This is a genomic window from Aeribacillus sp. SP014, assembly GCF_054055575.1.
The window spans coordinates 2,200,141-2,257,811 of record NZ_JBSRXI010000001.1; the positions used below are offsets into that span (position 1 = coordinate 2,200,141).

Here is a 57,671-nt window from a genome sequence, read left to right on the forward strand (position 1 = left end):
GATCCGTGAAATTACATCAAGGTCGAAACCGTATCCAATGGAGAAAAGGATTGAGAAACTGAACAAGTATTTAATGGGATGGTGCGGATATTTTGCCTTGGCAGAAACACCAAGTAAGTTCAAAGAATTTGATGAATGGATTAGACGAAGGCTTCGAATGTGTTTGTGGAAAGAATGGAAAACCCCGAAAACAAGAATTCGGAAACTCAGAGGATTAGGGGTTCCAAGCCATAAAGCATTCGAATGGGGCAATACACGCAAGAAATATTGGCGGATTGCCTGCAGTCCCATTCTACACAAAACCCTCGACAACTCCTATTGGAAGCGTCGAGGGTTAAGAAGTCTATTCGAAAGATATCAAGCACTACGTCATACTTAATTGAACCGCCGTATACCGAACGGTACGTACGGTGGTGTGAGAGGTCGGGGGTTAGTCACCCCCTCCTACTCGATTGTGCCGTAGAATATGGGTTTGTTGAACGTTTTTGATTAAACTTTTAAAGCTACAATAGGAAACTGTTTTGGTTTTGAGGAGAATCTATTTTTTATTTCTAAACAAAGAAAGAGCTTGGACATTTATTGTAGCCCATGCTCTTTCTTTTTTGTTGTTTATTTCCTATCAACAATCGTCATACATAGAATGGTTTTGGTTCTGGTGGTTATTCGTGGTACTATCATTTGAATTAGTCTGTTGTATATTTAAATTCTTTGATGTTGAGGTTTCATGCTGGATATTGTTTTGATGATTATCCATGAAAGAATTCATCATTTGAGAACAATAATCCATCATTTGTTGCCAATTTCCGTTCCCTTGACTAGGAGTGCTGTTTGAATGTGCAAGAGCAGCAGTGCCAATACCTAGAAATAAAGCAACAGCTACTATAGACGTAAGTAATTTTTTCAATACTTCCACCCTCCTTTGTCCCCATTATACCCATATATATAAAATACGAAAACAATGAAGATTCTTTGATTACTTTCTAATTTTGACTCTTTATAAGTGCTAATAAGGAATAAAATAACTCCACTAACTAAAAATACATCCGCAGTATTAAAAATTGGATAATTGATAAATGTAACTTCGAACATATCTGTTACTTCACCAAAAATTAAACGGTCTAAAACGTTTCCCATTGCACCTCCTATAAATAAGCCAAAGGCTATACGCGTTAGCTTATCAGTTACTTTACGAGAATAAATAAGACCAACGACTATCACAATAATTGCAATGCTAATTAAGAATATTTTTTGTCCTGAAAAAATCCCCCAAGCAGCGCCTGTATTACGATGAGATGTCAATTGGAAAAAACCATTAATAACGGGAATGGATTGCCCATAGTCCATAAAATTTCTAACTAAATATTTAAAAAGCTGATCAATACCTAATGTGAGTATAATGATCCAATACAAAGACGTCACCTCAGAATTTATTTGGTTCCAAAAACAAAAAAAGAGCCGGACATAAGCTGGCTCTCATCTTCCTTTCAACAATATAAAAGATGCATACAATCCCGCTCAGCAGACATTAAAAACCTAATCTGCTAATATAGCTATTTCCCCCATTTATACCCTACTCCCCAAACAGTGTGAAGAAATTGATCGATTGGAAAACCGGCTTGTCTCAGTTTTTCGCGAATATTTTTTATATGAGAGTCGATGGTTCGCTCTTCGGTCTCGGCATCGTATCCCCATAAGGATAAAATGATTTCTTCCCTGCTGAACGCTCTGTTCGGGTGCTTTAAAAGCAGCCCTAAGATATCGAATTCTTTCGGCGTTAATAATATGTCTTCGTTTTGAAAATGGACTTTATGTTCTTCTTGATCCCACACCAATCCTTGAACATCAATAATTGAACGCTTTCCTGCGGAACGACGCAGCACCGCTTCGATGCGAGCAAGCAGTTCAGCTTCGTCAAACGGTTTTGTTATATAGTCGTCCGCACCGAGTTTGAGGCCTTTAACAATGTCGAATGTTTGGTCTCTTGCTGTTACCATTATAATAGGAACGTTTGAAAATTCTCTTATTTTCCGGCAGGTTTCCCAGCCATCCATTTCCGCCATCATAATATCGAGAAGGACAAGTTCAGCTTTGTTGTTTTCTAAATATCGGATGGCTGATAATCCTGATTCGCACTTGACGCAATGATATCCTTGAGGGGAAAGATAAAGCTCCAGCAAGTCCAACATTTTTCTTTCATCATCAACGAGCAAAATCGTGTACATCCTTATACCTCCGGCAGCGTGATAACAACGTTTGTTCCTTTTCCGTATTCACTGGCGGCGTAAACCGTTCCTCCGTGCGCTTCGACGATCTCCTTAACAATGGCCAATCCGAGACCAGTACCGCCGCTTGTTCTTGATCTTGATTTATCCACTCGGTAAAATCGTTCAAAAATATGATGCAAATCTTCCTCTGGAATTCCGATTCCATTGTCTGAAACAATGATCACTATGCTGTTTTTCTCCGCTCTTGCTTCAATCGATACAACTGAGCCTTCATCGGAATATTTTAAAGCATTGTCCAACAAATTGATCATCACCTGCTCAAATCGCTTTTGGTCAATTTGGACGGTAATGTTTTTTTCACATTTATAGATAAGTGACATGTTTTTCTCATGAAACGCAGGTAGCATTTTGTCATGTAATTTCTTTAAGAAATCACACAGGTTGGCCGGTTCCTTATGGATTTGAAATGAATGTTGATCCATCTTTGCTAATTCAAACAGTTCCTTTACAAGCTTTTGCATATTCTCCGCTTCTTCATAAATAATGGACAAATAGCGGTTCCTCTCCTCTTCTTTTAGATTCGGCCTTCTTGCGATATCTGCATACCCTTTTACATATGTAAGAGGGGTTCGGAGCTCATGAGAAATGCTGGCAAGAAATTCTTTTCTTTCTTTTTTTAAATATTCCAAATCTCTCGCCAATGTTTGAATCGCTTCCCCCAGCTCCGCCAATTCGTCCTCCCCTTTCACTTGCAAGCGAACAGAAAAATCGCCTTTGCTCAATTTTTCGGTTGCCTGTTTCATACGAATAAGGGGATTTGTTATCACTTTTGATAAAAAAGCGATCGTCAAAATGGTTAAAAATACCGAAAGAAATCCAACCAAAACGAAATAATGCTTTAACTTATAGATCATTTTTTGAATAGCATCGGTATTTTGAAACATATAGACATACCCTTTGATCTTGCCGTCAATACGTATCGGGCTTACTGTCGCTATATGCGACTCTTTTTGCCAATTTCTTTGCACGATTATTCCGTCATGCGGAATCGTTCTGTCCATTGTATTTACAATTTTTTTGGCAAAAGGCAATATGTCATCGGAATAATACAATATATTGCCTTTCTCATTTGTAATCACTACATCCGTCACCGCTTCCGATTCCATCATCGTCACATGCTCCAGCGTGGAATGGTCAAAGTTTTTTTCCAGCACATCGCGATGGTTATTCCCTCTCGCCAATAGATGCTCAAACTCCTCCTCAATTCTTGAATTGACCAAAGTTATGTACAATGAGACAAATAAAATGATTTCGACTCCCAAAACAAACACGAAAAATAGCAGCCCTAATTTAAACGAAATTTTTTTCACTTTTTGTCCCTTCCTTATCAGCCAACTAGCTTTCTCTTCAAAAAGGAAAGCTCTTCGCCGCCTTTAACCGAACGTTCTGTTCTCATTTTTTCATTATATCATTTTCATCCAACGCTTATCTGTTCTCCCCCGTCCGAACTTTAAAACAGCGAGCGGATGCCAAATGCGGGCACACCTTTTTGGCGAGTAAATAATTTTCGCATAAAAAAAATTTACAGGATCAAAAATGGACCGTCTCCATCATTTTTGCACATTTTTTTGTTAAAACAGATGCAAAGAAAATGTTAGGAGGAGGAATTAGAATGAAAAAAAATAGTAAGCTGCTGATTTTTCTTACCGTTTTAACAGCTTTCATGCTCTTTTCTGCATCATGTTCCAACGGAAGCAGCAACGGCCATACAGGAGAACATACGGAAGACATGAATCATGAAAAAATGGACCACGAAAATATGAATGATCATGCCAATCATAACGGAAAAGACACTCAGAGCACAAAAAATCAAGACTTTTCCAAAGCGCCCGCACAATTTAATCCAAATGCTGAAGAAAGCTTAATTGTTCAAAACACGAAAAATATAACGAGAATTCCTGTTGCCGATCCAATTCGTGCATCCATTTACGTATCCCAAACCATTTGGCCTGCCACACATAAAGAAAATCAACCCGGAGCCGTTATTCTGTCGCCTGTTGGTCAATGGCAAACAACATTAGCCGGAGCTGACTTAATCCATCATCCAAATAACGGCCCGATCTTACTGATTCATCAAGATAACATTCCCGATAAAGTGTTGAGTGAAATCAAACGGTTAAATCCGACTGGGAACCGGAACGGCACTCAAATTGTTGTGTTAGGAGATGTTTCAAACAATGTCATCAACCAGTTGTCAGGTTATAAAATAGAACAGATCAAAGGAAAAAATCCCGCAGAATTCGCAAGAAATGTCGATCAAGCTTATGCAGAAGTATCCGAAGGCTATCCAGAAAGCGTGATCATCGTTTCTTCAGAGGATCAACATAAACTATATTCCATACCAGCCGTTAATTGGATTTCCCATATGCCTGAGCCTATACTGTTTGCTGCTGAACACGAGCTTCCTAAAGAAACGAAAGATGCGCTTAAGAAACGGAACAAGAAAGCAAACATTTATATTTTAGGACCAGAGAAGGTTATTTCTAAAGATGTAGAAAATCAATTGAAAGAATACGGGACTGTTCATCGAATAGCTGGAAATGACCCTGTAACCACTTCGATTGAATTTGCCAAATTTAAAGATAAAGACACTCAATTCGGATGGGGTATAACGGAACCGGGCCATGGTGTTTCTTTTATTTCAACAGATTCACCAGAGCTTGCTTTAGCTGCCGCACCGTTTTCACATCTCGGCAAACATGCACCGATGATTTGGTTAAACAAAGGACAGCTTCAACAAGAAACATATGATTTCTTGGCAAGCATCAAGCCAACCTTTCAAGATGACCCGACAACAGGTCCTTACAATCATGGTTTTATCATCGGAGATCAAAAACAAATTTCCTTTCAAACACAAGGAATTCTAGATGACAAGCTTGAAATTGCTCAGGAAGACGGACACGGGCATGGAGGGCATTAAGGAAAACCGGGCGTGAAAATTGAACGCCCGGTTTTCCTTAACTTTTTAAAGTAAATAAACAGCTTCATATGGTAAGTGTGAAAGGTCGCTTCCATTTAGCTTCCTGCTGTTTGAGGAGTTTTATATTCTTTCTGTCGCTGAGGACAAAGTCAATTCTTTTTCAAAATATCAAAAAGTGCAAAACCAAGAAACGTACAAGACACATCATCTGTTGTTAATTGTATATTTCCCTATTTATTGAAAACTTTGAGTATTCTTCACGATGAATAAACTGGCGTTTTCAATCAGCTAAAAATGTTTGAAAATGGCGGATTAACAAGAGATAAATTTGTGTAAATAATGATTGGAAAAAGAGAACAATAAATCCAACAACACTCATCGCTGTTGGGCCGAAAAGGAAGCTCCCAATCATTTCTATTCGTTTTTATCCCGGAACAGGCCATCGCCATGCATATTATGGAAGGTTTTCTGCCGATTGAATGGGCTTTATTTTGGTGGGGGGTTACTTTACCTTCTTTAATTATAGGCTTACTTTCTATTAAAAAGAAGCTTCAGGAGCATCCTGAATTCAAAATGATGCTAGGTTTATCTGGAGCATTTGCATTTGTGCTGTCAGCATTAAAAATATAATACTTTCTCTATATGAATTTATTTTTTCAATATGCCTTTTACTGTATAATCCGTTCTTTTACATTTGCCATTTTTATAATAATGACTGACTTTTTGATCATATGGCACCCCTTTGCTCAGCTACGATTACCTAATTTTGCATAACTTATCAGCCCAAATCATATGCGCGCAGTCCGGATCATTGATGCAGGATAAGAGTGTTCCATCGACAATTTACTGATATGAATAGTAATGCTATTTAACTCTATATTTAAAAACTTTAAAAAATCTTCAGCAACTTTTTGTTGAATCTTTTCTGCGATGACGGGTAATGCTTCATCCAATGGATAAAACATGGTGAGGGTGATTTTTATATTCGGCAGCTCGTTTAATGCAATATCTATCCGATGGCATTTTTTTACTGCTTCTACCGAAGTGCAGGCATGGGAAATGATTTGTTTTAAAACGTGTTCAGAAATGTGGATGGTTCCTTGATGAAACCGTGGTCTGATAATCGTTGTTTCACCAATCTCTTCTTTTTGGGTAGAAAAAATTTTCTTTCCCTTCATAATGATCTTCTTTAAAATATTTTGTTCGACTTGTACATATGGAATCGGAATAATATGTTTCCCCTCTGTTTTTCTCACATATAATGCCATGTTGATTTCCTTTGACGATCTAATTTCTTCAATTTTGTAATATTTGGTGATTTTTCCTAATTGCAATTTTTCCGCAATTTGATCAACCATTTTCGTAGACGTACCAATAATAAGAATCGAATGAATATCAAGTGCTTTAATAGCATTTTGGACTTCTTTTCGGTGATCCTCATAAAAAAAGACAGCCCGTTTAATAGCGGTTATATAGTTCTTTTCATATTTCGCTGAACTCCCTGCAGCTTTTCGCCCTTTATAAATTAACAATCCATCATCAATCATAGCCGGTATGTTTTTACTATGTGCGAAAGAAAGTGCGCTGGTGCTTTTTCCCGTGCCGCTGCGGCCAACAAGAGCGAATACGCGCATTGGGTGAATACCCCTTTCTTAAAAATCTTTCAACCTGAAGGAAAATGCCCGTAAAACTTAAAGGCGGGCCGGATCCGGCAAACCGGAAACTCTATTCTGTCTATTTACAGGAAAATTCAGTTCGTATGATAGCAAATGTTTGTTTCGGGACTCCGATTGTTATGAGGGATATTAATATTCATGAATTTCAAAAAAATAGGCTTTGGATCGAGCATCATACACAATAAAACAGAGGAAGCTTTTTTACTTGAAAAAACTAGCAAATTATTAAAATATTTTTAGTCGATTGTCGACTGAATTTTATCGAATTATACACATTTTTGTTGAGGAATAATAATCCCCTCTTTTATAAATGTTTCTATCTCTTCTTTACTGTAGCCCATTTGCTTTAGAACGGTTTCACTATGCTCCCCCTGAGCTGGAGGGACCGTTTTGATCCTGCCCGGTGTGCGCGATAATTTTACAGGTACACCAAGCATTTTTAAGATTCCGAGGGAAGGATGCTCCATTTCAACGACCATTTCCCTTTCCTTGATATGGACATCATTTAAAATGTCCGAAAGCTTATTAACCGGTCCGCATGGAATTTTCGCAGATTCCAACATGTCAACCCATTCATCTCTCGTTTTTCTTTTAAATATTTCTTCAAGTATGGAAATCAGTTCATCTCTATTTTGAACCCGGTCCGGATTCGTTTTAAATTTCCGGTCTCTAAGAGCTTCCACATCCAATACGTCAACCAGCGAATTCCAAAGGCTGTCATTTCCTACTGCAAGAATAAAGTGGCCGTCCGAAGCTTCAAAAACCTGGTAAGGCACAATATTCGGATGGGCTCCTCCCAGCGGCTTTGGATCATTGTTTGTCGCAAAATAGTTGCCGGCAAGGTACGTTTGCCAAGAAACCATCGTGTCGAGCAAGGAGACATCGATCCATTGTCCTTGACCTGAACGCTCTCTTTCCCAAAGTGCTGACAGAATGCCGATTGTTGCCCACATTCCTGCTCCGATGTCTGCCAAAGAATATCCAGCTTTAACTGGTGTACCGTCTGGTTCGCCTGTAACGGACATTAACCCGCCCATTCCTTGAGCCAGGACATCATAGCCAGGCTTTTTTGAATACGGTCCTGTTTGACCGAAGCCGGAAATCGAAGCAAGAATGACTCCGCGGTTATGCTGCTTTAAGATGTCATAATCAATTCCGAGCTTTTTTAATGTGCCGGGTCGAAAGTTTTCAACAACAACATCCGCTTCTTCTACCATTTTCAGTAAAATTTCTTTTCCTTTTGGATCTTTTAAATTTAAAACAACACTTTTCTTATTGCGGTTGACACTTAGAAAGTACGCGCTTTCATTTTTAATGAACGGAGGACCCCATTGTCTTGTATCATCCCCTTGTGGACTTTCAATTTTTATCACCTCGGCGCCTAAATCAGCTAATGTCATTGTGCAAAAAGGGCCGCTCAATATTCTCGTTAAGTCAATAATTTTAATTCCTGCAAGTGGCAGCATGTCAACCTCTCCCTTTAAAATTCGGTTTTCTTTTTTCTACAAAGGAACGAACACCTTCAGGAAAATCATTTGCGTCAATACTGGACGCCGTACCTGTATCCCACGGAAATGAAAGTGCCGGCTTATTGTAGGCGACAGATCTTTTAACAGCAAGAAGAGACGCCGGTGACTGCTCCATAACTTTTTTCGCCAAACGTAATGTAAAATGATCCACATCCTCATCATCCGGAACCATGTAATTAACTAATCCCAATTGACAGCATTCTGAAGCGTCTAGCAGTCGACCTGTATAAACTAAATCCATCGTCCGGCTCCCTCCGATCAGATCTGCAATCCGTTTTACAAACATTTGGTTTAACGTAATTCCCAGCCGTCCGACTGGGATTCCCATTTTAGCTTTAGATGTCCCAACCCGAAGATCACATGCTAAAGATAGAACAAATCCTGCACCTAATGCCGGACCATTTATAGCGGCAATGGTTGGCAACGGAAGTTTTTCAAACGTCGAAATGGCTTGTTCCATTAAGCGGAAAGCTTCGTGCGCTTCGTTAATCGACATTTGGCTAAATTCTTTCAAATCAGAACCTGAACAAAATTGATCCTTACTTCCGCGCAGGATCACCACTCGTGTTTTCGGGTTTTCAGGAATCAGCCTTCCGATTTCCGCCAGCTCCCTCCACATCCCCGATGTTATAGCATTTTTTAGGCGTGGACGTTGGATCGTTACAATGGCAAGCCCGGCACTTTCCTGAAGTATAATTTTCCCATCCGCCTCGACCTGACTAATCGTTACCCTCATTAAAAATCACCTATCTCTTGTCTTCATATTTTTTAACAAAACCATCAGGATTCCAAAAATGCTCTTCCTAGAAGATGGACGACTGTCGACAATCATCTTGTTACAACCATGATATCCCCTCATGTTATAAAAGTCAATAAAAATTCTAAAAATTTTAAATTTTCATTTTGTATTTGCTGAGGAAAACCTACTTATGTCATGTTTTGATTATGACCCAGTCAATAAGCTGAAAAATAAAAAAAGGAGCTTATATGAAAAGGGCTTCACTCCTTCATATGAACTCCCTAAAATCATGTATATGTTGTTCGTTTCAAGACATTTACAGCGCTCGTTGTTTTCCCTTTTTTGCTGCTAGTACGATTGTTTATTTTTCGTTTTGTTTTCGACCCTTTTAATTACGCTATGATTATGATTTTCAAGCAAAACAAGCGCTTCATCGATCAGGTTTTCCTTTAACAAATCTAAAATAATGCGGTGTTCCTTCAAAGACTTTTTTATATGCTCCTCTTCAAGAAACGATATTCTTTGAAGTACAAGCAAAGGACGTCCTAATCTCCAATACATTTCTTTAATAATTTCGCTTTTGCTCATTTCAATGATGAGCATATGAAACTCTTGGTTCAGATTGGCATACTGTTTTTCGTCATCAACCTCTGACATCTTTTGTACCAATTGCTCCATTTTCTTAAGAATTTCTTCATTTACCCCGCGGACTTTAATTCTTTTCATCGCAAGGCTTTCCAATACGATTCTCATTTCAAGAAGATCATAAACTTCATCTTCCGTATAGCCTTTCACAACAGCGCCTTTTCTAGGAATTCGCTCTATTAGCCCTTCATTTTCCAGCAAATAGAGCGACTCTCGAATAGGCGCCCGGCTCGTTCCAAACTCTTCTGCGTAAGTGGATTCAATAATTTTTTCTCCGGGCTTCAGCTCCCCCGCCATAATTTGGTTTGTTATTTTTTCCGCTATTTTGTGGGATAACGAATGATTGTAAAATAATTGATTATTTTTCATTCCCGCTCTTCCTCTCTATAATGTCGACTGTCTATTTTTTATAATCCTATTATAACTTGTTTATAAATACAAATCGAAAAATTCTGTAAAGTCGGCATTGTATTGGAAGATTTTCCGCAAATCTTTCGTTTGCTGCACTGTTCTAATTTATTCGAAATTTATAGAAGTTCTCCTTCCTCCATATATAAAAATTAATGTGATCCCCCATTATAAATGACTTCATAAATAAGAATATTCAAATTTTTATTACGAATATTTCATCGCTTCGTACATCCTGTCGACAATTGACAAAGATGCATATTTTTCATTTTGCTTTCGTAAACATTTTTGTAAATGAATAAATAGCTGTAAACAATTTGTGATGAATGAAAAACGGAGAAAAGGAGGGAATGTGCGAAAAACACTTTATCTTAATCTTATAAATGCTGTTTCTCTCTTTATTTTGCCCTTGGACCGCCTTCTAACAAATAGGATAAGCAGCCGATTTCCTTGTGAAGTCGCCGAAATGTTCAGGTATGTCATTCAAAATAAAAGCATACATTTCAATTATTTTTTCGAGAGGTGACGATTTATGATTTGAAATTATATTTTTCAGAATATTCAAATAAAAAGTCACCTTTTTTCTAGTCATTCATATTCTTATAATGCATTGTCGATCGTCGATTTTGTAAGCTGGGGTTTTTAGAAAGCGGTTTCAAATTTTTGGGATTTTCTATTTTCATTCCAAAGCTTAGGAGGAAAAATCAATATGAGTATTGAGCTCATTGGAATTATTGTGCTTCTGTTGATGTTTATTGTAGGTTCAGTTTTGCCAATTAACCTCGGTGTTTTAGGGTTCGTAGCTGCTTTTATCGTCGGAGTTGTATTCAGCGGATTAAATATTGACGACATTTACAGCGGTTTTCCGGCTGAATTGTTCGTCACTCTTGCTGGAGTGACTTATCTGTTTTCAATTGTTGAGAAAAACGGGACAGTTGATTTGATTACCGGATGGGGTCTTCGCCTAGTCAGAGGTAATCTAGGTCTCGTGCCATGGATAATGTTTTTGCTTTGCGCTATTTTAACTAGCGTCGGCACTTTGGGACCTGCTGCTATTGCGATCCTAGCGCCGATTGCGCTGCGTTTTGCCGCACGATACAACATTAATCCTCTCTTGATGGGGTTATTGTTAGTGATTGGTTCCACAGCGGGATCCTTCTCACTGCTTAATCCTTATGGAGTGATTGTTAACGGCGTTATGCAGGCAAGAGATCTTCCTCATTCGCCGGGGTTGCTTTTCATAAACGCTTTTATCTTCAGTGTATTTGCTTCTGTGATTGTGTTCATCGTTTTGGGAGGACTTCGGCTGCTAAAAAAGCGAACTGCTGCCGAAGAAGATGCAGCGTCTAGAGCTGAAGGGTCCTCCGCAAATGAGAACAATAAATCACAAGAAAATGGATTAACTTTTTACAAAGGCATCACACTTTTAGGGATCATCACACTCGTCGTCCTCGCTCTTATGTTCGATATCGATATTGGCTTTGCAGCGCTTGGAGTAGGATTAGTGCTAGCATTAATTGCTCCAAAGCAGCAAAAGGGCGTTCTATCACGGATGCCTTGGTCTGTGATTCTCTTAATAACTGGTATTGTCACATACGTAGGCGTTTTAGAAACAATTGGAACGATTGATTACATGACTGACTTAATCGCAAAAGTAGGAAATCCGGTAATCGCAGCCCTTGCATCGTCATACGTAGGAGGCATCGTTTCAGCTTTTGCCTCGACAACAGGGTTTCTGGCAGCTATCATCCCGCTGGCAGCACCCATTTTACAGGACCCGACCATTTCTTCCATCGGTGTCGTTTCAGCCATTGCCATTTCTTCAAGCATCGTCGATATAAGCCCCTTCTCCACTAACGGTGCATTGCTGCTCGCAAACGTACAAGGGGTAAAAGAGAATGTATTTTTTAAACAGCTTTTACTTTCTGCTGTTGTAGTCGTAGCGCTTGGACCTGGGCTCGCCTGGCTTGCTTTTGTATTAATTGCGGGATAGCATGGCAAACGATCATCCTTTCGCCGGCAGAAAACAGTTTTTTATAACGAACAAGCGCAGCTTCAAGCTGCAATAATGAAAAAAACGTTGACCGCTCGATCTTTTGGATAAAACAAACACCTCCATTCATCGAATTTATTTGATGCATTCGACACTGGAGGTGTTTGTCCCTTCCCTCATTTAACCGGGCCGCTTTTAGACAAATTCGTATAGTTTTTTTTGAGACGAAGCGGTGCAATGAAATCTTGCTGTATATAGCGTCAAATTGATTTTATTAGCAAATATATAAAATAAGGCGCCCCCAAAATGGAAACAACGATCCCGACAGGCAGCTCTGAAGGAGCCATGATAACCCGTCCTAATGTATCTGCAGCCAAAAGAATGAAGCTTCCTAAAGCAGCAGTCAGGGGCAAGCATTTCGAATGCTTTGGCCCGACTAGTTGTCTTGTAATATGAGGGGCAAGCAAGCCAAGGAACGTAATCCCTCCGCCAATCGCTACACAAACTCCTGCCAGTGTAACGGCAATGATTAATAAAATCTTGCGTTCTCTTGCAACGTTTATTCCTACCCCTGTTGCTGTTGAATCACCTAAAAGCAATATATCGAGAACCTTTGATTTATAAATCGCGATCGGAATAAGGATCAATAACCATGGTAACAGCGCCCACACATAGTTCCAGTTCGCACCCCAGATGGCTCCCGACAGCCAAGTAAGTGCTCTTGTAAAATCATTCGGTTCCATTTTCATTTGGAAGATGAGGATGCCGGCATTGAATGCCCCATTCATCCCTATTCCCATTAATAAAAGTCTTATCGGTGTAATATGTCCATTTTTTCGAGATAAAAAATAGATTAAGACGGCGGTAAGAAAAGCGCCTGCTAAAGCCGTTATGGGCAAAACATACACGGAAGCCCAGCCGTTCAAAAAGGAAGCTCCTTGGAAAAAGAACATATATAATACAACGGCAAACCCTGCTCCTGAATTAATCCCCAATATTCCCGGATCCGCTAACGGATTTTGCGTAACCCCTTGGAGGATAGCCCCTGAAAGGGAGATTCCCATCCCTACGAGCAATGCCATGAATATTCTAGGCAAACGGAATTGGAATATGGTCAATTCATTTTGATCTGTTCCATTTCCTAATAAGGCGGCAATGACCTCATGAAGAGGTATTTGTATATAGCCGGCATTAATGCTTATGATTGCGGTTATAATGATGAAAAAAATAGTTGAAAAAAACAATGTTTTGAAGTTTATTAATCTTTTTGACATGTTACACCCTCCCCTCTTTACGGGCTAAATAGAGGAAGAAGGGAACCCCTACAACGGCAGTTATCGCTCCAACAGGAGTTTCAAACGGAGCATTCACCATGCGTCCGACAATATCAGCCGCAATTAATAAAATCCCGCCTAAAACGGCAGAACAAGGAATAATCCAACGGTAATCCGTTCCGACTAAAAACCGTGTAATATGAGGAACGATGAGTCCGACAAAGCCAATCACTCCAGCAATTGAAACAGCTGCCCCTGTTAAAAGCAGCACCGTGACCGCTCCTAAAAATTTTACCACATTTGTATTTTGCCCGAGACTTTTGGCAGCTTCTTCGCCCAAGTTAAGGACGGTAATAGAGCGCGACAGTAAGATGGCCAGCAAAAGTCCGGAAATGACGAACGGCAAAAGAAAATGGACTTGGGTTGGTTGGACAGCTGAAACTCCTCCCGCAAAAAAATAGCTGATATCCTTTGCAATATTAAATTTAATTCCTATCGCAGTCGATAAGGAGGTTAGGAGTGATGTAATCGCTGACCCGGCCAAAGCCAGCTTCACAGGCGTCATTCCTCCGCGAGAAAGGGAGCTAATGCCGAACACAAGACAAGCGCCAAGACCTGAACCTATAAAAGAAAAGATTGATAGACCAAAATAAGAGATTCCCGGTAAAAATGCCAGCGCAATGGCAATGAGAAAGGACGATCCTGCCGTTACACCCATAATAGAAGGAGAGGCTAATGGATTCCTAGTCATTCCTTGCATAATAGCACCGGAAACAGCCAAGGCAGAACCGACGAGAATGGCTGCGACTGCACGGGGCAAACGCAATTCCCTGACAATGACATGAGCTTGATTGTCCTCTTCAAAGGCAAAAAACGCACCAAGAACATCCCGATAACTCAAAGCCGCAGCACCAAAACGAATCGAAATGACAACTGACAGAAATAGGCCAATGATGCCTATGAAAAGAACGATAAGAGCAATCCATCTATTTTTGCTTTTATGTAAAGATTCTGAAGCAGGTTTCGTATGTATCGTTGAATCCATAAACCATTTTTCCTCCAAATGATAAAAATTAAGATTGACAAAGTGGCAGAGATATATTTTAATTGAAAATGGTTATCATTATTGCTTCCCAAAAATTTATTTTATCATATGAGTTGGAGGTTTAGAAATGGTATTTCAGAAAAAGTTATTTTCTCTAATAGGAGCTGCGCTATTAGCTCTATCACTAACCGCTTGCGGTGGACAAGGAACCGACTCCTCTTCCGGATCGGATCAAGCTTCAAATGAGAATGAAAAGTCAGCAGAAACAAGAACATTAACAGATGGAATGGGAAATAAAGTGGAAGTTCCTGCTAATCCAAAAAGAATTATTGCCAGCTATCTTGAAGATCATCTTGTTGCCCTTGGCGTAAAACCTGTCGCACAATGGAGTGTAAACGACGGGAAAACCGTACAAGATTATCTGCAAGATGAGCTGAAAGGAATTCCAACCATTCCGCATGATCTTCCGTTTGAAGCAGTTCAAAAAATGAATCCGGACTTAATTATAATGGACTCCGCTAGCATGGTAGAAGGCGGAAAATATGAACAATATAATCAAATCGCCCCTACTTTTGTTATTGGTGAAGAAGATAACAGCGATTGGCGCAAAGAATTGAAGCTTATTGGCGAAGTATTAGGAAAGGAAAAAGAAGCGGAAAAAGCTCTAGAAGAATATGACGCCAAAGTAGCCAAAGCGAAAGAGACAATTAAAGAAAAAGTAGGAAATCCTTCTGTCGCAGCAGTCTGGTTAGTAGGCGGACAATTCTTTATCGTAAATGAAAAACTTTCAAGCGGTGCCGTCATGTACGGAGACTTAGGATTAAAAGTGCCAAAAGTTGTAAAAGAAATTTCAGCAAACTCAGCAGATAACTGGAGCTCTATCTCTTTAGAGAAATTAGTAGAATTGGATGCTGACTATTTGTTCTTAATTAATAGTGACGGTTCCAATGCAGCACCTTTAAGTGATGCTCTATGGAAAAGCATTCCGGCTGTAAAAGCAGGCAACGTTTTTGAATTTTCACCTGAAAAAAGCTGGTTGTACACAGGCTCTATTGCCAATTCGCAAATCATCGATGATATTCTAGATTCCTTAGTACAAAAATAATGAAAAAGGGTATCCATCACGGATGCCTTTTTTTGTTGGAAATTTCAACTGAGCGTTTTTTTCCGTTACGCCTTTCCGTAATGGCGAGCTGTCACAAACTTCAATGTTGTCAGAATTTAAACGTCTAATTCATATAAACAGCAGGCCATACAGCTGCTAGAAGATCAAATGAACTTTGTTTTTTGTTTTGCTATTTTCGGTCAAAACCGGAGTAGATAGATCACATCTCAGTGTGCTGATCTGAAAACGAAGCAAAAACCGAAATTGATTGATCACAAGTTTATCCTTTTCTCAATGTCTGGCCAATGAAGCCAAAACTGTAAGGTTGAAATTCATGGTTTTTGCCGGAAAATTCCCCCTATTTTTTATGTAATGGTTGACACTTCATTACATTAGTCGTTGAAAGTTCTTGTTTGCTATTTTCTATGTAATAACGCGCGTTTGCGATTTTTTAATGTTCATTTTCAAACTCAAGCTGATCTGCATTTGATTCAGGCTGCCGATGATGAAAACGGCTTCCCCTCTCAGTTGTACAAAATCTTTAAACCGTTTGAGGACGCCATTTTGTGCTTTGCAATAGCCTTTGAAGCCTTATTCCCCCCTTCTGAATAACCGAGCTCCATATGTACATTTTTTCTATTTTTCCTATGGCACAATCGGCATCTATATATGTTAAAAATTTAAAGGCGGATTTAGCGAAAATGAAGAACGCTGTTTCAATCGGCATCTATAATCCTTACACTAAAATGAAAAGCTAAGAGGCTCTTAAATCAAGATTTCCTCCTATCTCGAATCAAGAGCCTCAAATAATTCAGCTGGTAGTTTATTAAATCATACTAATACTATCTATATAGTAGTATTTAAAGGTGCAAAAGCAGATAGAAATTTTTACTAAAAGCCATTGCGTAAAATTTCGTTTTCGATAAATCCTCATTCAAAATTTTTGGAATTTTCCATAGCGTTTTGATTTGCAAATCACTAGCAGAATAATTGAGAAGGGTTGAAGACCTTTGGGAAAATTCAGTTCACTTACCCATGCTTTGAGGAGAATTCACTGTCCTTCCCTTTCCAATGTACGGGTTTAAAAGAATCATGCGTATTTTTTGATGAAAATTATATTTTTTTGCTCGTCCAACGAATCAACCCTGTTTCACTATGCGGATGGGAATCCCTTTGGGTTTTTTTATATTCATATTCTAATTCTGATAACGTTAATTTGCAAAGCTGCTCCTCATTCTTAAATGCATTTAAGACAATCAGTTTGTTGATCAATTTTTTTCTTCTGATTTCTACAGCCTGACGAAGAAGGTTACTCATGTGATCCTCTCCTTATCATAAAATTTTTACGTTTTTTTAAATGGTTATCCGATTTCGCTGCACCAGCTTTCTTAGTGCAAGTCTGATCTTGTTAAGACTATTTCATCCTCTGTGCCTTATACGGACCATTTATATTCCTGCTGCGAATTTAAAAACTAAGAGGCTCCCAAATCAAGAAAATCCATCTTGAATGGAGCCTCTAGTGAACCAGTCGGCGTTTTTAATTTTCCAGTAAATTTAACATTATATTAAAACATATTAATCCTACCTGTCAAGTAGAAATTTATGTTTTTATGAATTTAGGCATAAAAATTCTGCCTCATCGGTCGTTGATTTGTTAATGCCAAAGTACATATTGATTTCAATTATACAGTCCCGATCCATCCCGGGAAACAGTCCTTTTGAATGTGCAGTAACATGTTAAAATGTGAAAACCCGGACGGCCATCCTGACGAATGTACGGTAACATGTTAAAACCCTATTTCACAACTTGTATCGGTTGTTTCGGCAGGCTAAAAATAAAGCAGCTTACCGTTTTTCTTAACAGAAGAAATGCCGTTTTAGACGATAGCTTTTTTCTCTAAGCAATTATTTGAAAGAAGTGGAATTCCAATGCTGCTGTTAAAAAGTTGGGAAGTCTCCATAGCAATTTTTTGCATAATATGGCATAAAAGCGTTGGATCCGTGCTTTTGTAGAACAAAGAAATGAGCCGTTCACATTTAGCAATTTGCCGTTTAAATCATAATACCCCGCTCTGATGGAGCTGATAAATCGGTTACACGAAAACTTATAGCCCCTCACTTAATGAGTTTCTCCTGTCCTTAGTAAACATAATAACAGTTCATTTTCTCTTCTGTTGCTGAACTCTTTTTGTTCCAGCAGCTGGCAAATGGATTTGATCCCGATCATTCCAAATTTAGCTTTCTACATAAAGCGGGATATCTGGACGTCTTTTAACGTCAACACATCGAACAAAAATTTTTCTTCAAAATGCGTACTATGAATGCTCTTCCGATACCAAATATTACAATGTTTTACAATTAGATGAATTTTTTATATAACTTGTGATATTTGTCCGTTTCAAAAAGCCCTGCTAATACATTTAATGTATATAGATATTCTAGGAGGTGAGTTTCCAATGTTTGGTCATACTAGACCCATTATCTGTCCGCCTAAACATGTGGTTCGCGACCGTTTTATTCCACGTGTAGTTCCTTATATTCATCCAATTGTAAGGATTAATCGTTTCAATATTGTCAATGTTCCTAGACATATTTATAGACCAATTACAAGAAACGTAATTGTTGATCCAGGATACCCTTCTAAATGCTGCTAAATGACATTACAATGCGCCCTCTTTTATTAAGGGGGGCGTTGTTTTGTTTAAATTCCCTTAACGCCATAACCTCAAGAGGTTCCATCATTATTTCGCATTTCAAAAGTGCACTAATGTTCAGATTTTCATTGGAGACACCATAAATTAAACCGATACAGACCAAGCAACTATTCCTTTGCAAAATGTCGATGCGTTTATTGTGAACAAAGGATTTTTGTGCCCTCTGGATGTTTCAATGTATACAAAAGGAATTTTTCGTCTTCTGATTCGCCATCCTCTGGGATGTTGTCTGCGGCCATCCTCCAAGATCAGAAAGCTTTCTTTTTATCAACCCATTCCAACCTGTTTGCCCAACAATATCCATACTTTGAGTTAATCCCCATCAGTTGCAATACATCCATTTATATCCATATGATGAATGAGTCGACACTTTTTTATATTAGTTTACATAATTATTTTATGGGTTACTAAACTTAATCTTGGCTAATTTATCAGCTGCTGTTCGCTTCAACATTGATTCTGCAGCGGTTTCCAATCGATTTTAGCAGCGCTTTTGGCTCTTGCTCTTACCCGTTGCTTGTGCAGTATTTAACAAAAAGCTCCCTCCTTTGAAGTTGAGTTTTGAAGGAAAAGAAAAAGCACCTTTCAAAAGGTGCCTACACTTTTTTTCTAAATGCCCTTCTTTCCGCATATACTGCACATTCCGGACAAACTTTCATACTATTTCCGTTATGGTCTACATAATGATAATAAGTTTTTGTTTTTCGCTTACACAAAAAGCACCGCTTATGAAATAGACGAAACATAATTCAACTCTCCATACTGTAATGTTTGAAATGCACCTCACAGGGTGCATCTTTTAGATGTTCCATTTTAATACTCTCCACAAAAAAACGTTCGATTCCGAACGCTTTTAAAATGTTCTACCTGTCTTTTTCCATATATTTTTTTATCTTTTTTTCTTCCCATTCTTCCCCGAATATGCCAAATGCAAACGTTGAGGCGCCGTGTACTAAAAGCCCAATCCCCCAGCCAAAAAGCGGATATTGAAACCACCAATTACCGGGATCCGAAATTAAATTAAAAACAAAAAGCATAGAATTCACTAAAACATAAGAAATGAAATGCAAATAAAAGGCTTTCAAATTTTCCACTCTTTTTTTCGCCCTTAAATATTTTTCATCTTTTTCGACTTTCAACACCCCCCCTATATAGCTTAGTTTTTGAACAGCCTTGTTGCCACTCATAATGCTGAAAATATTTTCCTTCACCGTTTACATTTGGGAATGAGGCACGACAATTTCTAACCTGCTGTTGATTCGGTTTTTCATAAGTGTTGAACCGTAAACGCAACAAATTTGCTTAAGTTTCGGCATTTACCTCTCTTCTCCTACTCCATTCGACAAAGGGGTAATTTTTCCTTCTTTAAACAATAAGGATTAACAAATTTTTTGCAGGAAATAGGCGAATAAAAGCTTCAAAAAAATATGGGTCACCATTCAATGAAATCGTTTCACAAATGAAATGCACACCACAAAGCTCTCAGCAGGATGGATGAAATGAGCTTTTTCATCTAGAGAGGCCAGAACAAGAAGGTTGGAGCTGAATCGCCATTGGCTAACAAGTACATCCAGTAGCATTCTTTTGAACAATCTTTTTCTGTCAAAGCGGCAACCGTACCGGCATCCAAACCTTTAATTTGCAGCGCATCTTTCACTGAAACAGGGTGTGGCGCCTTAAACAGCTCTTTCATCATTGGAATGTGGGTCATCCATCTAATCATGAAGGAAATGGTCAATTTTCAAACTTCCCAGCAGGATTTACATCTACAATTATGGGGATCGTGATGCCATGCCTGTATCTAGAAGACAAGGAAACACCTTGATCATATTTCATAAGCAAATACCTGCATCAATTTTACTGTTTTGAACATCATATCGGCACAATATTTTTATATCTCAAATGTATCATATGACCGCCTCAAAGTTTTTTATTCCTTATTTTTTAACAGCGGGGTCTATAATGGGAGCAATTGGTAGGCATCAAACGTAAAGGCCTTTAGTTTGGTGTTGCAATTCCTTGTAGGTAAGATAAAAACGGTATATAATGCTCCCATAAGGTGAGACACATGAGCGTGATAAATAAGTTATAATGATACCATGAAAAAAAGAAACCGATATACCGCAGAATTTAAAGCTAAGGTGGTTCTTGAGGTGTTGCGTGAAGAGCAAACCGTCAATGAAATAGCCGCCAAATATGAATTAAGCCCAGTCATGGTCAGTCGTTGGAAAGCAGAATTTCTAGAACGATCCTCGATGGTCTTTGAAAAAGGCTCAAGCGAAGTGGATAAAATCCGTAAAGAATATGAGGCCAAACAAGAAAATTTAGAGAAATTGGTAGGTCAGTTAACGGTTGAAGTTGACTGGCTGAAAAAAAATCTGGGCTCAAATAAGTCTGTTGACGAACGAAAGGCTATGGTCGAATTCAATCACCCATCGATCAGCATCAAGCGTCAGGCACAGTTATTAGGTATTCATCGTACTAGCGTGTATCGCCAATCAAAGGGGCAAACAGAAAGCTCAGAAAACATCATGCTCATGCACGAAATGGATATGCTTTATACAGCTCATCCCTACTTTGGCTACAGGCGCATGACTGCGAAACTTCGTGAGAAAGGATTTGATGTGAATCATAAACGCGTACGCCGTCTCATGCGCCTTATGGGTATACAAGCTATTTACCCTAAACCCAACCTTAGTAAGAGGCTACATGCCAAGTACTGCCGGCCTTACCTGCTCCGTGGATGGGAGATCACCCGTCCGAACCATGTATGGGGAGTGGATATCACCTACCTTCGTATGGGACGGGGCTTTATGTACCTGTTTACCATCATCGACTGGTTCAGCCGCAAAGTGATCGATTACGAGTTATCTAGTACGCTGGAGAAAGGATTTGTCATCGACTGTCTGAAGCGGGCATTGCGTCATGGTAAGCCGGCCATCATCAATAGTGACCAGGGCAGCCATTTTACAAACGCTGACTATCTCGGGCTGTTGAAAGAGTATGGCATCCAGGTATCAATGGATGGCAAAGGACGAGCAACAGACAATAGTCGTACGGAACGATTCTTTAGAGCTTTAAAGTATGAATGTATCTATCTCAATGAATTCGAGAATCCTAAAGAGTTGCGAAAAGGCATTCGACGCTATGTTACGTTCTATAATACAGACCGACCTCACCAATCCTTGGACTATTTGACGCCAGCAACAGTGTACAAGCAACCTAAGATGGCTCAAGCATCCTAACCATCGAACGTGATGAGAGGCTTTATATGGAGAGACGGGCATGATAGGCTGTTTTAGCCATGCGATGTTATCTGTCCATCGCTCCAGCGCAAAAAATCGTGCCCGTAGAGGCTCCATGTCAAGCCTTTTTTGCACACGCACCACATTCATAGCGAAAGGAGAGAATGGATAACTTAAATATTATCAATTTGTGTCTTGACAAAGGGGTGCATTACACTTGTTCAGTAAAACTTGAAATGTTATTTTCAATTTTATCTTTCATATCTGCAACCGTGTTATTTATCTTATAATCCAATATTAGAAAATAATAATACTCCACTTGATCAGCCTTGCCTGGATTCTCCAGCTTCATAAATACTTTTTTTATTTTTTCTAACCCCTCTGAATCACCAATATATTCCATCATATTATAAAGAAAATATAAATCAAAAAATGAACGAACCTTATTAATTTCTTCTATTGAGAATAAACTATCTTTTTTTAACATTGATAATAAAATCTTAGATTCATCACCACATTTTGTGATTTAACCCAAAAAATAAGGAAAACACTCACGAATTCCTGGCAATAATGTTAGCGTGACTTAACATAACAGGAGATTCTAAAGTGTTTTCCGTATCACTAGATTTGCCAGAATTTGAAGTTGTTAAACAAGTGTTTCTTGAAGATTGCAATTTGTTACATGTCGAGAAAAATACTACAGAAGAACGCTGTTCTTACTGCGGTTTTTTTTCTAGTCATGTCCATGACTGGCGGACAAGAAAGGTTCGTGACTTGTCCGTATTAGGTAAGCCCCTTTTCTTATTTGTCAGAGTGTATAGATACCGTTGTCACAACTGTAATGAGGTATTTTCACAAACATTTGAATCTATCAGTCCTAATAAGCATCAGACCAATCGGTACAGAGAATATCTGTACGAAATGTGCATTGGCTCTACTATCCAAGAAGTGAGTCGAAAGGAAAAAATACCTTATACAACTGTTGAAAGAATATTTTATTCCGTTGCTAAAGAAAAAGAGAAGGAGCATTTAGAAACTCTTGAAAGTGTTTTAGAAAACAATGAATTAATCCTTAGCCTTGATGAGATCGCTGTCCGAAAGGGTCACCGATATGAAACAGTTCTTATGGATACCCAAACCGGGAGTGTGCTTGGTATGGAACATCAACGGAGTTATCATTCAACTCAGATCTTACTTGCCAAGAAGATTCTGTCTAATAAATGTGTTCATACCGTTGTTATGGATATGTGGGATCCCTTCCATAAAGCTGTTAAATCTATATTCCCAGAGGCCTGTATCGTCATTGATAAATATCATGTGGTGCAAAAGGTGACACATGCACTTGACCAAGTTAGAAAGAAAACTCCTGGACTAAAAAAGGGACGGTTTAAACTCTTGAAAGGTTCTGAAAAGTTAACGGCTAATGAAAAACAACAATTAGATGAGATGCTCAAAGAGCATTCAGAATTGTCATATGCCTATTTTCTAAAAGAACTCTTTAGAGAAATATACCAAGTGAATGACTATGATACAGCTGATTCACTCTTAGAAGAATGGATTCAACTCGCATGGAGCAGCCCATTTCCTTCATTTCATCAAGTTGCCAAGACGATAGAAAATTGGAAGGCACAAATTTTACAATATTTTCTTACACCTTTTACGAATGGCCGGATTGAAGGTACAAACCATAAGATTAAGAACATCAAAAGACGTGCTTTTGGCTTCAGAAACCTTGAAAGATTTCGGCTACGTGTATTTTTGGAATGTACAGGTAAAACTTATAAAAATCAGGTTGCTTAACCATGCCCTTCATCAGCTTTCCGCATTGTAGTTGGTAGAATGGAATCCGTCAAGGAAAGCACTTGACCGCTTCCATTCTACCCACTTAGTGGTCTGCAAGCTGACGAAGGAGCTACTCTAGATTGAGTATCAATCTCGCTAACTTATTTCCGGAATTGTGTGAACATCACAGAATATGGTGATGAGACTTTATTTTTAAATGGACATGGCATTGGATGAACAGAATGGCGATAGTACTAAAAATACCATCACCATTTGTGTTTAGATGAAATTCTTTTACAATATATAGGATATAGGATAGGAATCTCTTTGCTTCTTCACTGTCAAGGCGCATACTATGAGTTTTATTATACGTATAATTCCTTTTCTTTCAATTGTACTTTCTCTTTCACGCTAGGGTTCACTAAATATTTAGGATAATATCCCGATAACACATCTGCAACATTTTGGGCAGTTTTTCGTTTTAATTCAATTTCAGATTGTTCAGAGTACCAAGCAACATGTGGCGTTATAATAACATTCTCCATTTTAAGAAGTGGATTATCCGGTTGAATCGGCTCATATTCTGTAACATCTAGACCTGCACCAGTAATCTTGCCAGCCTGCAAAGCACGGATTAAAGCAGACTCATCAATAACTGGACCGCGAGCTGTATTTATAATAAAAAGATCTTTTTTCGCCAAATTCAATTGTTCATCGCTTATCAGACCTCTAGTATCTTTGGTCAGTGGCGCATGAACAGAAATGTAGTCAGATTCTTTAAATAAATCGTTTAGTTCTACTAATTTAATATTTAATTGATTCGCTACTTCCTGCGGAATATATGGATCATAAGCAATGATGCTTAAACCAAAAGATTGTGCTTTTTTAGCTAATGCCTGTGGAATTCTTCCTAGCCCTACCAGTCCTAGTATTCTGCCACGTAATCTAAAAATCGGCTTTCCGAGATTAAAATTCCAAACTCCATTTTTTACTTCACTATTTAACTTCACCACCTTCCGTGCTAATGCAAGCAATAATGCAAAAGCATGGTCAGATACTTCATCGACTGAATAATCTGTTACGTTTCCGACAACAATACCTTTTTGAGTAGCCGTATCAACATCGATGGTATTAACTCCTACCCCATATCGTGAGATAACCTTGCAATTTTCTAAGCTTTCAATTACTTTTGTTGAGATAGGAGCGTATTGATTAATAATTGCATCGGCATCTTTGCACACAGCAATTACCTCTTCCTCCGTATGACACTGTGCAGCTACGAACTCTACATCTAATAAAGAAAGTACTTCTTTTTCAGGAGCTAGCGTTTGAAATTCATAATCAGTAACTACCACTTTAAATTTTTTCATTTTTTCTCCTCCTAAATCTATGTATTTTTCAATCATTTTGCTTATTTATTACACCAAATAAATCAGACAAGTAATATATACTATTTCATATTCAGATTTAAGCATAATCAATGCATAATAAGTCGAAATTTTACAATATTTCCTTCTTTTAAAATACTCCTCTACCTAAAAGGCTAAAATTTATATTTACCATTCAGCAACGGAACCATCTCTATGGCGCCAAACAGGATTTTTCCAATCGTGTCCTATTTCTGACATTTTTCCTACATACTCTTCGTTAATTTCTATACCTAGCCCCGGTCCCTGTGGAATTTTGACATATCCATTTTTGTATTCAAACACAGAAGAATCGACTAAATAATCTAAGAGATCATTTCCTTGATTATAATGAATGCCAAGGCTTTGTTCTTGAATAAAAGCATTATAGGATACTGCATCGACTTGCAAAGAAGCGGCCAAGGATATCGGACCTAACGGACAATGAGGAGCTAGTGCAACATCATAGGCTTCAGCCATCACAGCTATTTTTCGCACTTCAGTAATTCCACCTGCATGAGAAAGATCAGGCTGAATAATATCTACATATCCCTCAGATAAAATCGTTTTAAAGTTCCAGCGGGAAAACATTCTTTCCCCTGTTGCAATAGGAATGTTAGAATGCATAGCAACTTCACGTAATGCTTTATTATTCTCAGGTAATACAGGTTCCTCGATAAACATAGGGTGGTATGGTTCCAGTTCTTTGGCTAAAATCTTTGCCATTGGTTTATGGACACGCCCATGGAAATCAATACCTATATCGAAATCATCACCAACAACTTGTCTGATGGTTGCAACCCTTTCAATCGTTTCATCAATCTTTTTATGAGAATCAATAAACTGAAGCTCTTCGGTAGCATTCATTTTTACAGCTGTAAAACCTGCATTTTTCGCATTTTTTACTGCTTCAGCAACATCGCTAGGACGGTCTCCCCCAATCCAACGGTAGATACGAATCGAATTACGAACCGGGCCACCTAGCAATTGATGAACGGGGGCATTAAAATATTTTCCTTTTATATCCCAAAGCGCTTGATCAATTCCCGATATAGCACTCATTAAAATCGGACCTCCGCGATAAAATCCACCTCGATAAAGAACGGTCCAGTGATCTTCAATCTTCAAAGGATCTTTTCCTATCAAATATTCGCTTAATTCTTCTACCGCTGTTTTTACCGTATTTGCCTTTCCCTCTATAATCGGCTCACCCCAACCGACAATTCCTTCATCAGTACTAATTTTCAGGAATAACCATCTAGGTGGAACGATAAAAGTTTCAAATTTTGTAATCTTCATTTTGCACTTTTTCCTCCAAATCAACAGTTTTTCGAATTTCCTCGATAAACTTTTGTGCCTTTTCTTTCAAAAGATCAAAGCGTCCCTCCTCAATTGCTTGTTTATTAAGCAATGTACTTCCTACTCCTACCGCTACGGCACCATTTCGTATAAACTCTGCCACATTGCCTAAAGATACTCCACCAGTCGGCATCATAGGAATATGTCCTAAAGGCCCTCTTAGTTCCTTAAAGTATTTCGGTCCCAAAATACTAGCTGGAAATACCTTTAAAAGATCGGCACCAGCTTGATATGCTCTTACAATTTCTGTTGGTGTCATGACACCAGGAATGGAAATTTTACCATATCGATTAGCTAAACAAATCGCTTCCTCATTAAATATAGGTGAAAAGATAAAATCTGAACCTGCCTCAATCGCCCTTTTAGCCGTTTCTGCATCAAGTACTGTTCCAGCACCAACTATTGCTCGTGTTCCAAACTTTTCTTTAAGGCAAGCGATTATTTCAAAACTGCCGGGAGTATCTACTGTAATTTCTAGCGCCTCTACCCCGCCTGCTATCAATGCTTCTGCAATATGGAAAATTTGTTCTTGCTTTGGTTTTCTAATGACTGCCACCAACTTAGATTTCTTTAAGCGATTTAAATTTGTAATCTTTTCCACAACATCCTCCCCCTTATCGTTTTACATCTTGTAAGCTAATAACACCTTTTATAAATTCTTCCAATTCCTCGCTTCTAGGCAGTCCTTCAACATCTCCACTCATCCCAACAGCCATAGCCCCGACTGCATTTCCACGTTTCACCGCCGAATAAATAGATTCATTCCTTAAAATTCCACTTATTACCCCCGCTGCAAATCCATCACCAGCTCCAACCGGATCTACTATTTGAGAGACAGGGAATCCTTCCACATAACCACTTTCATTTTTCGATTGATAATATGCACCCTTTTTACCTATTTTGATGATGACAGTTTTTTCTTTTCCGAAAAAATCCGCAATTTCCTCAGGTGTTTTTCGCCCCGATAATATCTCCCCTTCATCCAATCCTGGTAAAATAATCTCGGCTTCTTTTGCAATTTCTAATAAAACCGATTTCGCTTTTTCCTTATCCCAAAGCTTTAATCGGATATTCGGGTCAAAAACAATTTTTACTTCATTCTTCTTAGCAATTTCGATAGCTTTAAAAACTGTCTCCCTGCAAGTTGGACTAAGTGCAGGGGTAATTCCCGTTAGATGAAGGATCTTTGCGCTAGCAATATAATCTTCATCAAGGTCATCAGGAGATAATAAACTAGCAGCAGAGTTCTTGCGATAATAATATACTTTTAAATTTGTAGCCGAGTATTTTTCCTTAAAAAAAATACCTGTAGGAGCCTCATCAGTATAAATACATCTAGAAGTGTCTACCCCTTCACCTCTAATAAATTTATGAATATATCTTCCAAAAGGATCATTACCTAATTTGCTAAACCAGCCGACCGAGTGTCCTAGTCTTCGCAATCCAATAGCTACATTAGATTCTGCCCCTCCTATTTGTTTATAAAATCGATCATTATACTCAAGCGGGAGCATAAGTTCAGAGGTAAATAAGACCATTGTTTCCCCGAATGTTACAACATCAAGTTCTTTCACGTTAAGCCTCCCCTTATTACATCTTATTTACTGTTAATTCAAAAAGTTTTACTAAATAATTTCTGAAATACATAGAAGCAAAGGTAGTGTAATTTGATGTTCCGAGGTATGAATGTTTGGCTCTTTTGACTTTCAAAATCAACTCAAAATCTTGCTTTAACAGCCGAAAAATAAAAACAGCAGTTCGAACCATTCCAAGAAAAACTTAATGAATGAAATGTCCTTAATAAATTTAAGTTAATTTTAAATAGTATTACTATTAATAATATTCGTATAATTTTGTTGCTAAAATGTTGGACCAATTCTCCAAATACCGAAATCATACTGTTTTAAAATTTCTGCTTTCGTAAGCTTTCCGGAAGCTGTTAATAAAAGTTCATGGAAAACCCTTTCGCATACCGATTCGAGAGTCTCTGTTCCTTCAATAATTGTTCCTGCATTGATGTCCATGTTTTCCCTCATTTTTTCAAACATCGGAGTATTGGTAGCAATTTTAATGACTGGTGCGATTGGAGAGCCTGTCGGTGTTCCACGGCCACTTGTAAATAAGACGACCTGTGCCCCACCGGCAACCATTCCTGTCAGTTGTTCAATATCATGCCCAGGAGTATCCATCCATACTAACCCTTTTTTAGTTGGCTGTTGGGCATAATCGATTAACTCTTGCAAAGGTCTAGTGCCAGCCTTGGCAGCTGCTCCGAGTGATTTTTCTTCTAGTGTAGTGAGTCCTCCCTTTCGATTCCCTGGACTTGGATTCCCTGTACGGATATCCACTCCCATCATAAAGGCCCTTTTCTCCATCGCCTCGATGACTTGATACACTTTTTTAGCTACTCGGTCATCAACAGCACGATTCGCTAAAAGATGTTCTGCCCCAATTAATTCAGTTGTTTCTGCTAAAATCACTGTACCTCCCCTGTCAACAATCATGTCGCTTACATAACCAACTGCCGGATTGGCTGAGAGCCCTGAACAAGCATCTGATCCTCCACATTCTGTTCCTACAATTAATTCGCTAATATCAAATGGTTCCCGGACTAAAGCAGAAGCATCTTGTACCATTTTTGTTGCAATTCTCGCTGCCTCTGCAATCGCTCCAAGCGTCCCTCCATGATCTTGAATAGATACTAGTTCAACCGGTTTGCCGCTTTTGGAAATTTCCTGGGCAACACTTCTCCCTTGATGTGTCTCACAACCAAGCCCCATAACGATTACACCATACACGTTTGGATTGATTCCCATTCCAACGTATGTGCGGAATGTTTGATCATAATCAACACCTACTTGGGCACAACCATGCTGGTGAATAAAAGACACAGTACCATGGACAAGTTCTGTTACCTGCTTTGCTGCTTGTGTAGCGCAAACAATGGTAGGCATAATGAGCACATGATTGCGAACTCCCACTCGGCCGTCAGAACGTCTATAACCCCATAGCTGTTCTGTTTTCATTTATCTTATCTCCCCTTCCCCTCTTCCCTTCTACATTATGGATATGAACATGCTCGCCTATAGCAATATCCTTAGAGGCAACTCCAATAACTTCGCCATATTTAGAGATATTTTCACCTTTTTTAATCGGAATAACAGCAAATTTATGCCCGAATTCAATGGTTTCTTTAATTTCAATCTCATACTCTTTGCCTTGACATGTTACTGTTACTACACTCCCAGCAGGGATATCGTCTAAAGCAGTCGCAACGTTATCTTTGGAGTTCATCATAATAGTACGGTAGAAAGATGCCATATAATCTTTCTCCTTTCTTTAAACTGAAGTTTTTTTCAACGAACCGATTACCGGAACACCTAATCCTTCTGCTCCTAGCTCAGACATGATTGCTTCCGGATAGTATTGTTCAATAATACGCATTCCTAATGCTGCCCGTCGCACTCTTTCCCGACATAAATCAATATTAACTGATTCTAGATGTTTCCCTGATGGATATACATCAGGATGATTGCGTAATCCAAATTTAATATAAACAGGGGACAGAATACGAATAATTTCTGGAATTTCGTAATGTCTAATAAAGCCGCCAAAGCCGTTCGGCACCTCCACATATATGTCAATAGGAATATCGATTACTTGACGAATAGCTGCCAGTTTAGGCAAAGTTAAAGCGGTAGGAACGTTATACGTATCTGCGCCTAATTCCGCCATTAGCTTAATAGACAACGGATTGGATGCCATCATTTGCACGGATACTTTAATTACAAAATCTTCTGGTAGTATTCCTTGTTTTTTCATTTCCTTCGTTAAAAGCAATAGACCTTCATCAGCAACTAAGGCACTGCGTAATCCCAAGCTTGCTCCTCTTTTTAAATCCTCAATCGCATAAACGAGCTGATCAACTCCTTCGTGTCTAAGTCCAACAACTTTCCCTGCACTTGTAAATGGTTGAGCACTAATATCCCATGTACCTCTAGGACCGACAAAAAGGCTTAATTCCATTCCTCGAGCCGCACAAATCTGGCACATTTCCCTAATCTCATCATCCGTTAACAACATAATGCCACTTCCTTGCGATACACGGTGAATAGTTACTCCCAACCGCTCTGCTTCCTCAATTACCGTTTGTAAAGCACGTGGACCTTCTACACTTGGAATCTCAATCCTGTATTGCGCTCCATCAGGGAACCGCTTGGTAGACGTAGGCAGATTATAGAGATCATTGCTTGGGTAACCTAATGATTTAAGAAATTCTCTCGTTTCCTTCATAAATACATGCATCCTTTCTATTATTTACTTTAAAATTGATGGACTGTGGTGATAGAATTGATAATGTTTTTCGTGAATAATCCAATTTATGATACTATGTTGAGTGTTTATTTGCTGTAGGAAAATAAATGATTTTGTTTTAGAAATAACTGAACATCCTTTTTTAAAGAATCACATTCTGTAATAGGTAACTGATGACTCGTTTGATAGCCTAAAATCAGTTGATGCACTGCCTCCTTAACTGCAATAAATAACGGCTGTGAAAGCTCATAAATGGACATAAGCTTGAGAATGAATTCATTTAGAGCTAGTGCTTCTTGGTATTGGCCGGCTTTAAAATTCTCAAATAATCGGACAGATAGTTCTGGAAAAAATGTAGCAGTACCATTAATTGCGCCAGCTGCCCCCATTTGCAGTGCAGGAAGAAGGAGATCGTCAAAAGCGGCAAAAACAGCGAAATCGCTTCTTTGGTATGTAATACTAATTAATTGTCGAATATGACCTAATCTTTCTGTCGTATCTTTAATCCCAACTATATTCTCATGGTCCATGGCTAGCCTTAATATAAGGTCAGGTGATAAATCTTGACCGGTGAGTGAAGGAATATTGTATATCACCAAAGGAATTTTGAGACTTTTAGCTACAGTCATATAATAGTCATATAATTGCTGTTCCGTAAATTTCCAATAAAATGGATTTACTATTAGTACACCGTCAGCTCCAATACTTTCAGCGTGTTGTGATAAATAAATGGTATCCTTTAATGAGGTAGTTCCTGTACCAATTAAAACTGGAACACGTCCATCTACATATCGAACCATTTTCTCTACAAAAAGTTTTCTTTCTTGAAGAGGCAAAGATGAGAACTCTCCCATACTCCCCATATACAGCAATCCATGAACTCCTTTTTTAATTAAATGATCCGCGAGTATACAATTCGCTTCCCAATCAAATTCCCCATCCTTATTGAACAACGTAACGACAGGTGGAATGATTCCTTTAAATTTAAAATCCATGGCTTTCATCCTTCCGAAATATATTTAAAATATTGTTGCGATATGGTATAAATAGTACATTCCAAAACATACACTCACTATCGCTGCTGTAAATTCTAAAGTCTTTTTTGCATTAAATCGTTTCACACTTAACACAAGGGAAATAGTTAAAGCAGCAGTAAAACAGAACATACCAATAATCGTCCCAGCCTCAAAAAACAAAATATATATTGTTGCATCCAACAAACTGTTTACAGTTGATAAGAGTAAAACAGTTAAGGCCGCACTCCCTGCCAAACCATGTATACTTCCAATAGCAAAAGATTTCATATAAATAGCACTCGCATCATTTAAATCTCCTTTATCGCCATTTCTCTTTGTATTCCCTAAAATTGACGTAATTCCTAAATAAACAAGCATAATTCCTACAATGATTTCAAAATATGCTTCTACTTTTGGCGGCACTTGGAGCTTGAGTACAATAATCAATAATACTACTATAAATAAAACAGCACTATGTCCAATCCCCCAAAATACACCTGCTAACAGAGATCGAAACCAATTCTTACTTTTACTCACAATCGTTGATACAGCTATTACATGATCAGGCTCTAAAGAGTGTTTAATTCCTAAAAAAAGTCCGACTATTAAAGCTGAAAGTAGGCCGAATTCCATTATGATTCTTCTCCCTTTGACCTTTCCCGAGCAATTTCCATCGCTGCCACATATGCCTCTAAAAATGGAACTTTATAATCAGTAGCTGCTTTTTTTACATCCTCGTATTCTGGCACTTGTCTTATTATTTTTCCATTCTGTATAGCTTGTTTTAGACGAATATTTCCATACGGTGTAGAAACACTGACACTCTTTCTTCCTAAAATACTTCTTGTGCATACATTTTTTCTGACACCAAGTGTTGTTGTTTCGATAAGAATAAATTGTTCACACTCTTCTACACTATTCGCCGAAGCCAAAACAGTAAGAAGAACCCCAGGGCGGTTTTTCTTCATAAAGATTGGTGTATAAAACACATCAACTGCCCCCATTTGAAAAAGCCCCTCCATTACATATCCCAGTACTTCACCCGACATGTCATCGACATGACACTCTAAAATGTAAATGACTTCTTGTTGTTGCAAAGGTAATAGAGGCTCACATTCTAATAAATGATTAACCATTTCACCTACTACAACACGTAAAACATTCGGCTGATTGGGTAAATCGCGTGTACCCGCACCATACCCAACTGACGATATTGTCATTGCTGGAATAGGTCCAAATGAAGCCACTTGGCTTTTCACTATTCCAGCTCCAGTTGGGGTTGTTAACTCAAACGGCAAATTGCTGGTCTTTATTGGCACATTTCGAAGTATCTCCAACGTTGCAGGAGATGGAACAGGATAAGTACCATGTGCACAATGGATATATCCGCTCCCCACTGGTACAGGAGAAGAAATGATTCGATCAATTTTAAGTTCTTCTAACGCAACAGCCGTGGCGACAATATCAACAATGGAGTCAATGGCGCCAACCTCGTGAAAATGAACCTTCTCCACAGGAATATGATGGATTTTTGACTCTGCCGCAGCAATTGAATGAAAAATTTGTTGACTACGTTTCTTTACTTCCGGATGCAATTCGGACTGATTGATCGTCTCAACTATGTGAGCATAATGCCTATGTGAATGTGTGGCTGAACTATTTAGCGAATCGTGATGATGGGAATGAACTTCATGTTCGTGTTCGAAGTTGTCATCTAGGATGACATCCATCTTCGTCGCATAAATCCCCTTTTTTACGACCTTGCTCCATTGTAATTTATACCCTGAAAATGGAAGTTTTTTTAATTCTGTTTCAATTCGTTCCATCGATACTCCTGCGTCTACTAAAGCACCTACCATCATATCGCCACTAATTCCGGAAAAACAATCAAGATAGAGAACTTTCATGCCTTCCCTCCTCTCGTTTCATCGCCTTTTCAATAGACTGTTCAATGACAGATAAGATAGTAGCAGCATAATATCCCGCACCAAAACCATTATCAATATTGACAACAGAGACCCCGCTGGCACATGAATTTAACATCGTAAGCAACGCGGATAAACCTTGGAAATTTGCCCCGTATCCCACACTTGTAGGTACGGAAATAACTGGTTTTGATACTAGCCCGCCTACCACACTCGCAAGTGCTCCTTCCATACCTGCAACTACTACTGCAACATGTGCCTGTTCAATAACAGATATTTTATCTAATAAACGGTGAATACCAGCTACCCCCACATCATATATTCGTTTGACCTCACAACCTAAAAACTCAGCTGTCACAGCAGCTTCTTCAGCAACAGCAAAATCCGATGTTCCCGCACTGACAACGGCTATATATCCTTGTTTTTTTATTTCCACATACTCTTTAGCAATCCAATAAAACGTCCTTGCATTGTTATGATAATGAAAATATTCTAAAGGATACCGATTTTTTAAATTCCTCATCAGGTAATCTGCTTTTTCCTTATTGATGCGTGTGGCGAGTACTTTTTTATGGAATTTCATTAATCTTTCGAAAATACCAAGTATATGTTCTTTAGTTTTTCCTTCACCAAAAATGATTTCGGGAAAGCCCTTCCTTTTTTCACGATGTATGTCCAATGTCGCATACCCAATACAATCATATGTGCGCAATGTTTCATATGCTTCTTCTACAGAAATATTTCCGTTTTTTAACTGCTCAAGGATTTGTTTCAGTGAATCATTCATTTTACCATTCCTTTTTTCAGAACTTCATTCATACTTCCTGATCTATACCCTCCTAAATCAAGCGTCACATATAAAAAACCTAGTTCTTTTAGTCTACGATGGATTTCCTGATGGTATTCAATGATACGCGGCATTTCTTCCGGCAAAACCTCGATTCTAGCTATTTCTCCATGATGCCGAACACGAACTTGGTAAAAACCAAGCTCCAAGAGAAATTCTTCGGATTTATCAAGTTGGTCAATTTTCTCTTTCGTTATTTTCGTGCCGTAAGGAATTCGCGATGATAAGCATGCAAAGGAAGGTTTATTCCATGTTTCTAGTCCCATTTCCTTTGATAATATTCTGATTTCGTCTTTATAAAATCCCACTTCTTGAAGAGGACTCCGCACACCAAGTTGTCTTGCTGCTTTTAATCCGGGACGATATTCTCCTAAATCATCCACATTAGAACCGTCAACAACCGTGTACAAATCTCCATATTTCTTAACTAACTCTTGTAACTGTGTATACAAATTATTTTTACAATGAAAACAGCGGCTAAAGTCATTTTGGATAAAATCAGCATTTTCTAGCTCATTAATTTGAATTTTCAAATGTTTAACACCTATTTGTTTGGCAAGCTTGGATGTCAACTGTACTTCCCGAGTAGGAAAGGTTTCAGAAACAGCTGTAACCGCCAGCACCTGCTCTCCAACAGCTTCCTTTGCAACCGCCAGCAAAAATGTGCTATCCACTCCACCTGAAAAAGCAACTAACACATTCCCCATATCCTTTAATAGATTAATAAGGCGTTCTTTTTTTTTCTCTAGCAGCATTTCTCCCACTTTCTATTCCTCCTAACATGGCATGGCGGAGTAACTTCCTTCATTATAAACCGATTTGTATAATCGAGGCTGTCTCATAAGGATCTGACCTCACGTTCGTTTCATCATCTATCATTCATTGAGCCAATGTCCCTTATAATTATTGGGTGGCGCCGGTCTGACACTTTAGCATTTAAGACAGCCTCTGTATTATTTATGCTTTAATGGATACTGTTTTTATAGATGTAAAAAACTCTATTGCTGCTTGCCCTTGTTCTCTAGAATGAGAACTTGATTGTTTCATTCCGCCAAAAGGCGCTTGAAGCTCTACTCCAGCTGTTTCAGCATTAACTTTTACTAGCCCAGCTTCGATCTCATTAATAAACGAGAGAATATTGCTAATGTCTTTAGTATAAATGGATGCGCTTAATCCATACTCCGTATCATTAGCAAGCTCTAATGCTTCCTGAATGCTATGAACTTTAATTAAAGCGAGCACAGGTCCGAATATTTCCTCACGTGCAATGGTCATATTGATGTCTACATTTTCAAAGACAGTTGGTTCTACATAAAAGCCGTTAGCTAATTCACCTTCTACACATCTTTTTCCGCCGTAAATTAAATCAGCTCCTTCTGCTTTTCCTTTCTCAACATAGGAAAGAACTGTTTTTAATTGTGACTCACTCACACATGGACCCATCCATGTTTCACTTTCCATCCCGTTTCCTACTTTTATTTGTTTTACCTTAGCAAGCAATTTTTCTTTAAATATTTCATATACTTCGCTTTCTACAAAGACGCGACTTGTGGCAGTACATTTTTGACCTGTTGAACGTAATCCTCCGCTTATCGTTCCTTCAACCGCAAGATCGATATCCGCATCTTTAGCAACAATGACAGGGTTTTTTCCTCCCATTTCAAGCTGATATTTCGCCCCTCGTTCATAAGCTGCCCTTCCTACCTGTTTACCCACATTATTGGAACCTGTAAATGTAACACCATTAATATCCGGATGCTCCGCAATTCCTTGACCAATTACAGAACCCGGACCGCATACCATATTTACAACTCCCTTTGGAAAACCGGCTTCATGGAGGCACTCAATCACTTTGGCAGCCGTAACAGCAGCTTCGCTGGCAGGCTTCAAAATAACGGTATTTCCATAAATCAGTGCAGGTGCCATCTTCCAGATAGGAATAGCTACAGGGAAATTCCATGGCGAAATGACACCGACTATCCCAAGGGGAACACGAGTCGTGAACATTAGAGTTCCATTATCACTTGACGGAATAACATCGCCAATTTTTCTAGCACCTTCACCAGCATAATACCGTAATATATTAACTCCCCTGAGCGTTTCTGCTTTTGCCTCGACAAACGTTTTTCCCATTTCCTTCGTCATGGTTTCAGCAATTTCTTCCAGACGTTTTTCAAGAATATCCGCTGCCTTGTATAAATATTCCCCCCTCGTTAGACCCGAGAGTTTTCTCCATGATTTTTGTGCTCGTTTTGCGGCGGCAACTGCTTTATTTAAATCTTCGATGGATGAACGTTGAATATACCCAACAATTTCATTTTTATTAGCCGGATTTATGCTCGCCTCCACCTCATTCGTTTCCGAGCTTACCCATTCTCCATCAATATAGTTGAAGTATGTTTTGACTTCCGTTTGTAAAGCCATAAAAATCTCACTCCTATTCCTTCTATGAATATAGAATTCTCACTAACTTTGTGATCTTTAACTATCAAAGAAAGATGTTTAAATTTAATTTACGACTGTTTTTTGTACTAATGACTTCACAGGATTAGATAGTACACCTATCTCCGGAATTTCAATTTCAATACGATCTTCATCTTGAAGAGTGAAATTGTTTGGTGGAACAATCGATGTTCCCGTTAACAATACCGTTCCATCAAATACTTTGTTATCACGAATTAAGAAAGAAACTAATTCATCATATTTTCTTTTTAGTTGTCTTGTATTGGCGCTCTCTTCTACTACAAGTTGATCATTTCGATATATTCTGCACGTTATATGGAAGTTGTAAGGATTTGCTACAGTTTCAGAAAGTCGAATTGCAGGACCAATAGAACACGAATTTTCCCATATTTTTGCTTGCGGTAAATAAAGCGGATTTTCTCCTTCAATATCTCTGCAGCTCATATCGTTGCCAATCGTGTATCCAACAATTTGTCCTTCTTTTGTGATCACTAACCCTAATTCAGGTTCGGGAATTTGCCAGTTCGAATCACTACGTAAATAAACCGGCTCGTTAGGTCCTACCGTACGAGTAGAAGTAGATTTTAAAAATATCTCTGGCCTTTCTGCGTTATATACCTTGTCGTAACATGTTTCACCATCGTTTTTTTATCTGTAGTCTCGTAATTTCTTGCTTCACGGCTTTTTTCATACGTCACACCGGATGCCCAAACTTCAGGTGCAACAATCGGCACAAGCAAGTTTAATTCTGACAAATCTTTTTGCAAACTCTCTTTTCCAGTAATTAATTCGTTAATGTAATTTACAGGGGTCAATCCTGCATGTTTCGCTTCGTAAATAATATCCATAAAATCGTTCATTGGAAGCGGATATATTTTGTTATCATCTGTAACAGCAGCTACCACAGGATTCGAATAATCGTTTAAATATCGAATGATTCTCATAATTGCGTCTCCTTCTTGTTTTATATTAATAAACTCTGTTTTGTTATTTAGACAAAACTTTATTTATGAACGGAAACTTCCTTATTTCACATAACCCATTTCTTTAGAAATGAGATCGGCAGCATTTTTTAATATCTGTACTTCATCTTTCAGTACCGAATCGTTAACTTTTGCAGTCGGTTGCGATATACTAATGGCTGCTATGACATTTCCAGAATGATCCCAAATAGGGACAGCCACACATGTAATGCCTGGTTCATTTTCTTCATTATCTAACGCGTATCCGTTTATTCTAACTTTTTCTAGTTCCGCAAGAAATTGTTCTTCACTAGTAATAGTATTGGCAGTATGACGCTTATAAACATATCCTTTTAAAAATTCTTTAAGCCCTTTATCGTCTTTGAAAGCAATCAATGCTTTTCCTACCGCACTGCTATGAACAGGGACTCTTCGCCCAATCCTCGAATATAAGACGGTTCCCGAAGTTCCTTCTACTTTGTCAATATAAATTCCTTCCTTGCCGTCAAGTATCACAAGATGAACTGTGTTACCCGTTTTTATCGATATATCAATTAAATACTTCTTAGAAATGGCCCGAATATCAAGATGACGAATGACTAAGTTTCCTCTCTCAAACAATTTCATACCAAGTCTGTATTTGCCGTTTTCCGGATTCTGTTCTATATAATGATGATGCTGAAGTGTTTTCAATAGAGAATGCACGGTGCTTTTATGAAGTTGCATTTTTTCACTAATATCTGTAATTTTTAATTCGGTTTCATACTCATCAAATAAATCTAATATTCGTAGAGCGCGCTCAACTGATTGAATCAACGGCATATTCTTCACCCTCTTTAACAGTTTATATTTGCAACTATACTCTTTATTCTTAATTTTATAATTAAATTATAATATAGAGAGAGTGAAGCGTAAGACCCAAAAATATTTAATTTATCGTATTCCCTACCATTTTATTAGTTATAACTCGCCATAAACTGGGAAGATCGCATCTTTTTTATAATCGTATACTGCTTCTTCTGCAACATAGGTAGGGACCACACCAGTTGCAGCATCTGTATGTCCTATTAAACGATTGCTCGCTGCAATACGTCGTTGACGTTCGCGCATATTTTTTAGTCTGCTTTTTGCCATTTCTTTTCTTTGCTGTTTTATCAATTCAAATTCAAATACAAGTTGATTGTTTTGAAAAGCACTTTCATTCAAAAGCTGAATTTTTCGTTCCCGGAGACCAATATAGAGGAGATCCCCTGTTTGCAAATAGAGTATACCTCCACCATTGATTGCTTCCGGAGTCATATGACCTATAGCCGCACCATATGTTACACCTGAATAACGGCCGTCACTGATAAGAGTAGCAATGCGTTTTAAACGTCGATTCGCATTAATGTGTTGCATCGGTGTAAACATTTCTGGCATACCAAATGCTTCTGGTCCTTGACCAGATATGACAACAGCTATCTTTAGAACTCCCTCTTTCACCATTGTATCGAATAATTCATCATATTCCTTATCCTTTAATAAATCATATAAATGTGAAGAGTTATGTTTTAATGCAGCAACTAAACTTTTGTGACTAAAACTGCGATTTATTTTAAGTTTTTCTAACAGATTAACATCTAAAAGCCCTTCATTCGCAGCATCCTCATTCTCATAATATAGGACAAACGCAACTTTCTGATCGAACTCATCGATTTGCGTTGTTGCCATCCCACTAATTTTTACTACTGCACTTTCAAAGAAATTACCTGATAAAACATCTACACCACTAAATGGACGTCTTGGTTTAGAAAGGATAATGGGGTTATCTTTCATATTTTCTGCTGGTAATCGATCTTTCTTTATTGAAAGCCTTTCGCGCCAAGTAGTTCCCGTAACAGTTGGTGCATCAATATCCATCGGAACCCCGTTATTCATTAATTCATAAAATACGGTTTCCATTCCTCTTATTTGTCCACTGCAACACTGAATAGCTAATGCGTAGATATCTCTTCCTTGTGTCAGACTATAATCAAACAAATCAGGAACGGGATGCTCATGATGAATTTTATCGTACTCCCATAAATTAAACTTATACCCTCCATAAATCATTGCAGCGACAATATGCATCATTATATTTGTCGATCCGCCAGTAGAACTGTGAATTCTAATAGCATTTTTAATATTCGTAGCCATAATATTAGTAACTCCGTATATCGGGTTGTTCATCAAAAATACTAAGCTATCGAGTGCAGCATTTATTTGCTCCTGTGTAGGCGGAGAAGTTAAGAGCTCTAGTGCAGGATGAATCAGTCCTAAGCCCGCGATGACATGCCTTGAACTATTACCAGTCCCATTGAATGCGCACACTCCACCTTGACTGTCGCATGTGGCTACCGCTAAACGTTTTTCATAATCCTCATGTTGTTCTTTTGTAATAATTCCTTTTTCCCTGGCTCTTTCGAGTACGCCTTGGAAGGCAGTGTTGGATGAACATTGTAAAATATATGAGAGAGCATCACGCAAGTCGTATGCAATATCTTCTTCTCCTATTGATTCAGCATGCCGTGCAATTTCTTCTAATTCGGCATATAACTTTGTAGGAATCGTTCCCCCTTTTAAAACATGTGCAGGAGCAAAAGTAGCAAAGAAGGGCGCTTCTCCTCTTCTCTGACGCAAACGGTCAAGATGGGCTAAAGCACTAACCACTCCAAGAGGTTGTTTATCACATCCTTGAATGACAAAAGCTCCATGATAGCTATGTGCTTCCAGCTGATTCACAATCATTTGCGCAACAGCATTTCGACTTTGCAAGGAATAACTCATCCCTTGATTGCTTTGTGCAGTCCCATCGCACATTACCGGCGTCGAAAATTGAAACGGAACTCCTCCATTTTGCCAAATGCGAATGGCAGCTCGAGCAATTGTTTGAAAATCCATAATATGAGCAGGATGATCAGCAGAGCCTCCTATAATCGCAATTCTAGGAGCGTTGTTATGCAATCTATCGTAAATTTCTTCCAACGTCCAGTCTGGCTGCATTCCTTTGAATTCGGAACCAAGGATTTGTTTTGAACGATCGAGAAGACCCGCGACACAAATAGGTTCATTTGCTTTTCCTTGCACATTATCACGATATGGATTGACTTTGCTTTCAATATATGGATACGTCACCGCTGACATACAATTCCCCCTTTCCTAATAACATATTTTTTGTTTATGGCAATGAAAAATCCATTTCAAAAGGTTCCGATAAAATCTCTATCTCTTTCATTTGTCTCGCTTCATGTAGAAGACTCTCCGAAATCCAGATATCCCTAAGCGCTAATGTATTTTTTATTCTGACTACTCTAACCCTGTTAATGTCAAAGACGTTGCATGTTTTAATCGCTGCTTTTACGGCTAATTCCTCTGTTTCTAAAAACATTGGCAGCTTTACTACAGAAACGACCGTACTTGTTAAAGCGTTCGCATATCCTTTTTCCCACACGATTTGTTCCTTCACCTTATTTGTTGTAATATCAGCATGACCGATACCATTGGCATTGCCCTTTGTCTTTTCAGATAAGCTTAAAACGACTATACGTGTCACTTCTGGACCTCCACTTGCATATGGAGTAGCGTACCTGCCTGTAATATTCGGATCCATTCCATCTCCTGAAATATCTTTTCCAATTTCGTCTATTACAAGCACATCAATTGGGTTGAACATAATTTTGGGCATCAATGCTTTTGCCTCTATTAATAGTTCAGGTTCCACTGTTTCAAAATGCTCGGTTGGAACTGTAACAATTTTCGCAGGACGATCATATGCGTTTTCTAAAACGGCCACGCCAAAAATAATTGGTGCCTTATTAATAACGATTTTTGCCATTTCGATAACATGTTGAGCCATATACTTAAAACTATATTTATGAGCAGCATCTGCGCCTTTTTGCTTACCGAGACCAATCGTTATCATTTTCATCAATCCACTTTCTACCGGACCTCGGAACGCTGTATGTGGTTTAACCCTATTTATAACGATGATTTTATCTGCCTCATATGCAAGCTTATCTATATAAACTGGAAGACCATTATCTAACCTTCCGACTTCGACTACCTCCATACTAGAACAAATAGGTGCACCGACAAACTCTTCTGTAACTCCCAAATGGATAAGTACATCTTTCTGACCCACCGCAGTTGCTCCTCCATGGCTGCCCATTGCTGGCACGATGAAAGGAATCCCACCTGCCTGTTTGACAGCATTCACAACTTCGCGAGTAATAATCGGTATATCTGCCACACCACGACTTCCAACAGCAATTGCCACTCGATCACCAGGGAAGATTCTATGGAGAACGTTGGCCTGTTCAATGCTCTCATGAACTGCTTTAGGAACATCTGTAATTTCAGGGGCATGAAAATTTTGTCTAACTCTTACCATTTTGGGAATTGGCACGTCTTTGAGTAAATCATTAATTATCCCCATTTTTCCTCCCTCGATTCCCTTATTTCACTAATATACAAGCAAAAACATGAAATCATGACATCTTATCAGGGGAAATAGGGAAGATACATAAACATTACATTCTGCCATTTCCACAGAGGCCTTCTCTTCCCTGCCTGCCTTTTCCCCTTTAACTTTTCTCATATCTGGTGGCCACTATATTTTCATATTTTTATTGACGGATTTTCTCCAATTGGCTATACATTTCGTTTACAAGTTCCTCGCCAAACTCTTTAGCATACTGATCAATAACAGGTTTAATCGCTTCTGCCATCTTTTGACGTTCTTCATCGCTCACTTCATTAATTTTGATTTTAGTCTCTAATTCTTCCAATGATTTTTTATCTTCTTCACGGCTAAGCTCCCGTTGATACTTGCCAGCTTCCACAGCTGCGTCCTTTAAAATCTGCTGCTCTTCCGATGATAAATTATCCCAGAATTTTTTGCTGACTAAGAAAACAAATGGAGTGTAAACATGTTTAGTAAGACTCAAATAATCTTGTACCTCATAATATTTATTGGATTTAATTGTTGCTAATGGGTTTTCTTGACCATCAACCGTTTTGCTTTCGAGGGCTGTGAAAACTTCCGAAAAAGCCATTGGTATTGGATTGGCACCAAGTTGTTTAAACGCATCGATATGCACTTTATTTTGCATAGTCCGCAATTTTAAGCCTTTAAAATCTTCTGCCGTATTGATTGGATGTTTGCTGTTTGTTACATGACGAAATCCGTTCTCCCAATAAGCAAGACCAATTAATCCATGTTCAGGAAGATTTTTCAATAATTTGTTTCCTACGGATCCGTCTAAAATAGCATCTGCTTCTTCCGCAGTATTAAAAAGGAATGGAAAGTCGAATATACTAAATTCTTTAATCATCCCAGCTAATGGGGAAGTCGAGGGGATAGTAATTTCTTGCGTACCACCTTGAAGCGCCTCTGTCATTTTTAAGTCATCGCCTAAAGAAGCGCTAAAATACGTTTGTACTTTCAATTTCCCCCCACTTTTTTCCTCTACTATTTCCTTGAATTTAAGAAGTCCTTGTCCTTGCGGATGATCTTCATTTAACCCAATTCCCGCTTTAATAACCTTCGTCTGATTTCCTTGGTTATTAGACTTTGTCCCTCCTTGAGTAGTATTAGAACCACAAGCACTTAGAAAGAGTAGTCCTATTAATAGAAATCCGATTATAATTTTCCTAAACTTATTTACTTTTTTCATATTTTATCCCCCCAGCTTTTTATCCGTATTGCCAAAAAGTTTTTTAATAAAAACCTGTAAAACTCTTGGTATTAATGGACATGTGGGTAAAAAACGTTCTCCCCCCTTTAGGAGAGAAATTCTGACTGCATCTTTCCACCGAGGCTTTACATTGAGTGACGAGTATGATAGGCTATAAAGCCTTACGCAACAAGGATTGGCTGCGTCTTTGCGTAAAGAATCATGCTCGTGGAGGCTCAATGTCAAGCCTTCAATATTCGAAGAGTTTTCATATTTCTTTTGACACTACCTTTTTATCTCATTTGCAAAACAAATATTAGCTAAACCATCCTAAAGGAACAGTGACTATCGATGGGAATAAAATGAGTAGTAATAGAATTACAAAGTGAACAATCAAAAATGGCCAAATTCCTTTAGTTAGCTCCCACAAACTAACTTTACTAATTCCACATCCTACATATAGAACAGTCCCTACAGGCGGAGTGATCAATCCTATACACAAGTTAATTACCATAATAATTCCGAAGTAAACTGGATCGATTCCAGCTAACTTAGTAAGCGGTAACAAAACTGGAGTAAAGATAAGAATCGCTGGTGTAAGGTCCATTACCAATCCAACCAATAATAATAAGATATTAATTATAATCATAAGTAGTAAAGGTTTATTAACTAACCCCCCTAGCATATTCGCCATTTCCGCTGGTACATTCGCCACTGTGATTAACCAAGCCGAAACCATAGCAGCAGCCGCAACGAACATAACAACACTTGTTGTTTTAGCAGCTGCAAGGAAGACTTGATACAAATCTTTAATTTTTAACTCTCTATAAATCAATGTTCCTATCAATAAGGCGTAAAACACGGCTATAACTCCTGCTTCGGTAGGAGTAAAAATCCCTCCTCTTAATCCACCGATAATAATCACTGGTAATAGCAATGCCCAAATAGCTTCGCGTACTGCAGCAAGAATTTCTTTAGTTGTTTTTCTTTTCGGCAATTCACATGTATCCCTTCTAGAAAGTATCGCCCACACAATCATTAACCCTACTCCCATTAAAATTCCTGGGACTATTCCTCCCATAAACAATTGGGTAATAGAGACGCCTGCTGTTACACCAAAAATAATCATCGGTATACTAGGAGGAATTACAGGAGCAATAATTCCGGCGGCACAAACAATACCAGTTGACCGATTAACATTGTATTTTCTGGAAACCATCATCGGGATTAAAATCGCTCCAAGCGCAGCAGTATCGGCTACTGCCGAACCAGATAAACCAGCAAATAAAACACTTGCAATAATTGCAACAAAACCTAATCCTCCACGTATATGGCCAACAAGCGACATTGCAAAAGCAACAATTCGTTTTGATATTCCTCCTGCATTCATTAACTCACCAGCAAGGACAAAAAACGGAATTGCCATTAATGAAAAGTTATTTGCTCCGTTTATAAGATTTTGCACAATAATCTGGCTATCGAAATTTCCCATAAAAATCATTAAGGCAATGCCACTTATAATAAGTGCGAAAGCAATAGGGATGCCTATAGCTAATGAACCGAACAACGATCCTAAAAATATACCTACCATAATTTACCTCCAATTATGTAATTTAATTTAAACGGTTAGTTTTGTAGAATCATTAGCGTCGATATCCTTTATATTGTTCTTTTTTTGATCACCATCACCAACCACCTGAGTGATAATTGCCTCATCAGAATTGGAAATCATAGATAACGATGCGTTCCGTACAAAAAGCGTTCGAAACATATTGACTAAGACTATAATGGCCATTCCTATACTTGTTACTACGCCTATGCCATATACTAAACCTAAAGGAGTTCCCGTCGCGGGCGCTTTGCTATCCATATTCAAAACAGCCATTTTCCAGCTTCCGTTTAACAATAACCAAAGAACATATAGAACCAACAAATTGCTAACGATAAACACTACTTTTTTGGCTTTATGAGGCAATGCATTGATAACTATGTCTACTCCAAGATGCATATTTTCTTTCAAAGCAGCAATTGCCCCTAAAAAGACCATCCATACAAATAGGAAACGGGACATTTCTTCGGACCAAGTTATACCTGAGTTAAATACATAACGTAAGACAACATTACCGAATACCAAAATACACATCATGGCAAGAGTCAATACGATCAATACATTTAAAATACCATTTACTAGTTTGCTAAGTTTCTTCAATAGATTCACCATCCTTTTTCCATTTTTATCCTTTTTACTTAGCTTCTGCTTTTATCCTTTCATATAAGTCTTTTGCCCAATCATATTTTTTAAAAAGTTCATCATATAACGGTTGTACTGCTTCTTGCATTTGTTTAGTAAATTCTGGGCTTGGTGTTGTAAACTTAATTCCATGTTGTTCTAAAAATTTTTTATCTTCTTCATAACTCTTTTCCATAAGTTCAAATTCGTAATTGGCTGATTCTTTTGCAGCTTCTTCAATAATTTTTTGTTGCTCCGGGGTCAAACTATGCCAAAATTTACTGTTAATAATATAGATATTTGGACTAAACATATGCTTGGACTCTAGTACATTACTTTGGACCTCATACCATCCCGAAGCACGTAATGTAGCAATAGGATTATCCTGTCCATCAACCACTTTTTGTTCCAATGCCGTAAAAACCTCTGATATTGGCATTGGCGTAACATTTGCCCCAAGCAATTTTCCTATAGTAATATAGTTGGGAATATTCGGCATTCTAATGCGTAGCCCCTTAAAGTCATCCATAGAGTCTATTGTTTTGTTAGCTGAAAACATTCTAAATCCATTTGCACTCCATGCTAACGGATGAACACCATGCTTTTTTTCGAGATCTGCCGCAATTTCCTTTCCAATCGGTCCATTTAATACTTTTTTTACATGTTCGAAATCTTTAAATAAAAACGGCCACTCTGGTACTCCCATTTTTGGAATATCATTTTGCATAATCAAGCCGGGAATCCCCATTTCAATAGTGCCATTGCGCACACCGTCATAAAATTCCTTTTCAGCCCCTAGAGTACTATTGGGATAAATCTGTACTTTAAGAGTCCCACCTGACTTTTCTTCAACAATTTTTTTAAATTTTTCCCTCAATGCAACGTTTTGTGGATGATCCTCTGCAAAATAGTTTGCTACTTTTATTACTTTAGATTCCCTACTCTTCTCATTTTCTTGTCCAGACTGTTTTTCAGCACCACATCCTGACAAGAAAGCAAAAAGTAAAACAGAAAACAGCAATATGAATGAGATACTTTTTTTCATCACCTTGTAACAACTCCCCTCTTTTCATTGCATATATAGAAAATTTATGTTTTAACGTAAACCAAAAAATAGAAAATAACAACTCTAATTATTAAAAGCTTTCAAAAATAAGTTTCATCTATTTTGTTTTATATTATAAAACTAAGTTTTGTAATATAAACAAAAAATAAATATAATTATGAGCTTCGTTTTATAATATACAAATTTTCTAATAATAACAAATAGTTCCTTTGTCATTAGATTTATAAAAAATTTGGGTCCTCCCCCTACAAAAATAGAAAATAATAAACCCTTGTTAAATGCTTTCAAAAATAAACTTTATGCACTTTTGTTTTACAATATAAAACTAAGTTTTATATTGTAAGTAAAAAATAAATATAATCACGAGTTTGTTTTTATAATATTATAAATTTTCATAATAATCAAGTATATTTTTGATAAATTTTCTAACTTCCTTTCCCAATGCAAAATAAAACTTTAGCAAAATGCAAGATAAAAATTAAGCACTAAATTGGAAACAAAACAGGTTAGTTTTCTCACAAAATATAATTTCAGAAACACGGCTTTACATGGAGTGGCGTGCATGGTAGGCTGGTTGCCTCTGCGAACTCCTTTTGTGCTGCGGTCTTCGCAAAAGAATCCATGCACGCAGAGGCTCCATGTCAAGCCTTATAGGGTAAGATAATTTATATTGGTATATGGATTATATTTACTTTTGTGGAACATAAGGTGCTAAACTTTTTCATTGCATTTCGCTTAAATTTTTAGTTGCAGAAAACAGCTTTAACATGGTATGAGGGCTTCAATATCAAAAATAACTTGAATTTGACGGTTGTCATAGGGTTTAAAAGTAGGGGCTAATTGTCTTTTAGAGAGCTTTTTTTCCTCTGTTTCTGGAAAAAGTGTCATTTGCGTGTTATAATTTTCAGTAGTAATCATTTGATTGCTCATAAAAATCGTCCTTCCTGGAATGTTGTGCTGGTACCTTCATTTTACAGGATAGGACGATTTTTTTGTGTACTTTTTTAACTCAAGTTTGACAGAGTACACTAAAGAAAAGCCCGAAAATACTGGTGTTTTGGACTTTACCCACAACACGTACCACTACACTTGTTAGTGGCACGTGTTTTTTTCTAATACTCTAGGAGGCGCTTGTGTGACAAGTGCTTCAAATGCTAGATTTGCTTGACCTTGTAATTCTGTACGAACGATTTGCTCTTCACCATTCACGCATATTTTCGAGGCCTTCATCTGGCTTACATCATGCAAAATATCCTTTACACTTGTTTGGCATCCTATTTCTTTTAGCTTATAGGCCAAAAAGGATTCCATGACAAGCGCAAGGAAACTGATGTTAGACTAAAAAGTAGACACAGATTATTATAGTAATAATAGACTGAAAAATGAGGTGTCTACATGACAAAAAAACAAAGGCGGTACGAGGAAGACTTTAAGCGTCAAACTGTTCGTTATATTTTGGAGGAAGCGAAATCCGTTGCACAAGTGGCTCGTGAGCTCAAAATTAACGAAAATACTCTTCACGGCTGGATGAAAAAATATAAGCAAGAACCTGAAATAACAGAAACCCAAACGTTTCGATCCGAAGACCACGAAGTTCGTGAACTGAAGAAACGTATTCGGGATCTGGAGGAGGAAAACTCCATCTTAAAAAAGGCGATGCACTTCTTCGCGAAAGACCATCGGTAAAATATTCATTTATCCATGAGCATCGCTTCGATTACCGATTGGAGAAGATGTGCGAAGTATTGAAAGTTTCTCGAAGCGGTTATTATAAATGGCGTGATCGTCCCAAAAGTGCTAGACAAGAGCGTCGAGAAGAATTGACGCAGGAAGTGCGTCGTGTGTATATCGAATCTCGCCAACTGTATGGGAGTCCAAAGGTTGCCAAAAAGCTTAATCATGAAGGCATTAAGGTTTCACAGAAGACGGTTTCCCGCATAATGAACAAAGAGGGAATGAAGTCTCGTACCGTGAAAAAGCATAAGGCTACCACTAACTCAAAACATAACCATCCGGTCCACGAAAATGTCTTAAACCAACATTTTACTGTTACGAAACCAAATGAAGTATGGGTAGCTGATATCACATACATTCCAACGGATGAAGGTTGGCTTTATCTAGCTAGTATGATGGATTTGTATTCAAGGAAAATAGTCGGCTGGCATATAGACTGTTCCATGAAAAAGGAGCTAGTGTTAAGTGCTTTAAAGCAAGCCTATCAGCGTCAACAACCACAGGGTTCTATCCTCCATCATTCTGATCGAGGGAGTCAATATGCTTCAAATGACTATCAAGCTAAGCTAATGGAATACGGAATGAAATGTAGCATGAGCCGCAAAGGAAATTGTTATGACAACGCTTGTATTGAATCATTTCATGGGGTTATAAAAAAAGAACTAATCTATCAGACTCGTTATAAAACAAGGGAGGAAGCAAAAAAGAGCATATTTGAGTATATAGAAATATTTTACAATAATAAACGTATTCACTCCGCAACAGAGTATTTTTCGCCATCTGAATACGAACGTATGTACTATAAAAAGGGAGCTTAATGAACATATTAATAGAATAGTTAGACCCGAAAATTTACCTTTTAAAAATAATTAGGACAACGTCGTAATTATTTTTAAAAGGCCACCAAGCGATAGCGCGGTAGCTGCGAAAAAAAATCTATAAATTTTTGTGTCTACTTTATTGACCTAATATCAATTATTGTTATGAAAATTGCTCATCTACAGTTCATTATTACAATCACAAACGAATTAAGGCAAAATTAAAAGGCATGAGTCCCGTTCAATACCTAACTCATGCCCAAGTAGTTGCCTAAATTTCCGTGTCTAACTTTTTGGGTTCAGTTCAGTGATTTTTGAGAATATTACAGGCTCTCTTTTTCTGATATTCTAATAATCTTCGACATACTTCGGGGTGTGTCAGAATCAAGCAAATTTCATTAAAAAATCACAGTTCAATTAATCTAAATGTGTATGACTTAAGATAAGAAAGCGTATTTTCAATATCAATTTCATTGGCAATATGCATTTTGTCTCTTAATCTTTCCGGTAAATAAAAGGAAAACTTAGACACAAATGTTTCTCTTTCTAATACACCTTTCATCACATCTTCAGCACACCAAGTCGAATTTTTTATATCATCAAAAACCTTTAGAATATCTTCTTCAGGAGGCATAGTGATTTTAATTCTCCCTACTCCATCAACTGTTTTTACATCAACACCCTTCGTTCTAAGCATCCACATTAAAGTTTGATAAATGGTTGTGCCGGTATAAGTTTCAAATACTAATTCATCTTTTTTTCTCCATATCACCCGCTGTTGAGGTGTAACTTCATAAGAATGATAAGGAATTCTTATCTCCTTTAGACAATCAGCGGCCTTCTCATCAATATATTCAAAGAAATTGTCTGAACATATAATTTCCATCATTTTTTCACCTATTCTTTGGTGAATTTTACCGCCATCACCAGAATATTTAGGTGGGTCTCCTTGTGAAGCCTTGGAGACATATATTTTATTTCGCTTTGAATCAATATCATAAATTTCCCATAACTTTCCTGCTAAAATAATTCTATCTTTAATGTTAATAAATGGGCTTTTGTCTATTGTACCTATTTGTTTTGTTCCACTAAAGACATCATACTGTTCACGTGTCATGAAAACAGAATAAAATTCTCTACTTCTTAAGATTCGCTCTCCTTCTATCCCTATAATTAATTCCTGAACAACAGGTAACTGTTCAAGAATTTCTCTTTCTATCATGTAGTTTAATAATTCATTAATGTCTTCTATATCTAAATCATGGAATGCATCATTGGACTTGATCTCTTGAATAAGCTGGGAGCGTTTTATCCCATTATATTGTTGGCACATAGATATAATTTGATGGAATAAGATATCAAATGGTTGTTTGTATCCTTGGGATGGCTCTACCCATTTTTCTAACACCAATTCCATAACTGCTAATGATTGGACTAAACTATCTTCCATTGTGCTATATAGTTGAAGCATGCTGCTAGAGCCTTGTTTTCGCCCCGATCGTCCTAGCCTCTGGCGTAATGATGATACTGTATAGGTACTGTCTACCTGTATGACAATATCAATACTTCCGATATCTATGCCTAACTCTAAAGAACTAGTTGCAATCACACTCTTAGGAGATGTAGATTCGGCAATTGTTTTTTCTACAAACTTACGCTCTTTTTTATCAATAGATGAATGATGTGGATAATATGTTTCTCCTTCTCCCTCTTTTTGTGCTAAACGGTTAAGAAGAACAGTAGAATATTCAACCTCTTCTCTAGAGTTGCAAAAAATAATAGCTTTAGCTTCTCTTGTTAATTCCCTTATATCTTCGTATAACTCGATTGGCTTTTTATTAGCTTCAATTCGTTGAAAATGCATTAGATGGTAGAGTAACTCTTTATCGTATCCTTTTTCGTGAATAATTCGAACTCTATCTGTATTTCTAAAATTAACCCATTGTTTCACAAACTCAAAATTATCAATAGTAGCGGATAGACCGATATATCGGGGGCGTTTGTTTATTACTTTTTCTATCCTTGCTAATAAAGAACGTAATTGTATTCCCCTCTCAACGTCTAAAAACGAATGTATTTCATCTATAACAATAAAATCTAACTTATTGAAAATATGCGGAATCATAGATGTTCTATTAATAAATAAACTTTCAATCGACTCCGGTGTGATTTGTAATATACCAGCTGGATTCTGAATGAACTTTTTCTTTTTGCTTTGTAAAACATCACCATGCCATTTATGTATGGGAATTCCAATATCCTTACAAAGGCTTTCAATCCGTTCGAATTGGTTATTTATCAGTGCTTTTAACGGAGAAACATATAACACCTTCAATGATTGTTTAGCTGTATCCTCAATTAGTGTAAGAATAGGTAAAAAGGCTGCTTCTGTTTTTCCAGAAGCAGTCCCCGATGAAATGATAATATCATCATCTGTTTCGATAATTGCGGGTATTGCTTTATCTTGAATCGGAGTAAATTCTTCCCATCTCATCTCCCATATTTTTTTCTGCATATTTGGTGATAACAAATCAAACGAACTCATTCTCATCCTCCTGTTCTTGAGAATCGAGAAGTGATATTTGTAACTCTGCTATTGTTGGTTGATTCCTGATTCGTTAAAGCGACTCCAAACAATTCCGAACGATTATAGTCGGGATGTTGTTGAAGAATGTTTAATGCACCTAAAAATGTACGAATAACCTCCCCTACTGTGAGATTACCTTCTGCACCTGGCTTAGAGTATTCCTTACGAATGAACGATTTAATTTCTTCGTTTGTTACCGTGGTTTCATATCCATGATGTACAGCATGAATATCTCTTAGTTTCTGTAAAAGAACATATGTTTCATCATGTGTTAACGGTGTTAATTTAATCACTGGTTGACTTAAATCACGATGTTCTTTGGTTTCAAACGGATTGGTTTGCAATCGTCTTTTTAATGCTCCATATGAAAACAAACCTTTTCGTTCATCTTCCAAAAACTCTGGCGTTCCACCAATAGTAATATACAGGCCTTCTACGTTTCCTTGTAATGTATCATTATAAATCTTCAAGATAGTTTCATAGTTCTTTTCTCTCGTTTGTGGGTGAGTAATCTTATATAAGTTAATGGCTTCATCTAAGTTGATAACAAGTCCAGAATAACCAATTTGTTTTACAAACTGAGACATAACTTTCAAGTAATCGTAATAATTGTTGTCATCTATAATAGTCCTTACCCCTAAATCGGCTCTGGCCTCTGTTTTAGTGCTATATTCTCCTCTTAACCATCGGATGGCCTGTCGTTGCAATTCATTGTCATCTTCAACAAAGCCTTTAAAATAAAGATTTAGGATTCGGGAAAAATCGTAACCACCAGTTAACTCATCCATCTTAGAAACAATTTTAGTGATCTCTGTCTGAACATCTTTCACAAATTCTTCGTTATCAAACTCCACCATTCCGTTATATTTATCCTCTGCTATTTTTGATTGAACATCACTTATCCATTTATCTAAAATAGCGGGTAATGCATTCCCTTCTGGAGAAGTAGCAGTAGACAAGTTTTTCATCAATTCCGTATAGGTAGCAACTGCCTTTCCTTCACTACCATATAATCGTCTTTCTGGAGTAAAGTCAGCATTAGCCACAACAAATTTTTCATTAAATGCGATTTGTTTAATTAACGATTGAATAAAACTTTTTCCACTTCCAAAAGGACCAATAAATAATTTAATAATGGAAGCACCTTCTTTAATATTCTTTAAGTCGGATAAAATTTGTTTTGCTTCTTCCGCACGACCTACCATGATATATTGAAGACCTCTGCTTGGAACAACTCCACCTGATAATGCATTCAAAATAGCACTGGAATCTCGTTTTTTAATATTCATTTATACACTCTCCCTCTATAAACTTTAATTTTCTTCAAAATTCTCGCGTTTTCTTTAAATTTCGCTAACACATAATAGCTTCTTCACCTCAAATAAGCAGAAATTTCTTGTATTTATTCAATATATTTACATGGTAAGGTGCATCCTATAATACAGATTTACAATATCTGTATTATCATGTATGACCGTGCAAGAAATCTCCACACTTCTCATGGTCGCTCACCCTCCCATGTATCACTGGATTTTAAGATCCACACATTCCTTCGTTCTGCGTATCCATGAGGTGGAGGTTGGATATGCTCCTTTACAGGGTCTAATGCCCGAATGGTGAAATTATACTCCAACTCTGCACTATTGGTGTTTGTCAGAATAACAAGTCGTTTGAAAGCTTTTATGCAGCCTGTAATGCTTTTATTTGAGGTAATCCCTTTAATAGCTTTAATCCATCAAACTCACACTGTTTCTTACCAATGGCAAATAACACACGTAATAATTTACAACACAAGGCAATCAGTGATTGTTGTTTTTTTAACGGCCTATCTAGCCGATTGGTATAGTAATGATGCAAGGCTTTAAACACAGAATTATGGGCAACGAGTGGACGAATGGCTAAGTATAATGCTTTCCGCAAGCGACGGCGACCTCTTTTCGTTATTTTCGTCTGCCCTTTATACTTACCTGAACTGTGTTCTTTTAACGAAAGCCCTGCCAGGTTGACTAGTTGTTGGGGATGATTGTACTTGCTCAAATCCCCTACTTCCGCAAAAAACAAAGCGATGGTGGTATGACCGAGTCCCGGGATACTCGTCATTTGCTTCGCACCTGGTATGCTTTCAACCCTGCCTTCTAGTTCCTCGTCTAATTGGGCTAACTGTGTCTTGTAAAGCTCATATTGATCCAATAGACAATCCAATTCTCTTTTGGCGAACTGGATTCCGACTTCAATCCCAACGCTCTTGTTCGATACCTCTACGAGTTTGGTTGCACGTTTTAGCCCAACCCCACGCTGTACATGCGGTTTCCATTTTTGAAGTACTTCTTCTGGTGTCAACTTTTGAATATCAGAAGGAAATGGAAACATGCGCAAGGTATGAAAGGCGGCTTTCCCTTTCCAATCTCCAAACACATCGAAAAACTCTGGGAAAAAGCGCTGAATGACGTTTTCAATCCGCCCTTCAATGATCATAAGCTGTTTGATGAGCTGATCTCGTAATTTGACGCCTTCCCTTAGTTCAGCGTATACGCCCTCTAATAGGTTCGGTACGGAGTATCGCCCATCTTTCATTAACTGTGCAATGACACGAGCGTCTTTTGTATCGTTTTTTGTAGGTGAATTATCATCCAGTTCTTTGCTTTTTTTGACGTGCATAGGATTCACTAGCACTACATCATATCCTTTTGCCTTAAGAAAATAGGCAAGATTTAGCCAATAATGACCTGTAGGCTCCATTCCAAAAATCACGTGATCCTTATGATTGTCATTTTGGTGACGCTTGACACAATCTAATAAGGTTTGAAAGCCGTGTATACGATTTTCAAAGATCAACCTCTTGCCAAATTCTAAGCCTCGATCATCTTGAAAACGGGCTACATGCTTTTCTTTCGCTACATCAATACCTACTATAAGAGTTGATGGTGTAATTTGAGAGATTTTTTGATTTTGTGTATAATTCATTTTGAGTCCTCCTTGGTTTATTGAAATTCGGGGTCAATGCGCATTGACACCCTGTACTATACCAAGGGGACTTTTTTTTTTTCAAACCTCAAATTTCTTCATTACAGGAATGCTCCTTTAGTTCATTTAATACCTCAATGTACTCTTCATAAATGACATATTGTTCTCCTTCAAGTTCAATGAATTTGTCTCCTAAAATATCCATTGACTTTTCGTTGATGTTATCTATCACAACATTAATCATGACACCTTTTGACTTCATCAATTGCTTAGCTTCAGACACTTGAATACTGTCTCCCGTAAAATGCTTCAATAAAAACTTTTCCAATTCAGATAGAGAATGAATGAATTCACTTGCTTCTCCATCAGACGAAGATAAAAAATCCAATGAAAAACTGTCACTGCTCCCAAAAAATACATCTGATTCATGCTCTTTATCACTCTTTTCAGAATTAGGTATGTTATCATTAACATTTTCATCAGCTAATACTACAGATACATTATTTTCAACAGTTGTAGAGATTGAGTGTTCATCTCCGTCTTCATATTGTTCAAAATGTTGTAGTAATAAGCGATTTTCCTCTTCAAGTTGTTTGATTTTATCATCGTCAAATTCAATAACAGTCTCTAAGTCTTGTATTTGTTCTCCTGATGATACAGTATCTTGTTTTTGACTGATATCTTTAGGTGGATCTGGTATCTTAGAACCGCTATTCATGGTACCTTTTTGAACAACTTTAAACCGTGAACCAATACCATCTTTATTTAAAAATATTTGTTTCATATTTTCACGAAATTCTTCAGGCAACACTTCTTCATCCACTTTCACCATTCTGTTATTCTCTTTTAACAGCCGCATAATGTTTTCTGAGTATTTGAATAACGCAGTTACTTGATCAAATAATTTTTCAGAAGGCACTAATACATTCATTGTAATTTCAGTGTTTCTCTCTTCTCTATGAACTACTGCCCCTTGAAACAAGAACATTGGCTGCTGCTTAATATTTTCAACTAACCATTCATCCACTATTGAAATCCCTTGTTCTTCGTAGTACTCTCGTAGTAATTGAATTCCTGATTTAAAGATATTGTAAATTCGGTTTTTGTTCTGAGTAAAAAATGCAGTTTCTCGATGATTACGCAGATACTTTTTCCAAATGGAGATTGAAATTTTGCTCCAGTCCTCTGTTTCTATAAGTGTTTTCTTAAATACCTCGTAATAACGATTACTTGTTCGTTCCCTAATCCAATTACTTGCTAATTCTTTCTCTCCTGCTTCTAGGAGCATGTGACCTATCCATTCAGGTAAATAACGCGATAAACTCGGAAACCGTTCTTTATAATTATTGTAAAGACGAACTAACATGCTTACATTAAAAGATGTTTTTTGGTTAAAGGTATAATTAATTAACTCGTAAGCAAATAAATAAATATAGCTCAAATCCGTATCTATGTAACGCCCCTTTAAAACTTCCTCTCTCCAGTAAAAATACCAATTCTTTTGGTTATCATCTAAGGACCTAAAAGTGGGATAGTATTTCATAAAAGGCACAAACTTCGCCTTTGGATCTCCTGTTTTCTGTGAGTAACGAAGGGAGTCATTTAAAAAATCTGATTCCCTAGTGTGTACGCTAATATAGATATATGAATTTTTTAATGTCTTTCGTTGTTCCTTCCCTTTTATGTTATGAATCATTTCTTTTACAAATGAAGGAGTTTTTACATGTGCAAATTCAGGCAATATAATGGTCTCTTCATCGTAAAACGTACCTGATAAGATATTTTTAATCCCTTTGATGAAAGTATTTACATCTTTAAGTTGTGATTTTGCTACAGGAGAAGATTTTTCCTCTTTATCAACCAATATATCCAATTCAATCTGACGTTGGAGCTCCTGATTTTCTTTTTGTGGCGTTTTTATCACTTCTTCTTGTTGATGTGAATGATCGATTTTTTCTTTTATTTCTAATTCCTGTTTAAATCGTATCAATTCTAATAACGCTGCTTGTAAACGACGTAAATGTTCATTCTTTATTGTTGAAACAACTGATGAAAATTCTTTAAGGTTATTTTGTTGTTGTTTCTCCATTTCACTATTAGCAAGCTGTTCTTTTTCTTTTAGCACTGACTCTGTTGGAATCTGTTTATTTGATCTTTGTTGCTCTTGTTCAAGCTCTTTGTTAACAAGGATGGTTAAACGTTTTACTGGTTCTGTAGAAAAAGGGATTTTTTGAAAAATTCTACCACCTGGTTCGTCCGTACGTTTTTTGTTATCTGTTTTATTAGGTATCACATGTATTTTATCTGTAGATTTTTTCTCATCCGAGTAGGTCGGGATCGCTATTGCGGAAGTACCTTTCTCTTTTCTTAATGTATGAACTTCGGTATTTTCATTAGAAGCTACTGATTCAGAAAGTTCTAACACATGTTCATAGGTAACACCCTCCACATCCAAAGAAGATTCTACCCTCTTTTCGTTGAGTTTGTTCACCCAGGATGAAATAAAAAACATATCTAACCAACCAAGAATAAAAGTATAACCCGTCCAACTGAACAAAAGATAAAGAATTGCTCGAAACGGCTTTTTGAGATAAAATAAATGGGCACCTAATCCACCTAAAAAGAAAGCTAATACATAGGCAACAATTTTATTCTTATGAACCTTTTTCTTCAATAGTTATCTCCTTCCTAAGCTGTAAATTATCACTCCATTGGCTTTATCTCAACTTAGAATATGATCGCTCACAAAATTCGATACGTAGCTTTACGTGGAGTGACAGTTACGTAAGGATCGACGCCATACGAAACAATTCATAATTCCATATCCTGGATATTTGACAAAAATATAGTAATTGAAGCTAAATGTTGCATTCTTCGAAAACGCGTTTCTTCATCCTATTGTTGACCGTTAAAATCACATCTTTTTC

Annotated in this window: 47 protein-coding genes and 4 pseudogenes (1 of these 51 running past the window's edge); 10 read left to right on the forward strand and 41 right to left on the reverse strand. The window is 37.7% G+C overall.

Features of this window, described 5'->3' with window-relative positions; all coding sequences use genetic code 11:
• Positions 1-379 carry the end of a group II intron reverse transcriptase/maturase gene (gene ltrA / locus ACVIJU_RS10730; protein WP_044898667.1) on the forward strand. It extends 881 nt beyond the left edge of the window, so 379 of the gene's 1,260 nt are visible here — the last part of the coding sequence; its start codon lies beyond the left edge, outside the window; it ends in the stop codon at positions 377-379.
• A 240-nt stretch (positions 380-619) separates the two neighbouring features.
• Here the strand turns inward: ltrA and ACVIJU_RS10735 are convergent, their stop codons facing one another.
• The 4 genes from ACVIJU_RS10735 to ACVIJU_RS10750 all read right to left on the reverse strand — a co-directional run bounded on the left by ACVIJU_RS10735 (position 620) and on the right by ACVIJU_RS10750 (position 3,595).
• Positions 620-913, reverse strand: coding sequence for a hypothetical protein (locus tag ACVIJU_RS10735; RefSeq protein WP_243356598.1), 294 nt, complete (start codon positions 911-913; stop codon positions 620-622).
• On the reverse strand, positions 901-1,431 hold the full coding sequence (lspA, locus tag ACVIJU_RS10740) for a signal peptidase II (RefSeq protein WP_456687938.1): 531 nt from the start codon (positions 1,429-1,431) through the stop codon (positions 901-903). Before lspA ends, ACVIJU_RS10735 begins: the two co-directional genes overlap by 13 nt.
• Before the next feature lie 119 nt (positions 1,432-1,550).
• Entirely contained in the window at positions 1,551-2,222 is a 672-nt protein-coding gene (locus ACVIJU_RS10745) for a response regulator transcription factor (protein WP_456687564.1), read from the reverse strand.
• Between the two features lie 2 nt (positions 2,223-2,224).
• A complete protein-coding gene (locus ACVIJU_RS10750; protein WP_456687565.1) occupies positions 2,225-3,595 on the reverse strand; it encodes a sensor histidine kinase in 1,371 nt (456 codons plus the stop codon).
• Positions 3,596-3,897: 302 nt separating this feature from the next.
• Between ACVIJU_RS10750 and ACVIJU_RS10755 the strand changes: the two genes are divergently transcribed.
• Positions 3,898-5,205, forward strand: coding sequence for a cell wall-binding repeat-containing protein (locus tag ACVIJU_RS10755; protein WP_412674572.1), 1,308 nt, complete (start codon positions 3,898-3,900; stop codon positions 5,203-5,205).
• A 447-nt stretch (positions 5,206-5,652) separates the two neighbouring features.
• A pseudogene (locus ACVIJU_RS10760) lies at positions 5,653-5,832 on the forward strand (energy-coupling factor ABC transporter permease); the annotation flags it as partial.
• A gap of 161 nt (positions 5,833-5,993) precedes the next feature.
• Here the strand turns inward: ACVIJU_RS10760 and ACVIJU_RS10765 are convergent.
• The 4 genes from ACVIJU_RS10765 to ACVIJU_RS10780 all read right to left on the reverse strand — a co-directional run bounded on the left by ACVIJU_RS10765 (position 5,994) and on the right by ACVIJU_RS10780 (position 10,163).
• Positions 5,994-6,839 (reverse strand): hypothetical protein, encoded by an 846-nt coding sequence (locus tag ACVIJU_RS10765; RefSeq protein WP_456687566.1) that lies wholly within the window; start codon positions 6,837-6,839, stop codon positions 5,994-5,996.
• Positions 6,840-7,147: 308 nt separating this feature from the next.
• Entirely contained in the window at positions 7,148-8,347 is a 1,200-nt protein-coding gene (locus tag ACVIJU_RS10770) for a CaiB/BaiF CoA transferase family protein (RefSeq protein WP_327856334.1), read from the reverse strand.
• Between the two features lies 1 nt (position 8,348).
• Positions 8,349-9,146, reverse strand: a complete 798-nt coding sequence (locus tag ACVIJU_RS10775; RefSeq protein WP_327856333.1) for an enoyl-CoA hydratase/isomerase family protein — start codon at positions 9,144-9,146, stop codon at positions 8,349-8,351.
• 351 nt (positions 9,147-9,497) lie between these two features.
• Entirely contained in the window at positions 9,498-10,163 is a 666-nt protein-coding gene (locus tag ACVIJU_RS10780; protein WP_144598114.1) for a GntR family transcriptional regulator, read from the reverse strand.
• 748 nt (positions 10,164-10,911) lie between these two features.
• Here ACVIJU_RS10780 and ACVIJU_RS10785 point away from each other — a divergent pair.
• Positions 10,912-12,195, forward strand: a complete 1,284-nt coding sequence (locus tag ACVIJU_RS10785; protein ID WP_327848726.1) for an SLC13 family permease — start codon at positions 10,912-10,914, stop codon at positions 12,193-12,195.
• 260 nt (positions 12,196-12,455) lie between these two features.
• Here the strand turns inward: ACVIJU_RS10785 and ACVIJU_RS10790 are convergent, their stop codons facing one another.
• Together ACVIJU_RS10790 and ACVIJU_RS10795 are read right to left on the reverse strand one after the other, a co-directional pair.
• A complete protein-coding gene (locus tag ACVIJU_RS10790; protein WP_456687567.1) occupies positions 12,456-13,469 on the reverse strand; it encodes a FecCD family ABC transporter permease in 1,014 nt (337 codons plus the stop codon).
• A 1-nt stretch (position 13,470) separates the two neighbouring features.
• Positions 13,471-14,514 carry a FecCD family ABC transporter permease gene (locus tag ACVIJU_RS10795; protein WP_456687568.1) on the reverse strand — a complete coding sequence of 348 codons (1,044 nt, stop codon included), beginning with the start codon at positions 14,512-14,514 and terminating at the stop codon, positions 13,471-13,473.
• A gap of 127 nt (positions 14,515-14,641) precedes the next feature.
• Here ACVIJU_RS10795 and ACVIJU_RS10800 point away from each other — a divergent pair, with 127 nt between their 5' ends.
• The gene (locus ACVIJU_RS10800) at positions 14,642-15,619 is read left to right on the forward strand and encodes an ABC transporter substrate-binding protein (RefSeq protein ID WP_340806238.1); all 978 of its coding nucleotides are present in this window, start codon (positions 14,642-14,644) and stop codon (positions 15,617-15,619) included.
• A 1,113-nt stretch (positions 15,620-16,732) separates the two neighbouring features.
• Here the strand turns inward: ACVIJU_RS10800 and ACVIJU_RS10805 are convergent.
• Positions 16,733-16,936 carry a Fur-regulated basic protein FbpA gene (locus ACVIJU_RS10805; protein ID WP_144598111.1) on the reverse strand — a complete coding sequence of 68 codons (204 nt, stop codon included), beginning with the start codon at positions 16,934-16,936 and terminating at the stop codon, positions 16,733-16,735.
• 1,139 nt (positions 16,937-18,075) lie between these two features.
• On the opposite strand from ACVIJU_RS10805, the gene ACVIJU_RS10810 reads away from it, so the two are divergent.
• Complete coding sequence (locus ACVIJU_RS10810; RefSeq protein WP_082829623.1) at positions 18,076-18,273, forward strand: hypothetical protein; 198 nt, start codon at positions 18,076-18,078, stop codon at positions 18,271-18,273.
• Positions 18,274-19,196: 923 nt separating this feature from the next.
• Here ACVIJU_RS10810 and ACVIJU_RS10815 read toward each other — a convergent pair.
• Both ACVIJU_RS10815 and ACVIJU_RS10820 read right to left on the reverse strand, forming a co-directional pair.
• Positions 19,197-19,472, reverse strand: coding sequence for a 2TM domain-containing protein (locus ACVIJU_RS10815; protein WP_094245893.1), 276 nt, complete (start codon positions 19,470-19,472; stop codon positions 19,197-19,199).
• A 374-nt stretch (positions 19,473-19,846) separates the two neighbouring features.
• Entirely contained in the window at positions 19,847-20,071 is a 225-nt protein-coding gene (locus ACVIJU_RS10820) for a hypothetical protein (protein WP_456687569.1), read from the reverse strand.
• Positions 20,072-20,432: 361 nt separating this feature from the next.
• On the opposite strand from ACVIJU_RS10820, the gene ACVIJU_RS10825 reads away from it, so the two are divergent.
• Positions 20,433-21,578 carry an IS3 family transposase gene (locus ACVIJU_RS10825; RefSeq protein ID WP_339212396.1) on the forward strand — a complete coding sequence of 382 codons (1,146 nt, stop codon included), beginning with the start codon at positions 20,433-20,435 and terminating at the stop codon, positions 21,576-21,578.
• A gap of 211 nt (positions 21,579-21,789) precedes the next feature.
• Here the strand turns inward: ACVIJU_RS10825 and ACVIJU_RS10830 are convergent, their stop codons facing one another.
• Positions 21,790-22,065 (reverse strand): hypothetical protein, encoded by a 276-nt coding sequence (locus tag ACVIJU_RS10830; protein WP_456687570.1) that lies wholly within the window; start codon positions 22,063-22,065, stop codon positions 21,790-21,792.
• A gap of 119 nt (positions 22,066-22,184) precedes the next feature.
• On the opposite strand from ACVIJU_RS10830, the gene ACVIJU_RS10835 reads away from it, so the two are divergent.
• Entirely contained in the window at positions 22,185-23,378 is a 1,194-nt protein-coding gene (locus tag ACVIJU_RS10835; RefSeq protein WP_456687571.1) for an ISL3 family transposase, read from the forward strand.
• A gap of 347 nt (positions 23,379-23,725) precedes the next feature.
• On the opposite strand, the gene ACVIJU_RS10840 is transcribed toward ACVIJU_RS10835, so the two are convergent.
• From ACVIJU_RS10840 to ACVIJU_RS10950, 23 genes and pseudogenes are all read right to left on the reverse strand, one after another.
• Positions 23,726-24,730: a C-terminal binding protein gene (locus ACVIJU_RS10840; RefSeq protein ID WP_456687572.1), complete on the reverse strand. Its 1,005-nt coding sequence runs from the start codon at positions 24,728-24,730 to the stop codon at positions 23,726-23,728.
• Positions 24,731-24,916: 186 nt separating this feature from the next.
• The gene (gene dgoD / locus ACVIJU_RS10845; RefSeq protein ID WP_456687573.1) at positions 24,917-26,065 is read right to left on the reverse strand and encodes a galactonate dehydratase; all 1,149 of its coding nucleotides are present in this window, start codon (positions 26,063-26,065) and stop codon (positions 24,917-24,919) included.
• A complete protein-coding gene (locus ACVIJU_RS10850) occupies positions 26,046-26,726 on the reverse strand; it encodes a bifunctional 4-hydroxy-2-oxoglutarate aldolase/2-dehydro-3-deoxy-phosphogluconate aldolase (RefSeq protein WP_456687574.1) in 681 nt (226 codons plus the stop codon). Before ACVIJU_RS10850 ends, dgoD begins: the two co-directional genes overlap by 20 nt.
• 13 nt (positions 26,727-26,739) lie before the next feature.
• Positions 26,740-27,699 carry a sugar kinase gene (locus tag ACVIJU_RS10855; RefSeq protein ID WP_456687575.1) on the reverse strand — a complete coding sequence of 320 codons (960 nt, stop codon included), beginning with the start codon at positions 27,697-27,699 and terminating at the stop codon, positions 26,740-26,742.
• A 285-nt stretch (positions 27,700-27,984) separates the two neighbouring features.
• Entirely contained in the window at positions 27,985-29,151 is a 1,167-nt protein-coding gene (locus tag ACVIJU_RS10860) for a UxaA family hydrolase (protein WP_456687576.1), read from the reverse strand.
• On the reverse strand, positions 29,123-29,446 hold the full coding sequence (locus ACVIJU_RS10865) for a UxaA family hydrolase (protein WP_456687577.1): 324 nt from the start codon (positions 29,444-29,446) through the stop codon (positions 29,123-29,125). The genes ACVIJU_RS10860 and ACVIJU_RS10865 overlap by 29 nt, the downstream gene beginning before the upstream one ends.
• 18 nt (positions 29,447-29,464) lie before the next feature.
• Entirely contained in the window at positions 29,465-30,418 is a 954-nt protein-coding gene (locus ACVIJU_RS10870; RefSeq protein ID WP_456687578.1) for a U32 family peptidase, read from the reverse strand.
• A gap of 107 nt (positions 30,419-30,525) precedes the next feature.
• On the reverse strand, positions 30,526-31,434 hold the full coding sequence (locus ACVIJU_RS10875; protein WP_456687579.1) for a dihydrodipicolinate synthase family protein: 909 nt from the start codon (positions 31,432-31,434) through the stop codon (positions 30,526-30,528).
• Positions 31,435-31,458: 24 nt separating this feature from the next.
• Entirely contained in the window at positions 31,459-32,088 is a 630-nt protein-coding gene (locus ACVIJU_RS10880) for an urease accessory protein (protein WP_456687580.1), read from the reverse strand.
• On the reverse strand, positions 32,088-33,362 hold the full coding sequence (larC, locus tag ACVIJU_RS10885; protein ID WP_456687581.1) for a nickel pincer cofactor biosynthesis protein LarC: 1,275 nt from the start codon (positions 33,360-33,362) through the stop codon (positions 32,088-32,090). Before larC ends, ACVIJU_RS10880 begins: the two co-directional genes overlap by 1 nt.
• Positions 33,343-34,167: a nickel pincer cofactor biosynthesis protein LarB gene (gene larB / locus ACVIJU_RS10890; RefSeq protein ID WP_456687582.1), complete on the reverse strand. Its 825-nt coding sequence runs from the start codon at positions 34,165-34,167 to the stop codon at positions 33,343-33,345. Before larB ends, larC begins: the two co-directional genes overlap by 20 nt.
• A complete protein-coding gene (gene larE / locus ACVIJU_RS10895) occupies positions 34,164-34,982 on the reverse strand; it encodes an ATP-dependent sacrificial sulfur transferase LarE (protein ID WP_456687939.1) in 819 nt (272 codons plus the stop codon). Before larE ends, larB begins: the two co-directional genes overlap by 4 nt.
• Before the next feature lie 202 nt (positions 34,983-35,184).
• Positions 35,185-36,651, reverse strand: coding sequence for an alpha-ketoglutaric semialdehyde dehydrogenase GucD (gucD, locus tag ACVIJU_RS10900; RefSeq protein ID WP_456687583.1), 1,467 nt, complete (start codon positions 36,649-36,651; stop codon positions 35,185-35,187).
• An 84-nt stretch (positions 36,652-36,735) separates the two neighbouring features.
• A pseudogene (locus ACVIJU_RS10905) lies at positions 36,736-37,634 on the reverse strand (fumarylacetoacetate hydrolase family protein).
• An 81-nt stretch (positions 37,635-37,715) separates the two neighbouring features.
• Entirely contained in the window at positions 37,716-38,474 is a 759-nt protein-coding gene (locus ACVIJU_RS10910; protein WP_456687584.1) for an IclR family transcriptional regulator, read from the reverse strand.
• Between the two features lie 138 nt (positions 38,475-38,612).
• Positions 38,613-40,814 (reverse strand): dihydroxy-acid dehydratase domain-containing protein, encoded by a 2,202-nt coding sequence (locus ACVIJU_RS10915; RefSeq protein ID WP_456687585.1) that lies wholly within the window; start codon positions 40,812-40,814, stop codon positions 38,613-38,615.
• Positions 40,815-40,848: 34 nt separating this feature from the next.
• A complete protein-coding gene (locus ACVIJU_RS10920) occupies positions 40,849-42,105 on the reverse strand; it encodes a nickel pincer cofactor-dependent isomerase, group 22 (RefSeq protein ID WP_111646587.1) in 1,257 nt (418 codons plus the stop codon).
• Positions 42,106-42,295: 190 nt separating this feature from the next.
• Entirely contained in the window at positions 42,296-43,345 is a 1,050-nt protein-coding gene (locus ACVIJU_RS10925) for a TRAP transporter substrate-binding protein (RefSeq protein WP_456687586.1), read from the reverse strand.
• Positions 43,346-43,661: 316 nt separating this feature from the next.
• Positions 43,662-44,936, reverse strand: coding sequence for a TRAP transporter large permease (locus ACVIJU_RS10930; protein WP_456687587.1), 1,275 nt, complete (start codon positions 44,934-44,936; stop codon positions 43,662-43,664).
• Positions 44,937-44,963: 27 nt separating this feature from the next.
• Positions 44,964-45,554 (reverse strand): TRAP transporter small permease, encoded by a 591-nt coding sequence (locus ACVIJU_RS10935; RefSeq protein WP_081804201.1) that lies wholly within the window; start codon positions 45,552-45,554, stop codon positions 44,964-44,966.
• Between the two features lie 34 nt (positions 45,555-45,588).
• Complete coding sequence (locus ACVIJU_RS10940; RefSeq protein ID WP_456687940.1) at positions 45,589-46,620, reverse strand: TRAP transporter substrate-binding protein; 1,032 nt, start codon at positions 46,618-46,620, stop codon at positions 45,589-45,591.
• 783 nt (positions 46,621-47,403) lie between these two features.
• Positions 47,404-47,571, reverse strand: a complete 168-nt coding sequence (locus ACVIJU_RS10945; protein ID WP_456687588.1) for a hypothetical protein — start codon at positions 47,569-47,571, stop codon at positions 47,404-47,406.
• A 162-nt stretch (positions 47,572-47,733) separates the two neighbouring features.
• Positions 47,734-47,973, reverse strand: a pseudogene (locus ACVIJU_RS10950) (IS1634 family transposase); the annotation flags it as partial.
• 63 nt (positions 47,974-48,036) lie between these two features.
• Between ACVIJU_RS10950 and ACVIJU_RS10955 the strand changes: the two are divergent.
• Both ACVIJU_RS10955 and ACVIJU_RS10960 read left to right on the forward strand, forming a co-directional pair.
• Positions 48,037-49,193, forward strand: a protein-coding gene (locus ACVIJU_RS10955) for an IS3 family transposase (protein WP_153028110.1) whose coding sequence is annotated in 2 segments (ribosomal slippage) — positions 48,037-48,298 and positions 48,298-49,193 — 1,158 coding nt in all. Because the reading frame shifts where the segments join, the coding sequence is not laid out codon by codon here.
• Between the two features lie 188 nt (positions 49,194-49,381).
• Positions 49,382-49,468: pseudogene (locus tag ACVIJU_RS10960) on the forward strand (IS3 family transposase); the annotation flags it as partial.
• Positions 49,469-49,599: 131 nt separating this feature from the next.
• On the opposite strand, the gene ACVIJU_RS10965 reads toward ACVIJU_RS10960, so the two are convergent.
• The 4 genes from ACVIJU_RS10965 to ACVIJU_RS10980 form a co-directional block, all read right to left on the reverse strand.
• Positions 49,600-51,738 (reverse strand): DEAD/DEAH box helicase, encoded by a 2,139-nt coding sequence (locus ACVIJU_RS10965; protein ID WP_456687589.1) that lies wholly within the window; start codon positions 51,736-51,738, stop codon positions 49,600-49,602.
• 2 nt (positions 51,739-51,740) lie between these two features.
• A complete protein-coding gene (locus ACVIJU_RS10970; protein WP_456687590.1) occupies positions 51,741-53,069 on the reverse strand; it encodes an ATP-binding protein in 1,329 nt (442 codons plus the stop codon).
• A 391-nt stretch (positions 53,070-53,460) separates the two neighbouring features.
• Positions 53,461-54,744: an IS110 family RNA-guided transposase gene (locus tag ACVIJU_RS10975; protein WP_456687591.1), complete on the reverse strand. Its 1,284-nt coding sequence runs from the start codon at positions 54,742-54,744 to the stop codon at positions 53,461-53,463.
• 88 nt (positions 54,745-54,832) lie between these two features.
• A complete protein-coding gene (locus tag ACVIJU_RS10980; RefSeq protein ID WP_456687592.1) occupies positions 54,833-57,418 on the reverse strand; it encodes a TerB N-terminal domain-containing protein in 2,586 nt (861 codons plus the stop codon).
• Positions 57,419-57,671: the final 253 nt, after the last annotated feature.

Excerpts from the sequence above, each read along its gene's own strand:
- ACVIJU_RS10745 (WP_456687564.1), bottom strand. The coding sequence starts at position 2,222 with ATGTACACGATTTTGCTCGTTGATGATGAAAGAAAAATGTTGGACTTG.
- ACVIJU_RS10755 (WP_412674572.1), top strand. The coding sequence starts at position 3,898 with ATGAAAAAAAATAGTAAGCTGCTGATTTTTCTTACCGTTTTAACAGCT.
- ACVIJU_RS10765 (WP_456687566.1), bottom strand. The coding sequence starts at position 6,839 with ATGCGCGTATTCGCTCTTGTTGGCCGCAGCGGCACGGGAAAAAGCACC.
- ACVIJU_RS10770 (WP_327856334.1), bottom strand. The coding sequence starts at position 8,347 with ATGCTGCCACTTGCAGGAATTAAAATTATTGACTTAACGAGAATATTG.
- ACVIJU_RS10775 (WP_327856333.1), bottom strand. The coding sequence starts at position 9,146 with ATGAGGGTAACGATTAGTCAGGTCGAGGCGGATGGGAAAATTATACTT.
- ACVIJU_RS10780 (WP_144598114.1), bottom strand. The coding sequence starts at position 10,163 with ATGAAAAATAATCAATTATTTTACAATCATTCGTTATCCCACAAAATA.
- ACVIJU_RS10785 (WP_327848726.1), top strand. The coding sequence starts at position 10,912 with ATGAGTATTGAGCTCATTGGAATTATTGTGCTTCTGTTGATGTTTATT.
- ACVIJU_RS10790 (WP_456687567.1), bottom strand. The coding sequence starts at position 13,469 with ATGTCAAAAAGATTAATAAACTTCAAAACATTGTTTTTTTCAACTATT.
- ACVIJU_RS10795 (WP_456687568.1), bottom strand. The coding sequence starts at position 14,514 with ATGGATTCAACGATACATACGAAACCTGCTTCAGAATCTTTACATAAA.
- ACVIJU_RS10800 (WP_340806238.1), top strand. The coding sequence starts at position 14,642 with ATGGTATTTCAGAAAAAGTTATTTTCTCTAATAGGAGCTGCGCTATTA.
- ACVIJU_RS10805 (WP_144598111.1), bottom strand. The coding sequence starts at position 16,936 with ATGAGTAACCTTCTTCGTCAGGCTGTAGAAATCAGAAGAAAAAAATTG.
- ACVIJU_RS10810 (WP_082829623.1), top strand. The coding sequence starts at position 18,076 with ATGTTTGGTCATACTAGACCCATTATCTGTCCGCCTAAACATGTGGTT.
- ACVIJU_RS10825 (WP_339212396.1), top strand. The coding sequence starts at position 20,433 with ATGAAAAAAAGAAACCGATATACCGCAGAATTTAAAGCTAAGGTGGTT.
- ACVIJU_RS10830 (WP_456687570.1), bottom strand. The coding sequence starts at position 22,065 with ATGTTAAAAAAAGATAGTTTATTCTCAATAGAAGAAATTAATAAGGTT.
- ACVIJU_RS10840 (WP_456687572.1), bottom strand. The coding sequence starts at position 24,730 with ATGAAAAAATTTAAAGTGGTAGTTACTGATTATGAATTTCAAACGCTA.
- dgoD (WP_456687573.1), bottom strand. The coding sequence starts at position 26,065 with ATGAAGATTACAAAATTTGAAACTTTTATCGTTCCACCTAGATGGTTA.
- ACVIJU_RS10860 (WP_456687576.1), bottom strand. The coding sequence starts at position 29,151 with ATGAAAACAGAACAGCTATGGGGTTATAGACGTTCTGACGGCCGAGTG.
- ACVIJU_RS10865 (WP_456687577.1), bottom strand. The coding sequence starts at position 29,446 with ATGGCATCTTTCTACCGTACTATTATGATGAACTCCAAAGATAACGTT.
- ACVIJU_RS10870 (WP_456687578.1), bottom strand. The coding sequence starts at position 30,418 with ATGAAGGAAACGAGAGAATTTCTTAAATCATTAGGTTACCCAAGCAAT.
- ACVIJU_RS10875 (WP_456687579.1), bottom strand. The coding sequence starts at position 31,434 with ATGGATTTTAAATTTAAAGGAATCATTCCACCTGTCGTTACGTTGTTC.
- ACVIJU_RS10880 (WP_456687580.1), bottom strand. The coding sequence starts at position 32,088 with ATGGAATTCGGCCTACTTTCAGCTTTAATAGTCGGACTTTTTTTAGGA.
- larC (WP_456687581.1), bottom strand. The coding sequence starts at position 33,362 with ATGAAAGTTCTCTATCTTGATTGTTTTTCCGGAATTAGTGGCGATATG.
- larB (WP_456687582.1), bottom strand. The coding sequence starts at position 34,167 with ATGAATGATTCACTGAAACAAATCCTTGAGCAGTTAAAAAACGGAAAT.
- larE (WP_456687939.1), bottom strand. The coding sequence starts at position 34,982 with ATGCTGCTAGAGAAAAAAAAAGAACGCCTTATTAATCTATTAAAGGAT.
- gucD (WP_456687583.1), bottom strand. The coding sequence starts at position 36,651 with ATGGCTTTACAAACGGAAGTCAAAACATACTTCAACTATATTGATGGA.
- ACVIJU_RS10910 (WP_456687584.1), bottom strand. The coding sequence starts at position 38,474 with ATGCCGTTGATTCAATCAGTTGAGCGCGCTCTACGAATATTAGATTTA.
- ACVIJU_RS10915 (WP_456687585.1), bottom strand. The coding sequence starts at position 40,814 with ATGTCAGCGGTGACGTATCCATATATTGAAAGCAAAGTCAATCCATAT.
- ACVIJU_RS10920 (WP_111646587.1), bottom strand. The coding sequence starts at position 42,105 with ATGGGGATAATTAATGATTTACTCAAAGACGTGCCAATTCCCAAAATG.
- ACVIJU_RS10925 (WP_456687586.1), bottom strand. The coding sequence starts at position 43,345 with ATGAAAAAAGTAAATAAGTTTAGGAAAATTATAATCGGATTTCTATTA.
- ACVIJU_RS10930 (WP_456687587.1), bottom strand. The coding sequence starts at position 44,936 with ATGGTAGGTATATTTTTAGGATCGTTGTTCGGTTCATTAGCTATAGGC.
- ACVIJU_RS10940 (WP_456687940.1), bottom strand. The coding sequence starts at position 46,620 with ATGAAAAAAAGTATCTCATTCATATTGCTGTTTTCTGTTTTACTTTTT.
- ACVIJU_RS10945 (WP_456687588.1), bottom strand. The coding sequence starts at position 47,571 with ATGAGCAATCAAATGATTACTACTGAAAATTATAACACGCAAATGACA.
- ACVIJU_RS10965 (WP_456687589.1), bottom strand. The coding sequence starts at position 51,738 with ATGAGTTCGTTTGATTTGTTATCACCAAATATGCAGAAAAAAATATGG.
- ACVIJU_RS10970 (WP_456687590.1), bottom strand. The coding sequence starts at position 53,069 with ATGAATATTAAAAAACGAGATTCCAGTGCTATTTTGAATGCATTATCA.
- ACVIJU_RS10975 (WP_456687591.1), bottom strand. The coding sequence starts at position 54,744 with ATGAATTATACACAAAATCAAAAAATCTCTCAAATTACACCATCAACT.